We start from the raw sequence: 49,992 nt of genomic DNA, 5'->3' as shown, positions 1-49,992 counted from the left end.
ATTATAGATACCAATGGAATTTAAAGAAGATGACTCCTGTTGAATACAGAAATCATCTTCTTGATGTGGCATAACTTTTTTCAAGATGTCCTTTACAAAGGGTACAGATTACAGAGCGAACCTTTTTTATTATTTTACAGAGACGATCTCTACTTGCATTTCTCCACCTGGAGTTTGAATTGCTACTTTTTCACCAATTTGCTTACCTAATAAGCTTTTTGCGATTGGGGAATCGTTAGAAATTCTACCTTCAAATGGATCAGCTTCCGCGCTACCAACGATTGTATATGCTTCTTCGTCTCCATCTGGTAATTCCTTGAATGTTACAGTTTTGCCTAATGTTACAACTGTAGAGTCTTCACCGTTATCTTCAATAATAACTGCATTACGAATCATGTTTTCAAGTTGCGTAATACGACCTTCTACAAATGCTTGCTCATCTTTTGCTGCATCGTACTCAGAGTTCTCAGAAAGATCACCAAAGCTGCGCGCAATTTTAATACGTTCTACAACTTCTTTACGTCTTACTGTTTTTAATTGTTCAAGCTCATGTTCTAATTTTTGTTTTCCCTCAAGTGTCATAGGGTATGTTTTTTCTGTTGCCATGTTTTCCACTCCTTTTATATACCGATCCCCCGAAAAAAGAGGAGTTCCTTATGAAAACTCCCTCGCCTTATGAAATAGCGGAGGTTTCTAGTACACGCGGCACTAGCGGAGTTGTCACATACAACCCCGTATGTTCTTATTTCTTTCTTATATCCAAAAGATATGTATAGAAAGCTAATATAAATATGCCCTCACCTAGGTGTGGGTGAGGTTCGCATGTTCATTAATATTCGATAAAAAGGGAGAAAATCCCTTCCTATCGAACATCTTTTACTATGCTATTACAAATTCACTTTTTCTTCAAGAATTGTTCCAATTTTTGTGACCATAATATCGATTGCAACATGATTTTGTCCACCTTCTGGGATAATAATATCCGCAAATTTCTTAGAAGGCTCAATAAATTGATTGTGCATTGGACGCACAACATTTACATATTGTTCAATAACAGAGTCCATCGTACGACCGCGTTCTTTAATGTCGCGCTGCATACGGCGTAAGATACGAAGGTCAGCATCTGTATCAACAAACACTTTAATATCCATTAAATCGCAAAGACGCGGGTCTTCTAAAATAAGAATCCCCTCTAAAATAATTACATCTTTCGGTGCAACTGGAATAATTTCTTCCGAACGTGTATGCAATGTATAATCATATACTGGCTTCTCAATTGACTTATACTCCAGCAACTGATGTAAGTGCTCAATTAACAAGTCATTATCAAATGCTAATGGGTGATCGTAATTTGTTTTTAAACGCTCTTCCATTGGCAAATGGCTTTGATCTTTGTAATAATAATCTTGCTCCAAAATTAAAATGGAATGACCTTGAAATTGATCAAAAATTGCTTTTGTTACACTTGTTTTACCTGATCCTGAACCACCAGCAATTCCAATTACAACAGGCTTGTTCGTCCCCATTCAACTATCACTCTTTCTTATTGAAGTATGCTTTTTCGCATCATGTTGTTCACATACACTGGTCGATCCACTTTGAATTTCACGATTTGCAGCGGATGTCTCGCTGCATCTAATTCGTTTCCATCCTCATCCCAAATTTTTTCCACCGTTTGTGTAAAGTTTTCAATTTCTGGTCCAAAGAACTCCACTTCCTGACCCGGCTTGAAGTGGTTACGCTGCTCTACTGTCACAATGCCTGTTTCTTCATTATAATCTAACACTAAACCAGCAAAATCATACGTTGTTTTCTTACTATGATTTCCAAACATTTGTTCCAAGTGCCCTGGAACTCCTTCAAAGAATGCAGGAGCCGTATCACGATTTGCGCATTTATCAAGCTCTTCTAACCATTCTTGTTTAAACTCGAAGTTGTCTGGATCCTCGCAATATGCATCAATCACTTTACGGTACACAGTTGCAACAGTTGCAACGTAGTGAATGGATTTCATGCGCCCTTCTACTTTTAGGCTGTCAATCCCAATTTCAATCATTTTCGGGATAGATAAAATAAGATTTAAATCTTTTGGACTCATTGCAAACGGAGCATCTTGTTCCTTAAATAAAGGAAGTTCTTCTGCTTCTTTATGTTGTGATACTGTTTGGATTAAGTCATAATCCCAGCGACAAGACTGACAGCAACCACCGCGGTTAGAGTCACGTGCCGTCATATGATTACTTAACGTACATCTTCCTGAATATGCAATACACATTGCACCGTGGACGAATGCTTCAATTTCAATATCAACGTGCTCTTTAATTTCCTTCATTTCTTCATATCCTACTTCACGAGCCAGTACAAGACGATGTAAGCCTTCTTCTTTCCAATACTGCGCCGCTTTCCAGTTGGATAGTGATTGTTGTGTACTTAAATGTACTTCAACAGAAGGTGCAACGCGTTTGCACGTCTCAATAATAAGTGGATCTGCAACGATAATTCCCGTTACACCAGCCTTTTCAATCCCTTTTAAATATTCTTCTAACCCATCCATATTTTCATTATGAGCAAAGATATTTGTCGTTACATATATTTTCGCACCATATTTTTTCGCAAATTCAACGCCTTCTGCCATTTCTTCTAGCGTAAAGTTGCCTGCATTTGAACGAAGACCAAATTCTTGTCCACCTAAATATACAGCATCTGCACCGTAATGGATAGCTACTTTTAATTTCTCTAAGTTACCAGCGGGTATTAATAACTCAGGTTTCTTCACAATCACACGTTTTCCGTCAATCACACGTGAAATTTCTTTGACTGTCATATGCTGAACCTCCTTTTTAATAAACCGTTTCTTTAAAGAAGAATCCCGTATCTAATAAACGATTTACCGGTTGGATTTCTTCGATTTCTTTATATAAGTCATCTTTTACGTCATAATACGTATCGCGATCTTCTACACATAAATCAATAGCCTTACGATATTTCTTCGTTACTTCCACAATGTAGTCTGAGCTCTTTAATACACCATCAATTTTTAAACTATCGATTTCAGCATCAATTAACTCATCTAATTCGTCGATAAAACAAATATCGTTCGGACTCATAATGTGAGTGCCATTTGCATCTTCATAAATTGGATATTTATTATTACGTTCTTGATCATGTAAAAATATGTTTTCTTCGTATTTCTTCTTTTCAATTTCCATCTCACGGCCTTGATATTCAAAGTAGTTTCCTACTAAAGAACGCTTTGATTGGAACATGCATGTCATTCCGTGGATTTGTACTTCCACTTCGACTTCGGCATTTTCTTTTAATTCTACAATTTCATCTAAACTTAACTCACGGGCAAGAACAGCACGTTTTGCACCTTTACGTCCCCAATAGTTACATGTAAACCAGTTCGTTGCTGTTGTTTCTGTATTCCAGTGCATTTTCATATTTGGTGCAACTTCACGCACTGTCATTAATACAGCTGGATCTCCAAATACAACTGCATCTACGTTTACTTCCTGTAAAAATGCAACGTAATCTTTTAAAGCTTCTACTTTATCGTTGTGAAACATCGCATTCATTGCGACATATACCTTCATATTATTTTCATGTGCAATCGCTACCGCTTCTTTTACATCTTCACGAGAAAATTCGCCGGCTAAACGTAATCCGAACTTTTGTTCCCCAATCATTACTGCATCTGCGCCTGCTTTTGCAAGTGGTTCGATATCCGCCACTGTTCTTGGCGTTACTAACAACTCAGGTTTTTTCATTGCTTGTCACCCTCTCTTTTTACTCACTGCTACTCCGTCACCAATTGGGAAAATGGTTGTATCATATCCTTCATGATTCATGAGCCACTCGTTATACGTTTTAATTCGTCTAATTAAACCGCGTGTACGTCTATTTTCAATGTGTTCCTTTGTCGTCACAAGACCGTGATATAGTACATTATCTGAAATAATGACGCCGCCAGGATTTAATAACGGCTCATATATATCAAAAAAGCGACGATATTGTCCTTTTGCTGCATCAATGAAAATCACATCAAATGTGCCATGTTCTTTTACTTGCTCCCCTGTTTCTAAAGCATCTCCAAAAATAACCGAAATGCGCTCTTTTACTAGGGAACAATTTATATATTCAAGTGCTTTTTCATATCGATCTACGTTTCGCTCTACTGTCACAATACTTGAATTTGGAATAGCTTGCATCATGCGAATACTAGAATATCCAATTGCTGTACCAAGTTCTAATATGCTCTTTGGCCCAATTAAACGCAAAAATTGCAACATAAATTCCATGCCAAGACGATCCATAATTGGTACATGATGCTCACGCGCATACTGTTCCATCTCAAGAATGAGCTCATCTTTTGGATCGATAAAAGACAGCAAATATTCACAAACTACATCTTGTTGCTCCATAGATAGTCCTCCTTATCGCATGGAGAAGTAAAAAAAAGAATATTGTCTCTATGTGGAAAGAAAAATACAAGCCCGCTCTATCCTTAGCTTGTACGTCCCGTTTCTATATTAAAAACGATTCTTCTACCAGTTTTTAACCCGCTATATTTTATCATAAAAAAGAGGGATATGCGAATTTTTCTCGCTTCCCTCAAAAAATTTACGATTACTTTTGTGTAATATGTTTTTGTTTTAGCGCGTTATGTTCTTCTAATGTCTTAGCATAATACACTTGGCCGTCCCGTGCCGCCAAGAAATAATAATAGTCTGTTTGTGCAGGTTCAAGTGCTGCCTGTACTGATTTTACACTAGAATTCGAAATTGGTCCAACTGGTAACCCTTTTATAACGTATGTATTATACGGAGAGTTTACTTTTAAATCCTCATACAATACACGCTCTTTATGCTTACCTAATGCATATAACACCGTTGGATCTGTTTGTAAAGGCATTCCTTTTGCTAAACGATTATAGAACACACTGGAAATTTTTTGACGATCTGTATAACCTGTTGCTTCTTCTTCAATAAGTGAAGATAAAGTTAATAATTGATGAACATCCCACTTCTTCTCTTTCATCTTCTGTTCATTTTCAACAATGAGCTTGTTTGTTTTCTCTAACATTGGAGTAATAATTTCTTCTAACGTTAGCTCCTTTTTATAAAAAGAATATGTTGCTGGATATAAATATCCTTCCAATGGATATTTAATATTTGCATCAAAGATTTTATCTGTTAATAAAACAGGATATTTCTTCTGTAATTTTTGCACAAATGCTTTATCGTTTAGTTGGCGAACAACATCTTCTTTATTCCATTTCAATTCCTTTGCAATTATATCTGCAATTTCAACAACTTGTGCACCTTCTTTAACTGTCACTTTATAAACAACTGGACGATGCACATTACCTGATGACATTTGTCCCATTATTTCCTCTACATTCATCGATGGGTTTAACAAATATGTACCAGCTTGTAAATTTTTAGATTTCATTTTTGCATAAAAACTAAATATAGTCCCGTTTTTCACAATTCCTTTGTCTTCCAAAATCTCTCCAATCTTACTTGTAGGAGAACCTTTTGGAATTTCCACTTCAATTTCCTGTTTACTTGCTGTATTAAGTGGTTTTAAAGCTGATGCAACATACGCATATGCACCGCCGCAAACAACAAGCAATGCGATGAAAATAACCGCAACCACTCGTATTCGTTTTTTTGTTTTCTTTTGATCCACTACCGTACTTCCTCCTTACTCCCAATTATAGACTGTACGGGTCTACCCTATACAATATCTACGGAATATTAAAAAACATGTCTACAGTTAGACATGTTTTTTCTTTTTTCTACAATCTGTACTATTATACTACAAAGAACGGTATGCTTTCGATAAAAAAATCTTTCATTTACCTTACAAAGCAAACAAACTGATTTCAATATGAAATCAGTTTGTTTTCACTTACTATATTACTCTTCTTCGCCTTCTTCTTCAGCAAGAGTGTTAAACATTTCTTGTACCATTTCCCACTCTTCTTCTGATTCGATTGGAAGTAATGTGCCACCAGACTCATCTTCGTTTTGCTCGAAAGCCATTGCATCATAAATTGGATCGCCATCTTCGTCAACTTCACCGATTGGTGAGAATACTACGTAAGATTTTTTCCCAAATTTTTCAGCATCAAAAGTGAAAATAATTTCACATAGATGTTCGTTACCTTTTTCGTCAACAATTGTAATTTGATTTTCTTCCATTATGGTCACCTCTTATTTGCTATCTAAATATCCTTGTAAAATCACGACAGCCGCCATCTTATCAATGACTTGCTTTCGTTTTTTTCGGCTTACATCTGCCGAAATGAGCAAGCGCTCCGCTGCCATTGTTGACAAGCGTTCATCCCACAGTACAACTTCTAATTGCAAAAGCTCATGCAAGTTTTCCGCAAATTGTTGACAAGCTTCGCCGCGCGGACCGATTGTACCATTCATATTCTTTGGCAATCCTACTACTATCTTGTCCACATTGTACTGTTTTACTAATTCAGAAATACGATTAAAACCAAACTCGCCTCTTTCTTCATTAATTTTAATCGTTTCCAAACCTTGCGCTGTCCAGCCCATCTCATCGCTTACTGCAACGCCGACTGTTTTTGTACCAACATCTAAACCTAATATACGCATAAACTACTCCTCACGATGATGTTTCAAGTAGGACTTAACAAGCTCCTCAATCAATTCATCACGTTCTAGCTTACGAATAATATTGCGAGCATCTTTATGACGAGGTATGTATGCCGGATCGCCGCTTAATAAATAACCGACGATTTGATTAATCGGATTATATCCTTTTTCTTGAAGTGCATCATACACAGTTAATAGTACGTCATTGACATGGACATTCTGTTTTTCTTCTTGGAAGTTAAACTTCATCGTTTTATCGAATCCGTCCATTTTAAGCACCTCACTTTACTAGGTATAGGGAGAAAGATATCCCTTCTCCCTACTATTGTACACTACTATCTCATTATTTTGAAACAGATTTAACGTACTCTTCTACAAATGATAGTGCATCATCTACTTGTGCTGGGTTTTTACCACCAGCTTGTGCCATATCAGGACGACCACCGCCACCACCGCCGCAGCGAGATGCTACTTCTTTCACAAGCTTACCAGCATGATATCCTTGTTCAATTAAATCTTTCGTTACACCAGCAAGAATGTTAACTTTGTCATCATTTACAGCTGTAAGCACAATAATTGCAGATTGTAATTTATTCTTTAAATCATCCATCATCGTACGTAAGTTGTTCATATCTGCAACATTTACTTTCGTCGCAAGTACATTTACACCAGCAATTGTACGCACTGCATCTGTTAAGTTACCAGCTTCAATGTTGCTTAGTTTCGCTGCAAGAGATTCATTTTCTTTTTGCAATTGTTTTACTTCAGCAAATAAGCCATCTACTCTTGTTAAAATGTCTTTCGGATTTGTTTTCATTTTATTTGCTGCTTCTTTTAATAAACCTACTTGTTCGTTCATTAGTTCATATGCAGCTTTTCCTGTTACTGCCTCAATACGGCGCGTTCCTGCTCCAATACCAGATTCAGCAACAATTTTGAAAATACCGATTGATGATGTGTTATCTACGTGACAACCGCCGCAAAGCTCTAAGCTATAATCGCCTACTTGTACAACGCGTACTACATCTCCGTATTTTTCACCGAATAGTGCCATTGCCCCCATCGATTTTGCTTCTTCAATTGCTTTTTGAGAAATGTCTACTGTGATACTTTCCCAAATTTTCTCGTTTACAATACGCTCAATTTTTTCAAGTTCATCCGCTTGTACTTGACCGAAATGAGAGAAGTCAAAACGTAAACGCTCTGATGTTACAAGAGAGCCAGCTTGGTTTACGTGTCCGCCTAGTACATCTTTTAATGCTTGATGCAGAAGATGAGTTGCTGTATGGTTCTTTACGATTGCCGCACGGTTTTTCGTGTCGATTAACGTTTTTACCGCTGCGTCTTTCGTTAATGTTCCTTCTTCTACAACTACTTTGTGTAAGTTTTGGCCATTTGGTGCTTTTTGTACATCTTTTACAAGTACTTTTACGCCATCAGCAAGAAGGTAACCACGGTCTGCAATTTGACCACCGCTCTCAGCATAGAATGGTGTTACATCTAACATTAATTGTCCTTCTTCACCAACTTGCAGGCTATCTGTGAACTCACCGTTTTTCACAAGCGCAACAACGTTACTTTCTGTTCCAACGGTATTGTAACCAACAAATTCGCTCGCTACTTTAATTTCACCAAGGACGCCGCCTTGTACTTGCATAGAATCAACGTCTTGACGAGCTGCACGTGCACGCTCACGCTGTTTTTCCATCTCAGCTTCAAAACCTTCGTGATCAACTGTCATGCCAGCTTCTTCTGCATATTCTTCTGTTAACTCAATTGGGAATCCGTATGTGTCATATAGACGGAATGCATCTTCGCCAGAAATAACAGTCGATTTTGCTTCTTTTGCTTTACCGATTACTTCAGCTAAAATTGTTTCGCCGTCATGAAGTGTTTCATGGAAACGCTCCTCTTCATTTTTCACAACGCGTGCAATGAAATCTTTCTTTTCTAGAACTTCTGGGTAGAAGTCTTTCATTACTTCTCCAACTACCGGTACTAATTCATACATAAATGGACGATTAATATTTAATTTCTTCGCATAACGTACAGCGCGGCGTAATAAACGACGTAATACATACCCGCGGCCTTCGTTAGAAGGAAGAGCACCGTCTCCAACTGCAAACGTTACTGTACGAATATGGTCAGCAATTACTTTAAATGCTGTGTCTTGTTCTTGATTACCAGCACGATATTTTTCACCAGAAATCACTTCTGTCGCACCAATAATTGGCATAAATAAGTCTGTGTCAAAGTTCGTTGGCACGTTTTGTACAACAGACGCCATACGCTCAAGACCCATCCCTGTATCAATATTTTTCTTTGGAAGCGGCGTATACGTACCGTCAGGGTTATGGTTAAATTGTGAAAATACAAGGTTCCATACTTCTAAATAACGCTCGTTTTCTCCGCCTGGATATAATTCTGGGTCACTAAAATCATTACCGTAAGCTTCTCCGCGGTCATAGAAAATTTCTGTATTTGGTCCACTTGGGCCTTCACCGATATCCCAGAAGTTTTCTTCTAAACGAATAATGCGTTCTTTTGGTACGCCCATTTTTTCATGCCAAATCGTAAATGCTTCTTCGTCTTCTGGATGAATGGTAACAGATAATAATTCTTTATCGAATCCAATCCATTTGTCGCTCGTTAAAAACTCCCAAGCCCATGTAATTGCTTCTTCTTTGAAGTAATCACCAATTGAGAAGTTTCCTAACATTTCAAAGAATGTATGGTGACGAGCTGTTTTCCCTACATTTTCAATATCGTTTGTACGAATTGATTTTTGCGCATTTGTAATGCGTGGGTTTTGCGGAATTACGCGGCCATCAAAATATTTTTTCAGCGTTGCAACACCACTGTTAATCCATAAAAGAGATGGATCTTCGTGCGGAACTAATGATGCACTTGGTTCTACTGCATGTCCTTTTTCTTGGAAAAAATCTAAAAACATTTGACGAATTTGTGCGCCTGTTAAGTGTTTCATATGTATTTCCTCCTTCATTAAAATCAATTAAAGTGAAACTTTGATCAGTGGGGGCTAACTGCCCGTTAATGCGGAATAAAAAACAAAAAACTCCCGTCCCCTATAACAGGGACGAGAGTTGACTCGCGTTACCACCCTGATTATGAAATAAAAAGCGGAAGTGTCTCACTTTTAGACACGACGGCTAAATTGCATATCGTAATCATATGCATATATTTCATCACCTCAAGTTGCCGTAACGTGGCAAGACGGCAGTGATTAGCTGCTCTCAGGAATAGCGTTCTGTTACCCTTCATCTGAAGCTTCTTACAGCCTAAGGAAGCCTCTCTCTGCAAAATGGACTGTAACATACTCGTTCCGTCATCAATTTATCATATACTATATGCCCAAATTGTAGCGAATCCGTTGCCATTTGTCAATGTTTCCAAAACGGCTTAGCGTGTACAATAATCGTACGAAGAATTGCTAAAAGGGGAACGGATAATAAAAGCCCGACAATGCCACCAACTTCTCCTCCAACAAGCAGCGCAAACATAATAACAACTGGGTGCATCCGTAGCGACCTTCCTACAATATACGGAGATAGTATATTACTCTCAACAAATTGTAAAATCGCAAGCGCAATGCCAGCCTTAATGACTAAATTCGTCGATACTGTTGCAGCAATCATTAATGTTGGAATCGCCCCTAAAATAGGACCGAAGTACGGGATAATATCAGTAACTCCAACGATAATTCCTAAAAGCAGCGGATATTTCATCCCGATAAACCAAAAGGCTAGTGCAGAAACCCCTCCTAAAATTAAACAAACAAATAGTTGGCCGCGAATGTAATTTCCAAGAGACTTATCAATTTCTTTTGCTAACTGCTGCCCATCCTTACGCCACTTAGTCGGTACAAGCTTCCAAAAAATACGATAAAACTCTGCGTAGTCTTTTAATATATAAAATACGATAAATGGAATTAAGAAAATGATAAGAAGGGAATCAAGTATACCTCTTGCTGTACTCATTACTTTATTTAAAAGCGCTTGTATCTTCCCTTCAACCCCTGTAAATATTTGCTTCACTTTCTCATTCACGAACTCAGGAAAATTTTCAGTTTTCGCTGTCACTCCATCCGTCCATGTTTCGTACATATTTACAATTTGCGGAAACTGTTCATTCATTTCTTGGAGCTGTGCGATAACGGCTGGTGTTCCTTTATACACACCGTATCCAATACCACCAAAGAATAGAATATAAATGAGTAAAATGGCAATTGTGCGCGGCATACCTTTTTCATGTAATTTTTCAATAAGTGGATGCAGCAAATAAGCAATAAAGCAAGCGATGAAAAATGGTGTAATAGCAACTTTAAACACAAATAAAATCGGTGCCCAAAGCGGCTTAATTTTCAAAAAGACAAGTAAACATAAAAAAATCAGCAATAATAAACCTAACCGATAAATCCAAATAATTTTAAGATTCTTCAACAGAAAAACCTCCTCTATTTCTTAGTTTGAAAAGAAACAGCGGAGGTTATGTGTAAAAATTATAAAACATTGCCGTGCTGCGATATTTTTGTAGGTATTCTTACTGTTTTGTAGAAGAATACATATACTAAAAACAACAATTACAATTTCATGCGTTATTACGCATGAATAAGCAATAATATCCCAATTCATTCCACAAAGTTAGGGGGAATATAATGGTTTGGTTGATGCTAGGTCTTTCCGCACTTTGTATGCTATTAGAATGGGTATGTATTGGTTTTGGCATTTGGAAGGGATTTTTCATTCCTTCTTCCAAACAAGAACGTGCCAGGCATCTTTGGCACTATGGTATTTTAGGGCTTGGCTGCTACGGACTTTCTCATCTTTTCTCCCAAATCGGACTGTTTTATCTCTATACAAGTACATAATGAAAGCTCCCAAAAATTAGGGAGCTTTTTCGCATGTATAATGTGAAATTATAAATAGGACCGAAGCATTTTACGTGCTTTTTTCATATTTCGTTTTGAAAATACATCTTGCTTACGTGCATATTGATATGCTGCTGCTCCTATACCTAATGCAATTAATGATGAACGCAATTTCAAAGTTAACACTCTCCTTATTAGCCGATTGTTCGTTCATTCTCATCAAACAAATCATCTAAAGAACTTAATGAACCGTCTTCTTCGACTTGATGTGTATGAATTTTCCCCTTTGAAATCGATAATTCAATAAAGCAGTTCCAGCAATAATATTGATTCACACCGATTTTCCCAATATCTTTTCCTTTACAGTTTGGACAACTGAACATATGGCGTTCATCTCCTTACAATCTCCCGTATTCTATTACGCCATTATGTCCAAACTGTATATGTTTATACATGAGAAGAACTGCATTACACTATATAATTTCACCTCGCTACATAAAATCATACGGTGAAATGTTTTCCACATCGAGGCCTTCTTCAGTTATCACTTCAGTCGCTTCTGTCTTTCCTTGCAGACGGTTGCATAACGTAGTTTGACGAAGCGCGTCATCAAGGCGGCTTACGCCAGATTGAAACGCCGATTCTTCACCACAAATAATTAAAAACTTTTTACTACGTGTAATTCCTGTATAAATTAAATTGCGGCGCAGCATACGATAATAACTTTTCACAACAGGCATAATTACAATTGGAAATTCGCTTCCTTGTGATTTATGGATCGAACAACAATATGCATGTGTAATTTGATTTAAGTCTGCTTTTGTATATGTGACTTCAATACCGTCAAAAGAAACAACAACCATATCTTGTTGTTCCACATTTTCTTTCGCATAAAACACTGACACAATCTCACCAATATCACCGTTAAACACTTGACTTTCCGGTTGATTGACAAGTTGAAGCACTTTATCTCCAGTCCTGTACACAGCTTCACCATATGCGATTTCTTTTCTTTTTTCTTTTTTCGGATTAAATACTTCTTGCAGTGCTTCATTTAACGTATTAATACCTGCCGGTCCTTTGTACATCGGAGCTAACACTTGTATGTCACGCGCACTAAACCCTTTTGTTTTTGCGTTTTCACACACTTGCTTCACTACGTCCACAATTTGCGTACCTGTACAAGCAATAAACGAACGATCTTTTTTGTTTTGCGTTACATCAGAAGGTAATACACCTTTTTTAATCGCATGAGCAAGCTGAATCACAGATGAATCTTCTGCTTGTCTATAGATTTCCGTAAGCTTTACCGTCGGAATAACACCCGCTTCTAATAAATCTTTCAACACTTGTCCAGGACCAACGGATGGCAATTGATCTTCATCTCCAACGATGATGACTTGAATACTAGATGGCAATGACTTGAACAATTGATTCGCAAGCCAAATATCAACCATAGAAAATTCATCAATAATGAGTAATTTCCCTTTAACAGGATCGTGCTCATTACGTTGAAACGATCCTTCCGGTGTCCATCCAAGCAGACGATGAATCGTACAAGCAGGCAATCCTGTTGATTCACTCATTCGCTTTGCCGCTCTTCCTGTTGGTGCTGTTAATAAAATCGAGAACGGATTGTCATCACTATAATCTTTCGGGTCTAATGATAAACCGTGGAGAGAAGCATACATTTCAACAATCCCTTTAATAACAGTCGTCTTTCCTGTACCAGGTCCACCTGTTAAAATCATCATTGGCTTATGAAGAGCTGTTTGAATACCTTCTTGCTGAAGCGGTGCGTATTGCACACCGAACTGCTCTTCAATTTTTCCGAGTGTTAACAACAGCTCCGATTCAGGAAAAGAAGGAAGTTCTTCTTGGCCAAGTAAGCGATTGATGGAGGTTACAACACCTTTTTCAGAATAGTACAAGGAGGCTAAATAGACACGCTCATCTTCTATAATAATTTTCCCTTCTCCTTGCATCATTTCCGCACATTGCAAAACATCTTCTTCTGTAACAGACGTTTCTTGGTTATTTAACAACTCCATCGTTTGCTGCACTAACTGCTCTCTTTGCATATACACATGACCTTCTTGCAGCGAAACGTGCTCTAATGTATAGAAGCACCCTGCTCGTACACGATCAGCATGATTACCAGAGATGCCAAGTGCTCGGCCAATATCATCAGCCCGGCCAAACCCAATACCATCTACTTCTTCAATAAGCTGATACGGATTATTGCGAATGACTTCTAGTGTCATTTCTTTATACTGTTGATAAATTTTAATAGAAAGCTTCGTTCCAAACCCATAACCGTTTAGAAAGCTCATTACTTTTTCAAGGCCTTGATGTTCAATAATCGTCTCGTATATTTCCTGTGCTTTTTGTTTGTTTACAATCCCGTCCAAAGCTGCAGGATCGTCCATAATTTTTGAAATCGCATGTTGACCAAGATGATCAACAATCTTTTCAGCTGTTCGTTTCCCGATTCCTTTAAATAAATCGCTTGCTAAATATTGCACCATTCCTGCTTTTGTTTGCGGCAATTCTTTTTTAAACGTTTCAATATGATATTGTTTCCCGTACTTTTGATGATCTTTAAAATGACCTGTTAGTGTAAACACTTCCTCTTCATGCATTCGGGGAAAGTGACCTGTTATCATGACCTTTTTTTCGTCATATGTTTCATTCGTTTCAATAATTTTCATACTGACAACGGAATAGAGGTTTTCTTCGTTGTGGAAAATGGTATGAAGAACTTGCGCTTTTATAAACTTTTGCTCTTCCTCAAACAAATCCATTGCATGTTGATTTCCCATTTCGCCCCTCCTTCCATTTTATGCGTCTTGCTCTAATAAACGAATACCATTACCCGCTAAAAAGTGATCTGGTTGAATCACTACAGCTTTCTTAAACATCGCAAGCGCCTTCTCACGATTTTCTTCAAACGCATACACAACACCTAAATTGTAATATGCATCTGCATGTTCTTCATCAAGCGCTACAACTTGTTCAAAATAAGGTTTTGCTTCTTTTACATGCTCTAGACGCGCAAAGCATAATCCGCATTGAAAAATGGCTTCAACATCATTTCCATCTAACTCAGCTGCACGTTGGAAAAACGGCAGTGCTAAACGGTCGTTTCCAAGCTGCACATATGTAATGCCAAGCATAAACGATACATCTCCTGTCTGTAGCCCCGCTTGCATCGCCTTCTCAAACGCTTCTTTCGCCTCTGCAAAAAGTTCTTGCTGATAATATATATTTCCTAATCCATAGTATGCTGTAGCAGATTTCTCATCTAATTCAATCGCACGTTTATAAAAAGCAACAGCACGCTCACTGTCTCCTAATGCATCTAATAAATTTGCAAAGTTAATATAACCAAGTGCATCTTTTGGATTTTCCTCAATCGCCTCAGTAAAATTCTTTGCGGCTTCTTCCCAGTTTCCTTCTTGCATATATTGAATGCCTGTTTCAAGCTTATTTGACATTTATCCTTCACCTCTACAACAAATTATAACAAAGAATCCAGTTTCCGAGCGAACAAAAATTCGCGTTTATCCCGCTATTCGCGGGCAGTAATACTCCCACCTCAAGATTCGGCGAAAGCATTGTCCAGTTCCAGTGGCTAGAATGTTCGGTGGGAGATAAACTGCTGGCATGCGCCCGATTGGTGAGGGCTGATAATCAGCAGGGGATAAAGCCCCCCACTGATTAAAGTTTCACTTTATCTAAAAAGAAACCTCTGACCAATACAAGGCAGAGGTTCTTCTTTCTTATCCTAAATAATCCAGTTTCTTACCATTACAGTATACGTCATCAATTGTCGCACCGCCCAAGCACTCATCTCCATCATAGAAAACGACTGCTTGTCCTGGCGTAATCGCGCGAATTGGTTCATCACAAAGAATACGAATTGTATTCTCATCAACGATTTGAACCGTTACACTGTTATCTGCTTGACGATAGCGGAATTTCGCTGTGCATGTAAATTCTTTTTCTTTCGGCTTATCGCTTACCCAACTTACATTTGTAGCAAATACTTCATCACCATATAACAGTTCATTATGGAATCCTTGTTCTACATATAAAATGTTTTCTTTCAAGTTCTTCCCAACAGCAAACCATGGATCACCATTGCCGCCAATACCAAGGCCATGACGTTGTCCAATTGTATAATACATTAACCCGTCATGTTTTCCTTTCACTTCACCAGATAATGTTTGCATCTTACCTGGCTGTGCCGGCAAGTAATTGCTTAAAAAGTCTTTAAAGTTACGCTCACCGATAAAGCAAATGCCTGTGCTATCTTTTTTCGCCGCTGTTGCTAAACCAGCTTCTTTCGCCATTTCACGAATTTGCGGCTTCTTTAACTCACCAAGCGGGAACATTGTTTTTGATAATTGGTCTTGACCGAGTTGATTTAAGAAATATGTTTGGTCTTTATTATCATCAACGCCGCGCAGCATTTTATATTCACCATCTATATACGCTACACGTGCATAGTGTCCTGTCGCTACATAATCTGCGCCAAGCGCCATGGCATGTTCTAAAAATGCTTTAAATTTAATTTCTTTATTACACATTACATCTGGGTTCGGTGTACGACCAGCGCGGTACTCATCTAAAAAGTACGTAAATACTTTTTCCCAATATTGCTTTTCAAAGTTGACTGCATAATACGGGATTCCAATTTGGTTACATACTTCAATGACATCGTTATAGTCTTCTGTTGCTGTACATACGCCGTTTGCGTCCGTATCATCCCAGTTTTTCATAAAGATTCCGATTACATCATAGCCTTGTTTCTTTAATAACATTGCTGCTACAGATGAATCGACGCCACCAGACATCCCGATGACAACGCGCGTTTCGTGAGGTAGTTTGTTCATCCCCTCACCTCCTATATCAATTTTGTGTTAATCGCTTCACGATCTTCACTGTTTCGTACGCTGCTTTTTCGACTTGTTCTTTCGTATTTCCAAAACCGAAGCTAAAACGTACGGATGAACGTATTTTATCGGATTCTTTTCCGAACATTGCTACAAGCACATGTGACGGATCAATAGAGCCGGCTGTACAAGCAGATCCGCTTGAAACTGCAACTCCCGCTAAATCTAAATTCATTAAAAATGACTCAATATGCATTCCTGCAAAACTTACATTTAACACATGTGGTAAGCTATGCTCTAAGCTTCCGTTTACCTCGAAAGTAATGTCTTCGTTTTTAAAGACAGATATCATTATATCTTTAAATCCCTTGTACTGGGCAACTTTTTGCTTACGATTTTGTTCTGCTAACAAAATAGCTTGCCAAAGCCCAACAATTCCCGGCACATTTTCTGTACCAGCACGGCGTTTTCGCTCTTGCTCTCCGCCTGTTAACAGCGGTTCAAACTTTACATGCTGCCCTGCATATAAAAAGCCCACACCCTTTGGACCGTTAATTTTATGTCCTGAAATTGACAATAAATCAATGCCAAGCTCTTTCACATCAATTGCTGTTAAACCGTATGCTTGTACTGCGTCTGTATGAAAGTAAGCGCTATGTTCTTTTAATAGAGCACCGATTTCTGCTACTGGCTGCACTGTACCAACTTCATTATTTCCAAACATAATAGAGACAAGAATTGTTTGCTCTGTTAATGCCTCTTGCAGATCTGAAATGCGAATACGCCCTGTTTCATCAACAGGTAAATACGTCACTTTAAACCCTTGTCGTTCTAACACATTACACGTACGCAAAATCGCATGATGCTCAATTGCTGTCGTAATAATATGATTTCCTTTTTTACGATTCGCACGAGCTACGCCAAGAAGAGCTAAATTATCAGCCTCTGTACCGCCGCTTGTAAAAATAATTTCATTTGGATTTGCATGAATGCTGCGCGCGCACGTACGTCTTGCTTCATCCACTGCATGACGGCCTTGGCGCCCAAAGAAATGAATGCTTGATGGGTTACCAAATGCTTCTGTCATATATGGAATCATCTTTTCGACTACTTCTGGGTGAGCCGGAGATGTCGCAGCATGATCTAAGTAAATGCGTTCCATAATATCTCCTTCTTTCCAAATCGTTACACACGGAATTAAATATAAAACATATAACCGCCGTTGTTTTCTTCTTCATAGCGTACTAAATCTTCTAATGTTGTACTATCAAGAACTTCTTGCACCGCATCACGAACACGTATCCAAAGCTGACGCTGTGCCGGTTCTTCTTCATCCAACATTTCTACTACGTTAATCGGACCTTCTAACACGCGGATTACATCACCTGCTGTAATGTTAATCGGTTGATCTGATAATACATAACCACCATATGCACCGCGTGTACTTTTTACAAGACGAGCATTACGAAGCGGCGAAATTAATTGCTCTAAATAATGCTCAGATAAATCATGCGCCTGCGCAATCGATTTTAATGAAATCGGACCTTCTCCAAACTTTTTCGCAAGATCGATCATAATTGTTAAACCGTAACGGCCTTTTGTTGAGATTTTCATATATGTAGCACCTCTTTTCAAGTCTTTCGCTTCTACTTGGTTCGTTATTCTTTTATTTAATAGGAAAAACACTCTCTGAAATCAAAATCCTTTGAAATTATAGCATAATATAGTATGATAAGGAATTTCAACTTTTCTAACAGAAATGATAACATATAAATATACCAAATAACTCGGAATTTATTACATAAACAAGTCACTGAAGGAGAGAGAACATATGAAACAACCACTCGCACATCGAATGCGTCCGACTAATATTACAGAAGTGATCGGACAAGAACATTTAGTGGGCGAAGGCAAAATTTTATGGCGGATGGTACAAGCAAAGCATCTACAATCAATGATTTTATACGGACCTCCCGGAACAGGAAAAACATCAATCGCAAGCGCCATTGCCGGCAGCATCGGTATGCCTTTTCGTCTATTAAATGCCGTTACCCATAATAAAAAAGATATGGAAGTTGTTGTCCAAGAGGCAAAAATGCATCGCCATCTCATCTTAATTTTAGATGAAGTACATCGATTAGATAAAGGCAAACAAGATTTCCTTCTTCCTCACTTAGAAAGCGGACTCATTACATTAATTGGGGCAACGACAAGCAATCCATTTCACGCAATTAATTCCGCCATTCGAAGCCGGTGTCAAATTTTTGAACTACACGCTTTAACAGAAGAAAACCTTTTACAAGGATTAAAACGTGCTTTAACAGATCAGGAAAAAGGACTAGGAGAATACAACGTCACAGTAACAGATGAAGCTCTGCGTCACTTTGCAAACGCATCTGGCGGTGATATGCGCTCCACTTATAATGCACTTGAGCTCGCAGTCTTATCTAGCTTTACAACAAATGAAGAAACAGTAGAAATCTCACTTGAAATCGCTGAAGAATGTTTACAGAAGAAAAGTTTTGTACACGACAAAGGCGGCGACGCTCATTACGATGTATTATCCGCTTTCCAAAAATCAGTGCGCGGAAGCGATGTGAATGCCGCTCTTCATTACTTAGCTCGCCTAATTGAAGCTGGTGACATGCAAAGCATTGGCAGACGATTACTGATTATGGCATACGAAGATGTTGGGCTTGCAAACCCTCAAGCTGGGCCTCGTACGCTAGCTGCCATCGAATCCGCAGAACGCGTCGGTTTTCCAGAAGCTCGTATTCCACTAGCCAATGCGGTCATTGAACTATGCTTATCACCGAAATCAAATTCAGCATATAAAGCACTTGATGCAGCACTTCATGACTTACGAAACGGACAAACGGGTGATGTTCCAGCTCATTTAAAAGATAGTCACTATAAAGGCGCAGAGTCGCTCGGCAGAGGAATCGGCTACCTCTATCCGCATGATTATCCAAATGGATGGGTGCAGCAGCAGTACTTACCAGATAAAATTAAAAACAAGCAATATTATACACCAAAGACGACTGGTAAATTTGAGCAAGCACTTGCTACTGTATATGAACGATTGCAAAACTCACATCAAAGCAAATCGAAATAATCGTGTAAGCAAAAACGACATAATACTGTTACCATTCAAATAAAAGGGAGCTGACCCAAAAGGTTTGGGTTAGCTCCTCCTTTCTTCCATGTCCACCGATATATCGATCGTTCTTTGCAATATATCGACGCAAATCAAAATATATTGACCGTTCTTTAGAATATATCGACTCTTCGACACAGTATATCGACTTTCCAACGATATTCGACATACAAGTAGTCGAGCGCTGAACTGGATCATACCGAAAAGTGAAAGGAACCATTAATAAATGTTTCAAAATCATAACCTTCTGAGGACCAATATTCCTCGATATATTAGACTGTTCAAAAATATCCTTTTAAAAATCCAACTATTTTTTTCTCTCTCTAGATATCAAATATAAAAATAAAACAAACAAAAATAACCCTATGCTTATACAATTTCTCCAAACATCATTTTTAAAAAAATAATTAAATAGAGTAAGTAATAATAAACAAACCGCTCCAATCAAAGGTAATCTATTTCGTATCATTTTCAGCATATATACCCCTCCAAAAAAATGCTTTTCTGCCTTTTTTCATAGACTAACTGAGTAGTTACAGTATTTTTTACTTTTGATTGCAAATTTGCAAAGGTTCCTTCTTCTAACTGTAAGTTATCAAACCATTCCTTTCCACTTCAAATTGCAAAAAAAGAAGTGCCAGAATTTATCATGAAAAACTACAACATTCGTATAAAAACGAATAAAAAGGGTAACATAAGCGAAAACGACATGAAATATGGAGGATTCGCAATGAAAATGCGCCAGGATGCATGGACTGGGGAAGATGATTTACTTCTCGCAGAAACTGTTTTACGTCACATTCGCGAAGGCAGCACGCAATTAAAAGCATTTGATGAAGTTGGCGATCAATTAAATAGAACATCTGCTGCTTGCGGCTTTCGTTGGAATGCAGAAGTTCGGCAAAGCTATGAAGAAGCTGTGCAAATTGCGCGAAAACAGCGAAAAAAATTAAAGAGAGAACAAGCAGTGAAACCTAAAGCGCAAGTATCACGATTGGAACCGAAGAAAAATATCGTAATTGAGGCTGAGTTTTCGGAAGATGTTATCACAAACGAGCCGTCACTTACGATACAAGATGTCATTTCGTTTTTACAAAATATAGAACAAAACAACCCACTTATAGAAAAGTTACAAACTGAAAACGAAACATTACATAATCAGCTCGAAACACTCCAAAAAACAAATCATCAATTAGAGAAAAAGCTTGAAGCACTGCAGAAACAACAGCAATCCGTGCAGGAAGATTATGAAACACTCGTTAGAATTATGGACCGTGCCCGCAAGCTCATTCTACTAGATGAACCGCAAGAACAGATGGCACCGATTTTTAAAATGGATCAGAACGGAAATTTAGATATCGTTTGCACAGCAGAAAATTAAAATTACGAAAAGAGCACATAAAGTGAAACTTTAATCAGTGGGGGTTTTTTCATCCCCCACTGATTATCAGCCCTCACCAATCGGGCTTTTACGGGCAGTTTATCTCCCGCCTAACTTCTTAAGAAAAGCGGAAGCGGCTCATTCAGAATCGCAGGACGCCCACGCCCCTGACAGAGAGGCGCTTTTTGCCTCGTCCGAGGGGGCGAAACGACCGGAGATTCTAGCCGCTAGAGCTGGACAACGCTTTCGCCAAATTTTGAGGTGGGAGTATTACTGCCCGTTAATGCGGGATAAAAAACGCATGGATAAAATTCATGCGTTTCATATTTTCTGTTTACTTGTCATTCTTCCACTATCCCCTTAAACTCTATAGTTTTTCGTATTTATTTCCATCCATATCTTGTATCACGATATTCTTATGTAATTTACTTACCCCAATTAAGATAACAGGATTTTCTTCACTCGATTTTCCCTTTTTTATATTCACAGTTACATATGTTGCATTGCCTTTTTCCTGAAATTTTGTTACTTCAATTTCACTACCTTTATGCTGAGATCCAACCGCTAACGCGATCATTTTTCGTCCTTCTGAAATCGTATATGTAGAATAGCCTACGCGTGAAGGATTCTCCTGTGCGCGTTTCGGAAAATAATCAACCATTTCTGGCGCCTCATTATACCTTGATTTCTCTAACACCCAATAATCTTCATATGAATTACATGCGGAAAGTGAAACGAAACAAAGCAGCATAATAAAGCATAACAGAGATTTATTATTTCTCATTTTCCCCCTCCTTTACATATAAATGTTAACATTTTTCTGAATATTTAACATAAAAAAACACACATGCTTCAATAAAGAAACATGCGTGTCTCGTTTTACTCTTGTCCGACACGTTTTACTTCGATATCCTTCAAACGTTCACGCACAACATAACTTGCCATAATTAAGCCGGCCACAGACGGAACGAAGGCGTTAGAGGACGGTGGTAATTTCGCTTTGCGAATTTTTGCATTTTCATCTGGAACGATTTCTTTACGAACATCTTCACGAATCACAATTGGATTTTCATCAGAGAATACAACTTTTACACCTTTTTTAATACCTTCTTTACGAAGTTTCGTACGAATCACTTTCGCAATTGGATCTGTGTTCGTTTTGGAAATATCGGCAATGCGGAAACGAGTTGGATCCATTTTATTTGCTGCACCCATACTTGAAATGATTTTAATTTTACGGCGCAAACACTGTTTAATTAAATGAATTTTGAACGTAATTGTATCAGATGCATCCACTACGAAATCTAAACCATGTTTAAAGAACTCTTCATATGTTTCATCTGTATAAAACATTTCTAATGCGATAACTTCACAGTCTGGGTTTATATCAGCAATACGTTCTTTCATTAGTTCTACTTTTGAACGACCCACAGTAGAAAGTAATGCATGGATTTGACGGTTCACATTTGTAATATCAACAACGTCTTTATCAACTAATATAAGGCGACCGACACCAGAACGCGCTAACGCTTCTGCTGCAAACGAACCAACGCCGCCAATTCCTAAAATACCAACTGTACTATTTTTTAATATTTCAATACCTTCTTTTCCGAAGGCTAATTCATTACGTGAAAATTGATGTAACATGCGGTCTACACTGCTACTAAAAACATATACAAATGTATACTCTTAGAGTTTTCCTGCTTCTACGAACCCCATTTCGCCACTATCTTGCTACTTTGGTTTATATGGCTCTCCACAGGCGTTAATTCCGATGTAGCCCACCGTACATATATACCCACTAGTTTAAGTTAGTATGGTATATTCTTTTGCTTGTAAAAGGTTGATGGATGCGTTTAAATCTCTATCTATTTCATTTCCACACTCGCATGTATATACTCTGTCAGACAGTTTTAAATCCACTTTCTTATGGCCACAACATGAGCATAACTTAGAAGAAGGATAGAATCTGCCTACTTGGCGTAATTCAATGCCATATTCTTTACACTTTGCTAATAACCATGTTTGAAACGTATAAAAACATTGCTGTGCGACCGCTTTAGATAGATGCTTATTCTTCATCATCCCTTTTATATTCAAGTCCTCTATTGTGATATACGTTGGTTTGGTTTTCACTAACTTATTCACAACAGACTTTACATACTCTATGTCTAATATTTACTAAACGAACATGTAGTTTTTGTACGCTAAGAATATTTTTGTCTATATTTGCTCTTTTGTTAGTAGCAGATTTTTCACCTCTCTTTTTTAGATTTTCATACTTTCGTGATAAAGAGCGCTGCTCACGTTTTAGTTTTCTTTCTAGCTTTCTTACTCTTCCTGTTTTGTTGATGTTTTCGTGAACTTCCCCAGTACTACAAATAGCAAAATCTTTAATCCCTAAATCAATCCCTAATCCTGTTTCTTCTAACTTTGGTTTTACTTGCGTTCCCTCTACTTCACAAAGTATGGATACATAATATCTCCCTGCCTTTTTAGAAACTGTCCCGCTTGTCACAATGGCGTTTTTAGGGATATAACCGTACTCTTTCAACCTTACAAAGCCAAGAGTAGGTATTTTTACTCGATGTCTTTCAACCGTCCAGTCTGTTTTGTTATTTTTAGGAAAGTAACATTTTACATCTTGCTTTTTCTTTTTCTCCATTCATAATAGCTTGCTTGGTGGCTTTAGAAGACACATTTTTTATCCATGCTTTATCCTCATTATTAGGTATATATTCGTTGTTTAACCATTTGGAAAAATCCATACCACTTACAAATCTACCTTCGTTTTCATAAACCTCTTTATTGTGAGAAATGTAGAAGTTGTAGATAAACCTACTCACTCCAATTGTTTGATGTATCTTGGATTTTTGTTCTTGCGTAGGGTTAATTTCTATCTTGTAGGATTTTTTCAACTTCCTCATCCTTTATGATTTTTTTCTTGTACTTTCTTAACCCGTATATATGACAGCTAAAAATGTGTAGGATAGAAACTATGTCTTGGACTAATTCTTCTTGAAGAAAAAGACTTTCGTTGTTGACAACTATAATCTCTACGTTGAATATAGCTAATAACCTCTCAAACCAACCGTATCCAAAGCGAATAAATCTATCTTTATGAGTAATGAGAATTGTGTCTACTTCGTTCACCATACAACTATCAATTCATTTGTTCCATTTTTTACGATTATAGTTTAATCCACTTCCATAGTCCTCAATTATTTCATCAACTATTATTCCTTTTGCATTAGCATATTGTCTAAGAAAGTCAACTTGATTTTTCAAATCATCTTTTTGATTAGAAGTTGAAAATCTTGTGTAGATGATCTTCTATCGTTATGTTTCTTGCGAATCCCTTTATACGAAAGATATTGTTCATAAGTATAATACCTTCTATTTACAAAATGGTCTACCATGTATTCTAGCGCTTTTCTGACTATTTGTATAGAAAAAGTATAATTACTCAGCCATACATTTCATTTTTCAACATATAGATTGCTGCCATGACAATACAAATGGCAATGCGCCTCGCTACCTCTCTTTGTTTTAAAACGTTGCCCGTGGCAGAAATAGGCCCTGACCGCTACCATACATGGCCAGTCCCTCTCGACCATTTAAAAAAGATGCTTTTCTTCTTTTTTTCATAAAGTAACTGGGCCGTTACAAAAAAGTTATATACTCAAATAAAAAATCCTAGATGGAATTAGTATGTCCATCTAGGATTCGTTCTTACTTCTCTTCTTTTACTTTTAATTGTAAGTAAAGCTCTTCAAGCTGCGCGTCTGCAACTAGGCTTGGTGCTTCTGTTAATAAGCAACTTGCGCTTGCTGTTTTCGGGAAGGCAATTGTATCACGAAGGTTCGTACGACCTGCAAGCAACATTACAAGGCGGTCTAAACCTAATGCAATTCCTCCGTGCGGCGGTGTACCGTATTCGAATGCTTCTAATAAGAATCCGAACTGCTCTTGTGCTTCTTCTTGTGAGAAACCAAGTGCTTTGAACATTTTTTCTTGTACATCACGCTCATAAATACGAAGTGATCCACCGCCAAGCTCATAACCGTTTAATACAAGGTCATACGCTTGTGCACGCGCTTTTTCTGGTGCTGTTTCTAGTAGCTCAACATCTTCGCGGAATGGCATTGTGAATGGATGATGCGCTGCGAAATAACGATCAGCATCTTCATCATACTCAAGAAGCGGCCAATCTGTTACCCATAGGAAGTTAAACTTGCTTTCATCAATTAACTCAAGTTCTTTACCTAAACGTAAACGAAGTGCTCCTAAGCTATCCGCAACAACGCTCTTCTTATCAGCAACGAATAAGAATAAGTCCCCAGCAGCCCCATCTAACGTGCTCATAAGCGCATTTGCATCTTCTTCGTTAAAGAATTTCGCGATTGGTCCTTTTAAGCCGTCTTCTTCAACTTTTAACCAAGCTAATCCTTTTGCTCCATATACTTTAACGAATTCTGTTAATGCATCGATATCTTTACGAGAATATTTGCTCGCTGCACCTTTTGCATTGATTGCTTTTACTTGTCCGCCGCCCTCTACAGCACTTGTGAACACTTTAAATCCGCAGCCTGCCGCAAATTCTGATAGGTCAATTAGTTCCATCGCAAAGCGTGTATCTGGCTTATCAGAACCGTAGCGAGACATCGCATCGGCATATATCATGCGCGGGAATGGTGCGTTAATCTCTACACCTTTTGCCTCTTTCATTACTTTTGTCATCATGCGTTCCATCATTTCAAGAATTTCTTCTTGCGTTAAGAATGATGTCTCAATGTCGACTTGTGTGAATTCTGGCTGACGGTCTGCACGTAAATCTTCATCACGGAAACAACGTGCTACTTGATAATAGCGCTCAAATCCGCCGACCATAAGAAGCTGCTTAAATAGCTGCGGAGATTGCGGCAGTGCATAAAACTCGCCTTCATGTACCCGGCTTGGTACTAAGTAATCACGAGCCCCTTCTGGTGTGCTTTTCGTTAAAATTGGTGTTTCTACTTCTAAGAAATCTTCGCTATCTAAGAAATTACGAATTGTTTTCGTTACGTCGTGACGCATTTTAAATGTGTTGTACATTACAGGACGACGTAAATCTAAATAACGGTATTTTAGACGTACATCTTCTGATGCATCCGTATCATCTGTAATCATAATTGGTGTTGTTTTCGCTGCATTTAGTACGTTTACTTTCGCCCCGTGTACTTCAATACGGCCTGTTTCCATATTTTCATTAATTGCACCAGCCGCACGATTGGCAACTGTACCTTCTACGTGCAGTACATATTCACCACGAATTGTTTCTGCTACTTCTAACGCTTCTTTTGAAGTTTCTGGACTAAATACGACTTGTACAATACCTGTACGGTCACGTAAGTCAATGAAAATTAATCCGCCTAAATCACGGCGCTTTTGTACCCAACCTTTTAATTGAACTGTTTGCCCCACAGCTTCTACTGTTACTTTTCCGCATGCATGCGTTCTTTCAGCCATTTCCTTTTCCCCCTATAGTGATTTTTCTGCTACGTAAGAAGCAAATACATCTAACGCAACCTCTTCTTGTTCGCCCGTTGCCATATCTTTTAAGTTGATAATGCCTTTTTCTAATTCATCATCACCTAATACAGCTACATATTTTGCACTTAGACGATCCGCTGATTTAAACTGCGCCTTCATTTTACGATCTAAGTAATCTTTTTCAACCGCTAATCCAGCCTTACGAAGGTCAAAGACAATTTTTGCAGCATGATCTTTCGCTTTTTCACCAAGCGCTACAACATAACAATCAATATGATGAGCAATTGGTAATTCAATATTCTCAGCCTTCAGCGCCATAATTAAACGTTCGATACTCATCGCAAAACCAATACCAGGCATTTCCGGTCCACCGATTTCTTGTACAAGTCCGTTGTAACGACCACCGCCACTTAACGTCGTAATCGCACCAAAGCCTTCTGCTTCGCTCATAATTTCAAATACAGTGTGCTGATAATAATCTAAACCGCGCACAAGATTTGGATCTTTCTCAAATGGAATATCCATCATTGTTAATAGTTCTTGTACTTTTTCATAGTACGCGCTTGATTCTTCGTTTAAGTATTCTGTAATCGATGGTGCTGTGCTCATCAATTCATGATTGCGATCTTTTTTACAATCTAAAATACGAAGTGGGTTTTTCTCTAAACGAGATTGGCAATCTGAACAAAACTCACCGATGCGAGGCTCAAAATGTGCAATTAATGCATCACGATGCGCTTTACGGCTCGCTGCATCACCTAAGCTATTTAACACAACTTTAATATTTTTTAAGCCCATGCCGCGGTAAAATTCAACAGCAAGCGCAATCACTTCTGCATCAATTGCTGGGTCATTACTGCCAATCGCTTCAATACCAAACTGAACAAATTGACGATAGCGTCCTGCTTGTGGTCTTTCATAACGGAACATCTGCCCGATATAATATAATTTTGTCGGCTGCGTAGCATCACCGAACATTTTATTTTCTACATAAGAACGTACAACTGGTGCTGTTCCTTCTGGACGAAGTGTTAAGCTACGTTCCCCGCGATCTTCGAATGTGTACATTTCTTTTTGTACGATATCTGTTGTATCCCCAACACCGCGTAAAAATAATTCTGTATGCTCAAAAATTGGTGTGCGAATTTCTTTATAGTTGTAACGACGACAAATTTCACGTGCTTGTCCTTCAATATACTGCCATAGTTCCACAGTACCAGGAAGGATATCTTGCGTTCCGCGTGGGATTTGAATAGACATATTCAGTTCCTCCTCATTTTCTCAATAATAATAAAAATAAAAAAACTCCCGCCTCTACTGATTGTACAGTAGGGACGAGAGTATAATACCCGTGGTGCCACCCTAATTGAAGCACGTATGCTTCCACTTTTTTAATAACGCTTAAATTGCGTTCGACCTCTACTAAGCACTATGCCGTTCAAGACGAAACCTACAGAGTGTCATTCGATCAGTCATCATGCAGAAATGTTTTCAGCCCCAGACATTTCCTCTCTTTTCATGTGTCTCTCATCTACTCTTCTCTATCATCGGTTTATACCATATGTAACTGTAAAAAAATGAATTTGTTTACTACTATACGGTTATTCACAATTGTTGTCAAGATTCTCAAGAACGTCCGAGGTGCTTCTTTAAAGTTTTCACATCTTTTAAAGAAATCCCAAATTCAGAAGCAAGTTCTAGCGATGTATTTTGCTGTTCTTTTGAAATAAACTCATGAAAATTCACATTAAATAATTGATTTGCTCCATTAGTAGCAGCGTTTCCCTTCTCACTCATACGCATACGTATATCCCTCACATTCAATAGTGGAATTCTAATAACTATTGTTCCATATTGATGTGGAGGTTATACACTATTGCAAAAAGGAATCATCGGCTTTCTATGTGTTGAATATGGTCGAGGAATCTTTATTTTATGTCGAAGCGCCGATATATTGTAAAAGTCGCCGATAAATGATGCATTTGCGCCGATATATCGAAAAAAGCGCCGATATAGTTGTTTCTAAAGTTCGCGTTTTATTTCAAATCAAAAAAGAGAGGAGAACCCCCCCCTCTCTTCCACCATCATTATTTACTCTCTACAATCAACGTCACCGGACCATCATTAATAAGCTGAACGTCCATCATCGCTCCGAATTGCCCTGTTTCTACGTGCAGTCCTTGTTTGCGAAGTTCTTCGTTAAAGAAATCGTATAAGCGTTCTGCGTAGTCAGGTTTTGCTGCATCCATAAAGTTTGGTCTTCTTCCTTTTCGGCAATCTCCGTATAACGTGAACTGTGAAATGGAAAGAACTTGTCCACCAACGTCTAACACAGAATGGTTCATTTTTTCGTTTTCGTCTTCAAAAATGCGTAAGTTAGCAATTTTTTCAGCGATATACGTTGCATCTTTTTCTGTATCTTCATGGGTGATTCCAACTAATAGTGTTAAGCCGAAAGGAATTTGTCCTACAACTTCACCTTTTACTGTTACAGATGCTTCTTTTGATCGTTGTAAGACAACTCTCATTTCTCTTCACTCCTTATTAATGCATCATGCGGCGCACCGCATAAATTTCTGGAACTCGTTTAATACGCTCGACAACCTTTTTCAAATGATGTAAGTTACGAATCGAAATAGACATATGAATCGTCGCCATTTTGTTGCGGTCGCTTCTTCCTGAAACAGCGGAAATGTATGTTTTCGTCTCTGTTACAGCTTGCAGTACTTCATTTAGTAAACCACGGCGGTCATATCCTGAAATTTCAATGTCAACATTGTATTCAATTTCTTTTTCTGGGCTGCCTTCCCACTCTACTTCTAACAACCTAACTTGTGCTTCTTCTGTATGAACATTTACACAGTCAGTACGATGAATGGATACACCGCGGCCCTTCGTAATATAGCCAATAATATCGTCGCCTGGAACTGGATTACAGCACTTCGATAAACGGATAAGTAAATTATCTGCACCGCTTACTTTTACACCAGAATCCCACTTACGAATTTTCATTGGTTTTCGAACTTCTTTTACTTCTGTTAAATCTTCTTCACGTTGCTTACGGAATTTATCTGTTAGACGTGTGACAATTTGCGATGCAGTAATGCCGTTATACCCAACAGCTGCAAACATATCTTCTTCGTTTGCAAAATTAAACTTCTCAGCAACGCGCTTTAAATTATCAGGTGCTAACACTTCTTTCATTTCATACTCAAGGCCTCGCACCTCTTTTTCAACAAGCTCGCGGCCTTTTTCAATATTCTCATCACGGCGCTGCTTTTTGAAAAATTGACGAATTTTATTTTTCGCATGCGATGTTTGCGCTAATTTCACCCAGTCCTGACTCGGACCATATGAATGTTTAGATGTTAAAATTTCAATGATGTCACCTGTTTTTAACTTATAATCTAGAGTGACCATTTTACCGTTTACTTTTGCGCCAATCGTTTTATTCCCGATTTCAGAGTGAACGCGGTAAGCAAAGTCAATCGGTACAGAGCCAAGCGGCAATTCCATGACATCTCCTTTTGGTGTAAAGACAAACACCATATCAGAGAATAAATCAATTTTTAATGATTCCATAAATTCTTCTGCATTCGAGGCTTCATTTTGCCATTCTAAAATCTGACGGAACCATGTTAGTTTTTTCTCAAGCGTACCTGTTGTTTCAGCCGTTTTTCCTTCTTTATATGCCCAGTGGGCCGCAATTCCGAATTCAGCAATTTCATGCATTTCTTTCGTCCGAATTTGCACTTCAAGCGGATCGCCTTTCGGTCCAATTACTGTCGTATGCAGCGACTGATATAAGTTCGCTTTTGGCATTGCGATATAATCTTTAAAACGGCCCGGCATTGGCTTCCAGCACGTATGAATAATACCTAGAACGGCATAGCAATCTTTAATACTATTTACGACAACACGAACAGCTAACAAATCGTAAATTTCATTGAATTGTTTATTTTGCATCGCCATTTTTCGGTAAATGCTATAAATATGCTTTGGACGACCTGAAATCTCTGGTTGAATCGCGACTTCTCTTAATTTTTCACGAATCTCTGTCATAACTTCATCTAAATATTCTTCACGTTCTGCACGCTTACGTTTCATTAAGTTGACAATACGATAATATTGCTGCGGATTTAAATAACGAAGCGCTGTATCTTCTAATTCCCACTTAATTGTATTAATTCCGAGCCTGTGTGCTAATGGTGCAAAAATTTCTAATGTTTCATTTGCAATGCGGCGTTGTTTTTCTTGTGGTAAATGTTTCAATGTTCGCATATTGTGAAGGCGGTCTGCAAGCTTAATTAAAATAACACGAATATCTTGCGCCATTGCGATAAACATTTTTCGATGATTTTCTGCCTGCTGCTGTTCATGAGATTTGTATTTAATTTTCCCGAGCTTCGTTACACCATCTACAAGCATCGCAATCTCTTTTGTAAATTCACGTTCAATATCTTCTAATGTTACATCTGTATCTTCTACTACATCATGTAAAAAACCCGCAGATACAGTAGATGGATCCATGTGTAAGTCCACTAAAATTCCTGCTACTTGAATAGGATGGATAATATATGGTTCGCCTGATTTTCGGTATTGCTCGCTATGCGCTGCACGTGCAAATTCATAAGCGCGCGCAACAAGATCGAGATCATCATCGTGTAAATATTGCCCTGCTTTCTCCAGTACCTGCTCAGCTGTTAGTACTTGTTCATTCGCCATCTAATCACCTTTTATTGAAGATTCATAATCTTTTTCCTTGCCAATTAGAATAATTTTTATCTTACCATTATAACGTAATGATTGTGAATTGTGAAAAGGAAAAGATTTTATAGACATTTCACTTTACTTTTTTCGATACATATATAAAAATACCCGATCCTCTCAAAGAGATTCACGGGTACTCCACATGTCGCCCTGTTTACAATTAATATTGTTCTAATACTAATACGTCATAGCCATCTAGCACTTTACGGCCATCTAAGTAAGTAAGCTCTACTAAAAACGCGATACCTGCCACAACACCGCCAAGTTCTTCTACTAGCTTAATTGTCGCTTCAATTGTTCCGCCTGTAGCTAATAAGTCATCTGTAATTAATACGCGTTGACCTGGTTTGATTGCATCTTTATGAATTGTTAACACATCTTTACCATACTCTTTACCGTAATCTACTTTGATTACTTCGCGCGGTAATTTACCTAATTTACGAACTGGTGCAAAGCCTACTTCTAATGCGTAAGAAACTGGACATCCGATAATAAAACCACGTGCTTCTGGTCCTACTACAAGGTCGATATTTCTTTCTTTTGCATACGCAACGATTTCATCTGTTGCTGCTTTATACGCTTTTCCATCGTTCATTAAAGGTGTGATGTCTTTAAAGACAATACCTTCTTTCGGATAATCTGGTACGATTGCAATATGTTGCTTGAAATCCATATTTATGAATCCTCCTCGAATATAAAAGAGTTGTAAATACAAGCCCTTTATCCTAACTGTTCTACTTCTTTATGATTACGAATCGTTTCAAACCATGCATATAACTGCTGATATGTGCTATAAACCAGTTCCTTTTCTAATTGTAATTGGTTTATTTTCTCACGATACGTGTTTGATTCCGTTAAATCGCGCTTTTTCTTTTCTTCTGCCATCAAAATGACACCGTCTTTTATTGTAACAAATTCTAACTCAAAAAACACCTGTGTCATGAAATTTACTGTATCTTTTGACCATCCTTTATGACGGCAAAGCTGCTCACCGTATTGACGAAGTGAAAATGGTGCTTTTTGGTGCAGGAATGAATAGTACCATTTAAAGTGTTCTCTCGTTGGAACCGTACTAAATAAATGATTGTTTTCTTGATAAAAAACAGTATAAATGCGGGCCGGGAATCCTTTTTCACATATGTGTTTTAAATCCTCTGTCGCATCTGGTAAATCAAGAACAACAACGTAACGATCTTCTAATGTTGTTACATCTTTAGCGTGTACAACATAATCTTTATATGCTTCTAACGAAAACTTTTGCAGTGCTTCTTCCTTAAAATACACGATTGTCAGTTTATCACTTGAAAGATCAGCTAAATTCGTTTCTACATTACGCATACTGCGCCAATCAAATAATTGCCAAGCTTCTACAGCAATGTCTTGAACCATAATTTGCGGTTTACGAAAATTATTCCATTCATTAATAGAAGCTTCCCCGACAATCGATACGTGCGCAACAGGAGAAATTTCTTTTGCAAATGCCCCAAAGCCAAAGCCAATGCTATCTAATGTTGCTTGTCCATCACGAAGTGTCATTTTCAAATGTGAGCCATCGGCACCAATGGCGCGAATACTTTCAAGACTTGCATCTTTTACAGCGATGCGCGGTTTTGGATTCCCAACACCGAACGGCGCAAGCTTTTGCATTTCTTCTATTGCAGCCAGCGTGACATCTTCCACTTTACACACTACATCTACCGAAGTGACCGGGATAAAATCCTCATCTGATAGCAATGCAGCAGCTTGCTCATGTAAACGGCGGCGCAGTTCATCGACATCCTCCATACTAAGAGTCATACCAGCAGCCATTGGATGCCCGCCAAAATGCGGTAAAATATCACGGCAATCTGATAAATTTGCGTACAAATCAAACCCTTCAATACTACGAGCTGATCCTTTTGCCGTTCCTTTTTCAGGATCAATACTTAGCACAATTGTCGGACGGTAAAAGCGATCTACGAGCTTCGAAGCAACAATCCCAATTACGCCAGGATTCCACCCTTCTTTTGCCAAAACTAATACTGTATTCTCTTCTGGTGGATAATGCGCTTCTACTTCTGCAATCGCTTCTTCTGTAATTTGCTTTACAATATCTTTTCGCAACTTGTTTAGTTCATCAATTTCTTGTGCGAGTTCTTTTGCTTCTTCTACGTCTTCTGATAATAATAAATGAACAGCCGGCGCTGCATCTTCTAATCGCCCAACCGCGTTAATGCGTGGTCCAATTGCAAATCCAACACTTTCTTCTGTAATTTCACCTTGCGAAATATTAGCAACTTTAAACAGCGCCTGTAATCCCACTCGCTGCGTTGTTCGCATTTTTTTCAATCCACGCTGCACAAGCAGACGGTTTTCACCATTAAGAGGCACTAAATCGGCTACTGTCCCAATAACAGCAATTTCCAATAAATGCTCCGGTACACTCCCAAGCAATGCATGAGCAACTTTAAACGCAACACCAACACCTGCTAAATAGTGAAATGGATATACGCCATCCTCTAACTTCGGATGAATGATAGCCAAAGCTTCCGGCAATTCTGGCGGCGGCTCATGATGGTCGGTAATAATTAAATCAATGCCGAGCTCCTTCGCAACCTGTGCCTCATGAACAGCTGCAATCCCTGTATCAACCGTAATAATAAGCGAGAAACCAGCGCGGTGCGCCCAACGAAACGCTTCTTCATTCGGTCCATAACCTTCTGTAAATCGGTTCGGAATATAAAACTCTACATCCGCTCCGAGTTCTTGCAATGCTAGAAATAAAACGGTTGTACTACTAACACCGTCCGCATCATAGTCACCGAAAATTAAAATTTGTTCACCGTTTTGAATCGCTTGCTGAATGCGCAGTGCAGTACGATCCATACCTTCAAGTAAAAAAGGATCGTGAAATTCTTGCTGCTCTGTACTTAAAAAATCCACAATCTTTTCTTCTGTATTTAAACCTCTATTTAGTAATAACGAAGTAACAAGAGATGACAATTGAAGTTTATTTGCCAATTGTTCTACAAGCTCCACATTATTATCCGTTTCTTTCCAACGCGTCTTCGGTTGTAACATGAAATCACCCCTTAACCTGTCTATTATACTAGACAGACTAAGGGGTGACAATGAGGTTTGATTAACCAATTAGACTCTTTTAAGTAACCCTCTCCTATATTAATCAGGAGAATATGGATTAATGTGGACAAAGACATTTTGCACATGATCTTGCTGCATGAGCACCTCTTTCACACGTTTGCCAATGCGATGTCCTTCTTCTACCGTAATGTACGGATCAACAGACACTTTAATATCAACGATGACATAATGTCCATGCTCTCTTGCATATAGCGAGCCTATTTTCTTGATTCCTTCCACTTGCATAACCGCTTCTCGCATCGGAATAATATCTTCCTCATGAAGCACATGATCCAGCGTTGTATGAATTGCTTCTTTTCCGATATCCCAAGCCATTTTTATAACGAGTAAAGATACAAATAAACCAGCAACTGGATCGGCATATACAAGCCACTCCATCCCCAATTTATTCCCTATAATTGCTGCCCCAATACCAATTAAAGCGGCAATTGATGAAAACACATCCGAACGATGCTCATACGCGTTTGCAATAATCGCATCACTATTTATCCTTTTTCCTAACTGATATTTATAACGAAACATCCCTTCTTTCACAACAATCGAAAGAAGTACAGCAATCACAGTAATCCAGCGCGGAGGCTCGAGAACTTGTGTAAAGGCTTTAACAGAAGAAATAATAATTTCAATGCCGACAATAAACAGAAGAACGGCTACAATAATTGCAGAAATAGATTCTGCTTTTCCGTGTCCATACGGATGATCCTCATCAGGCGGTTGCTTTGCTGCACGCAGTCCAAAGAAGACTGCTAATGAACCGATAACATCCGAACCAGAATGAACTGCATCCGCCATAAGCGCCTTACTATTTCCAATATATCCAATGACTGCTTTAACAATCGCAAGCACAATATTGCCGATAATTCCAATAATCGCTCCAAATTCCGCTTCTTTAAAACGTTCATCTTTTTCCATAATCGAAACCCTTTCTTTCATCAACGTACACTTTATCCCGCTATTTGTGGACAGTAAGACCCCCACCTCAAAATTCCGCAAAAAAACGAAGAAGATAGGTGGGGGATAACTGTCCGTAAAAGCCCGATTGGTTCAACTAACCATCAGTGGGGGGATGAAGCCCCCCACTGACGGAAGTTTCACTTTATCCCGCACTAACCTTCACTTTATTCTATCCCAGAACAAAAAAAGAAATGCCTACAAAGAGGCATCTCTTTTCGTTCAAATGCAAGTAATTTTTTCTTATACTTGCGGTTCAGATGTATTTACTTCTACTTTCTTCTGACCCTTCCCTTTTTTCAAACGGCGGTTTTCAAGCATCAGCCAAATTTGGGATGCAACGAAAACAGAAGAGTAAGTACCAACAATTAAACCGACAAATAATGCAATTGAGAAGTTACGCAATGACTCACTACCCAAAATTAATAATGTAATAACAGGCAGTAATACTGTCATAACTGTATTAATAGAACGACCGATTGTTTGGCGAATACTCGCATTCACAATCTCTTCTAAATCGCTTAACGTGCGAATTTTTTGTTTCTGTTTGTACAACTCACGATTTCGGTCAAACGTAACAATCGAATCGTTAATAGAATAACCAATAATTGTTAACACCGCTGCGATAAACGTTAGATCGACTTCTAAGTGAAGTAAGCTGAACACAACGATAATGAAGAATGCATCGTGCAGAAGTGCTAATACTGCTGATATTGCATATGTGAAGCGGAAACGAATGCTCACATATAAAACGATAACAGCTGATGCAATCAGTACAGCAATAAACGCATTTCGTGCAATTTCTTTCCCGATTGTCGGGGAAACTGTACTTACATTTGGCTCTGTACCATATTTATCGTGGAAGACTGTTTTTACTTTCGAAATATCATCCTTTGATAGCACACCAATTGTACGAACGGCAAATCCTTTATTATCATTACCTGTTGGTACGATATCTTCTGGCTTCACATCTACTTTCAAATCATGCAATTCTTTTTGTACTTGTGATACTGTTACCGCTTGATTTGTTTTAATATCCATGCGCGTACCACTTGCAAAATCAATACCTAGATTCAATTTGAAAATCGGTAAAATGATTGCCCCTGCAATCATCACAACAACAGAAAACCAGAAAAATTTATGTCCGATACTAACAAAGTTAATACGGTCAAATTTCGTCGGTGCATGTTCTACACCTTTTGTTAATGGAATAACTTCCTTCGGTTTTACACCAAAGTAAGCATATTTTTTATCAAAGTAACGGCTCTTCACAAGTAAACTCAGTAAGAAACGTGTACCATATACATTGGTAATGAAGCCGACTAAAATACTTACAATTAAACTTGTCGCAAATCCTTTAACAGAGCTATTACCATATGCAAATAAGACAGCCGCTGCCGCAAGTGTTGTAACATTCGCATCTAAAATGGTTGATAACGAACGCTGATTCCCTGCACGATATGCTGATAACATCGATTTTCCGATGCGCAATTCTTCTTTCAGCCTTTCATACGTAATAACGTTGGCATCAACCGCAATTCCGACTCCGAGCACGAGCGCTGCTATACCCGGCAATGTAAGAACTGCATGCATCCAGTTAAATACAAGTAACGTTATGTAAATATATAAACCAAGCATAATTACCGCTACAAGACCAGGTAGACGATAGAACGCAAGCATAAATAAGAAAATAAGAGCTATACCGATTGCACTAGCAAAAATTGTTTTTTGCAGCGCTTGCTCACCAAATTTCGCTCCAACAGAAGTAGAGTATATTTCTTTTAAATCAACAGGAAGAGCTCCGGCATTTAACAACTCTGAAAGTTGTTTTGCGCTCTCTACTGTAAAGTTCCCACCAACAATAGATACTTCCGCTTGATTAAATACTTGATTCACAGTAGCTGCTGATAAATATTTCGGTTTTGGCTTTGCTGCTTCTGCCTTATAAGAATCTTTTCCTTCTTCAAAATCAAGCCAAATTACCATTAAATTGTTCGGCTTCATGCTTAATATTTTCTCAGTCACTTGACGGAATTTATCAGCACTCTTTAATTTTAAGCTAACACTTGGTCGGCCTTGCTCATCAAATGTTTGCTTTGCACCATCCGTTGCTAAATCCGCACCGTCCATTAGAATGTTATCATTCACATCACGGAACGTTAATTTCGCTTGAGTTGATAATACATCTCGCGCTTGCTGTTGATCTTTGATGCCAGCAAGCTGCACACGAATGCGATCATTTCCTTCAATTTGGATGTTCGGTTCGCTTACTCCAAGAACGTTTACACGTTTTTCAAGTGCACCAACCGTACTCAAAAGTGTATCCCTGGTAACTTTATCCCCTTTTTTCGCTGGCTTTACTTCATATAAAATTTCAAAGCCACCTCGAAGATCAAGCCCGAGGTTAATTCCTTTTGTAATGTTTTTTGTCGTTGCTCCAATGATTCCTCCAATTAATAACACAACGAGGAAAAAGGCAACGATTCTACTGCTTCGCTTTGCCATATGTTTCTTGTTCCTCCTTTGAACAAACACGCTTGTTCCAAAATTACCTCTTTATCAATACTCATTATTATACTGCAAGAGGAAGAACAAACCAATTACAACCTTATTATTTATTTTCATACTCTTCAAACGACCAAAGCGGTGCTTGATACGCCTTCATCGTTAAATATGTCATGTAATCGTTAGCTGTTAATGTTAACACATCATTTACAAGCTCATGCAATCTGACATTGGCTCCTACTCTTTTCCACTTTCTATCCTTTAAACATTTCCATACATCTTCTAGTGTAACACGATCATAGCCGAGCATTTGAAACTCTTCCACTTTACTGTCCAAAACGATTTGTAATTGTTCACGGTACACTTCTATTAATCCCTCTTTCTCAGCCACTTCTATCTCATCTCCTTCTGATTATACATTCCTCATTTCAAAAGCTTGTCATGCTTATCTTATTCATGCATATAAATTATTGTAAATCATTCCACTGATTTTGAGAAGGTAGGAGAAAACGATGACGAAACAAACCTTTTTACGAGGTGCTTTTATTTTAATGTTTGCTGGCTTTATTACAAAAATATTAGGCTTTATTAACCGCATTGTGATGGCGCGTATTTTAGGCGAAGAAGGTGTTGGGCTATATATGATGGCTGTTCCAACATTTATATTAGCTATTACCATTACACAAATCGGCCTTCCCGTTGCCATTGCAAAACTAATCGCTGAAGCAGAGGCGACACATGATAAACAACAAGTGAAAAAAATATTAACCGTTTCATTGGCCATTACCTCAGTCATTAGTATTCTATTAACAATTGGAATTATGCTTCTTGCTCCTTTATTAGCAGAAACATTACTAACTGATAAACGAACCTACTATCCATTAATCGCTATTTTACCGGTTGTGCCTGTTATTGCCGTTTCCTCTGTGCTGCGCGGTTATTTCCAAGGGAGACAAAACATGAAGCCGAGTGCCTATGCACAAGTGCTAGAACAAGTCGTTCGCATTACGATTATTGCTGTATGCATTCGCTTTTTCTTACCATATGGAGTGGAATACGCAGCAGCAGGTGCCATGCTCTCAGCTGTGCTTGGAGAAATCGCTTCTCTGTTATTTCTATTAACATTGTTTCAAAAAGAAAAACATCTTTCCATTCATTCTCATTTTATAAGTACTGTAAAAGAAAGTAAAAGTACCTTTTATTCTTTAATGGATATTGCGCTTCCTACAACAGGAAGCCGCTTAATCGGATCTATTTCTTACTTTTTCGAACCAATTGTTGTTATGCAAAGTTTAGCAATTGCCGGAGTTGCAGCCTCTATCGCAACGCAGCAATACGGTATTTTAAATGGATATGCCTTTCCGCTTTTGTCTCTGCCAGCCTTTATTACATATGCTCTTTCTACAGCACTTGTTCCTTCTATTAGCGAAGCAAACGCAAAAAAACAGCGTCGTTTAGTAGAGCATAGATTACAGCAAGCGCTGCGCATCTCGCTTATCACAGGCGGTTGGTCTGTCATTATTTTATATGTATTCGCTTCGCCTATTTTAACGCTTATGTACGGTTCCAATAGCGCTACTCTTTTCATTCAAGTGCTCGCACCTTGCTTTTTATTTCATTATTTTCAAGGACCACTCACGTCTGTATTACAAGCTCTAAATTTAGCACGAGCTGCTATGGTGAATACATTTATGGGAGCAATTGTGAAGTTACTTGTTATTTTCGTCCTGGCCTCACAACCACAGTTTCAAATGATGGGCGTCGCTCTTGCAATTGCAGCCAATATCGTTACAGTTACTTTACTTCACTATGCAACTGTCTTAAAAAAAATTACATTTACTATTTATATAAAAGATTATGCGTACGGTTTACTTACTATTATCATCGCTGGGGGAGTAGGTTATTACATACATAAACACATTATCTTCTCTCCTTCACTTGGCATGCAAACATTATGGGAAGTACTATCTACTTCGATACTATATGTATTCTTGTTAATCCTTTTTGGCATTATTCGAAAAGAAGAATTACTAAGGCTCCCTATTCTTCGTAAATTTTCTTTTTTAAAATAAAAACAGCTATCGAATTTATTTCGATGGCTGTTTTTATTTATTACAGTCTCTCATAATAAACAAGCGTTGTATGTTCGTTCAACCTTTTTCTTACCCCCGTCTGTACAAAACCCATTTTTTCATACAGGTAACAGTTCCGTTTTTCCTCTAAAATTGTGGCTAATTCCCAACTCGTTGCTTGTGGGAACATCTCTTCTACTAACAATATTACTTTCTGCGCAATTCCTTTTCCTTGATACTCCGGAAGAATAAACATAGGACTGATCCAAAACTTAGTTGTCCCTTCTTTCCACACTACACATATAGCACCAACAACGCTCTTATTGTACATGATTTTATAAAATCCACCATGCGGATTATTAATTCTTGTAATGATTCTATCAAGCTTCTCATTTGCAGGATTCGTATTATAATCTTGGTACTTTTCCAATAATGGCAGAAAAGCCTCTACTTGCATAACATAAATCAATTCTGCGTCAGAAACTGTTGCTTTTTCTAGTGTGACTCCCATATCCTTCACCCCAAATTGGACTTCTTTGCACTTTTATATTCGCCATAGTTCCATGAAGTCCTGTTTGGAGCTTATCTTTCCTCATCTTTTAAATCAACAAAAAATTGGCCATTTTGAAAGCTACAGTATGAAATGTTTTCAATATCCTTATGCCCTAATTTCTTCAACTTATCCTCCAGCCATATGTCGGTATGTTCCATCATGTATAAATGTTTTTTCTGAATTTCTCCATCAATAATAAGCGGAACTGAAAATAATGGTGTGTCATTTTTACTTTTTTTCTTTTCAAATACTGATAATCTTCCCGATGGCTCTAAAATCGCATACTCTACATCGCGTATATCACCAATACTTTGCTCACGTAATTGCATAAGTAAATCATCCATGTTGTAACGCTGTTTACGCATTTGCTTCTCATCAATCTTTCCCTCACGTATGATAATAGCCGGCTCTCCTTCTAATATATGACGAATGCGCTGGCTTTTTAACGATACAAGGGATAACACAATTTGAATGGCCATAATAAGCACCATCGGAACGAGTTGATGCCAAATTGCTTTATCCATATTTTCAATTGCAATAACCGCCATTTCGCCAAGCATAATGAATACAACTAAGTCTAAAACACTTAATTCACCAATTTCACGTTTTCCCATCAGCCGAAAAATAATTAACATCACACAATATAAAAGAATTGTTCGAAAGACAATTTGAAGTAGTTCCATCTTTCATTTCCTTTCTCATTGCAATTTCTATATATTAGTTTCCCCGTCCAAAAAGAAACTAGTCTAACTTAGCAAAAGAGGAAATATGCTTGTATTAGAAAGGAGAGATGCTCTATGGATGGAACAAAAAAATTATCAATTGCAGTTGGATTCGGCATCGTTACCTTGCTTATCTTTGCTTGCCTAGCAAGTATCATTATTGCTTTATTATTGAAATTTACAAACATAAATGAAGGAACTTTATCCGTCGCACTTCTTGTCCTCGCAATTGTATCGACAGTAATCGCTGGATTTGTTGCTGGAGTAAAAGCACAAGGAAAAGGATGGTTTGTCGGTGGGTCCACTGGAGTCATATTTGCTATTCTCGTATTTCTTGTAAATTATTTAGGCTTTTCATCGGCGTTATCGAATACACAGCTTCTATATCAACTTGTCATTATTGCGGCAAGTACAATTGGGGGCATACTTGGAGTCAATATCGGTAAGCGTACAACATATTAAAAAAAAGCCCTGTATTTTCAGGGCTTTTTCATTAGCTTTTCACAACGTCGCGAATTGCGCTTCGATCAAATGTAAGGTGTGAACCACCAGATTTAATCACAATTGTTGTATCGTTTATAGATTCAATTGTACCGTGCAAGCCGCCAATTGTTACGATTGCATCGCCTTTTGTCAGTTCGTTTTGCATTTGCGCTACAGCCTTTTGACGTTTTTGTTGCGGACGAATTAGTAAGAAGTAGAAAATCGCAAACATCACAACGATCATGATAATATTCATCATACCTGGATTCATCTTTTATTCCTCCTTAATTATTATGTATTAGAAGTTTTTAGCATTCGGTTTATTGAAGCCATATTGTTCAAAGAACTCGTCACGGAAATCTCCAAGACGGTCTTCACGAATGGCTTGTCTCACCTGCTCCATTAAGTTTAACAGAAAATGCAGGTTGTGGTAAGACGTTAAACGAATTCCGAATGTCTCATCGCATTTCATTAAGTGACGAATGTATGCACGTGAATAGTTTTTACATGTATAACAATCACAATTTGGATCAAGCGGACCAAAATCTTTCGCAAATTTTGCATTTTTTACAACTAAACGACCTTCACTTGTCATACACGTACCGTTTCGCGCAATACGAGTTGGAAGTACACAGTCGAACATATCAATACCGCGGATTGCCCCATCAATTAAAGAGTCTGGTGATCCAACACCCATTAAATAACGCGGCTTGTTATCAGGAAGAAGCGGTGTTGTAAATTCAAGCACACGGTTCATAATATCTTTCGGTTCCCCAACGGATAAACCACCAACGGCATAACCCGGGAAATCCATTGAAACAAGGTCGCGTGCACTTTGACGGCGAAGCTCTTCAAACTCTCCACCCTGTACAATACCAAATAAACCTTGATCCTCTGTGCGCTGATGTGCTTTTAAGCAACGTTCTGCCCAACGGCTCGTACGCTCTACTGATTTTTTCATATACTCAAATGTTGCCGGAAACGGCGGACACTCATCAAATGCCATCATAATATCAGAACCAAGTGCATTTTGAATTTCCATTGCCTTTTCTGGTGATAGGAATAGTTTATCCCCATTTAAGTGGTTACGGAAATGAACACCTTCCTCTTCAATACGGCGGAAATCACTTAAACTAAATACTTGGAAGCCACCAGAATCTGTTAAAATTGAACGATCCCAGTTCATAAATTTATGCAAGCCGCCTGCCTCACGTACAATTTCATGACCAGGACGAAGCCATAAATGATACGTATTACTTAAAATAATACCCGCATCCATCGCTTTTAACTCTTCTGGTGACATTGTTTTTACAGTCGCAAGTGTTCCAACTGGCATAAAAATTGGCGTTTCAAATGAACCATGCGGTGTATGAACGCGTCCTAGACGTGCGCCCGTTTGTTTACATGTTTTAATTAATTCATAACGTATTGCTGTCATATCTTTACTCCTTTTTATTTCTTCTCTACTTGAGAGTGAGATGCAACAAACATCGCATCACCGAAGCTAAAGAAACGATACTTTTCGCTTACCGCTTCATTGTAGGCATGAAGAACATTTTCTCTTCCTGCAAATGCACTCACAAGCATAATTAATGTTGACTTTGGCAAATGGAAGTTTGTAATTAAACCATCAATCGCTTTAAATTCGTATCCTGGATACATAAAAATATCAGTCCAGCCAGAAGCTGCGCAAATCTTGCCATTATTATCTGTTGCAATTGTTTCAAGCGTACGCGTTGATGTTGTTCCAACAGTAATAATACGACCACCTTCTTGCTTCACACGATTTAGAAGGTCTGCTGTTTCCGCTGACATATGATAATATTCCGCATGCATATGATGTTCTTCAATTGTATCTGCAGAAACTGGTCTAAATGTACCAAGACCAACATGAAGCGTAATAAATGCTAAATGAACGCCTTTTTTCTTCAGTTCTTCTAACAACTCTTCTGTAAAATGAAGTCCTGCTGTTGGCGCTGCTGCTGAACCAACTTCACGAGCAAATACTGTCTGATAACGGTCACGGTCTTCAAGCGTTTCTTTAATATACGGAGGAAGCGGCATTTCACCAAGCTCATCTAAAATTTCATAGAAAATACCGTCATATGAAAATTCTAAATGACGCCCACCTTGATCGCCAGTTCCGACACATGTTGCTTTTAGTTTTCCCTCACCAAAAGAAATTACCGTTCCTTCTTTCACACGTTTCGCCGGTTTAACAAGTGTCTCCCAAGTATCTCCATCTTCTTGCTTTAATAAAAGCACTTCAATATGTGCACCTGTATCTTCTTTTACACCGTGCAAACGAGCAGGCATTACTTTCGTTTCATTTAAAACTAAGCAATCACCTTCATGTAAATAAGAAAGAATGTCAGTAAAATGCTTATGCTGAATCTCACCAGTTTCACGATCTAGCACCATTAACCTTGATGTTTCACGCTCTTCAAGCGGTATTTGTGCAATGAGTTCTTCTGGTAAATGAAAATCAAACAGATTAATATCCATAACTTATGTTCACCTATTTCTATCTAAATCGATTTATTACGTACATAATAAAAGATAATACAATACTTATCACAATACACGTAATGACGGGAAAATAAAAGGTAACATTCCCCTTTTTCACAAAAATATCGCCTGGAAGCCTACCTATGAACTTCCAAGCTAATCCAACAACAATAAAAAGAATACCTACTGTAATGAACAGCTTTGGCATATCCGTCATGCTTGTGGCATCTCCATTCCGAAATGTTCATATACAAGCGGTGTAACAATACGGCCCCGTGGTGTTCTTTGTAGGAAACCAATTTGTAGTAAATACGGCTCATACACATCTTCAATTGTATGTGATTCTTCTCCAATTGTTGCGGAAACTGTTTCTAATCCAACTGGACCACCGCGGAATTTTTCAATAATACCAAGCAATAATTTATGGTCAATATGATCGAGTCCAAGCTTATCTACTTGTAGTAGTTCAAGTGCCATTTGCGTAATTTCTATCATAATCGTTCCATCGCCTCGAACTTGCGCAAAATCACGTACACGGCGCAATAAACGGTTCGCAATACGAGGCGTACCTCGTGCTCGCCTTGCAATCTCTAATGCTGCTAATGATTCAATTTCTACCTCAAACACTTCCGCAGTACGTTCTACAATGGCTGATAACTGATCAACTGTGTAATATTCTAAACGAGACAATACACCGAAGCGATCTCGAAGCGGTGCAGATAACGCCCCTGCACGCGTTGTTGCTCCAATTAACGTAAATGGAGGTAAATCGAGCCGAACTGAGCGTGCACTTGGGCCTTTTCCAATGACAATATCAAGACAAAAATCTTCCATCGCTGGATACAACACCTCTTCAATTGAACGATGTAAACGGTGAATTTCATCAATGAATAAAACATCACCTGGTTGAAGTGCTGTTAATACTGCTGCTAAATCACCTGGTCGTTCAATTGCTGGTCCTGACGTTGTACGAATATTCACGCCCATTTCATTCGCAATAATGTTTGCTAATGTCGTTTTCCCAAGTCCTGGCGGTCCATATAATAATACATGATCTAATGTTTCCTCACGCATTTTCGCCGCCTCGATAAATACTTCTAAATTATGTTTCGCTTTATCTTGGCCAATATATTGACGGAGCGTTTGTGGTCTTAACGAATATTCTAAGTCCGCATCTTCATATACGGATTCTCCTGAAACGAGACGTTCGTCCATTTTACTCACCTCTTACCATTTAGTAAAAGACTAAGTGCCTTTTTAATATATTGATCCGTCGTAAGTGATTCTTTTAATAATTCTGGCACGACGCGAGACACTTCTCGCTCTGCATATCCAAGAGCTCTAAGTGCTTCCAGCGCTTCATCAAGCTCCGCAGATGTTCCTTTCTTCTCATCGAAACGTCCTGCATCTGAGAATAAGTCGACAAAAGCATCAGGCACAACATCTGCCAATTTCCCTTTTAAATCTAAAATCATTTGACGCGCTGTTTTCTTTCCGACGCCAGGGAACTTCACTAAGAATTTTTCATCCTCATGTTCAATCGCTTGTACAACCTGCCCCGTTTGACCCGAAGCTAAAATCGCAAGCGCTCCCTTCGGCCCAATCCCCGATACACCTAAAAGCTTTGTAAATAATAAGCGCTCTTCACGTGTTTTAAATCCGTAAAGGGCCATTATATCTTCTCTCACATAATGATATGTATATACACGAAGTTCTTGTTTACTTCTTTGGAATACATACGGATTTGGCGTAAAAATTTGATAACCCATTCCGTTATGATCAAGAACAATATATTCCGGTCCTACATATTCCACATAACCTGTAATATATTCAAACAAAACTATATCTCTCCCTCTCAAATCATGTATTCCATTTTAACATAAATAACGATAGAAATGCGAGATTCCCCCAACAAATGTTCTCCATCCCGTTTTTCATTTTCATATTGACAGGATGCTCTCGAAAAATGATTTTAGTAAAACAAAAATAAGAAACAAGCCGCAGCTATCTTACGCTACGGCTGTTTCCATTTATCATAGAATATTGTTCCATATCTTTCATAACTTCCACAAACCGCTCTTTTGACTTCACTCGAATTCCTCGCTTCAGCTGTTCACGCTGATAACTCTTCATCTTCTTCATATCAATTTGAAAGAAGGAATGAATGGCATTGTCATCTTTCGGTACACCGTTAAAAATTTGGAGAATCCCCTCTTTCGAAACACCAAAATACCCACTCGTTTTTAATAACGGCGAAATATCATCAACGCGCTGTTGCAATACAATTTGTACATCATCTCGATCAACAAGTTGCCAATCTTTATATTGCTCTAAAAGCTTTTCTAAATTCACAACTTCTTCTCGAAAAATCTCCTGACTCACTTCCCCGTCTAAATATATACGCTGCAACATGACTGTAATTTGAGGTTCCTGCTGGGCTGCATTACCCGAACTCTCTGCCAATGCTACACTCGATTCATGATACAAACAAAATGCAGCTAATACGATTTGCATGGCAACGATCATGAACTTCATATGCTGTCACCTCTTTTAGGGAAAATAAAAAACTTCTATTTACAGTTTGACCGAAAATAGAAGTTTTATGCCCCTTAGAAGATTCGAAGTTAGGTATCTCGAAAAGCAACATCAACGGACTAAATGAAAACACCCCTGCTTTTTAGGTGGACGAGAGCATCTGACCATGCATAGAAGCGGTCAGGGCCTGTTCCTGAAACAAAGTAAGAAAACGAGTGCAATGTTTTATTCTGCATAGCAGCAATTGGTATGGAGAAACATTAAAATGAATTTGTACAGAATCATTTTTTATCAATAAAGAATTAGGTGCACCAGATTAAGAATACAAAAAAGCGGAATGGGCTCTTCAGCCTACTCCGCTACAATTTTCTATATAAATAAGAAAGACGCCTGTCATGCAGGCGTCTTGATGCGTTTACGGCGAGAGACCAGGCGGCCACATCCGCGTGTTTAGCACTTAAGCATATCTCTCGTCTTACGTAAATTAGCTCATCGCTTTGTTAATATAACATTAATGGTAAGAGAAAGCAAGAAGAAAATAATAATCAAAAACGCTGTCTCTAAAAAGAAGGATCATTTCACAAAATGTCGAATATGGAGAACACTTATAAAGAAAGGATATAGAATGATGACACAAGTGATCTTATTTAGGGGAAAAGCAAGTACCGGTAAAACAACAATATCAAATGCTGTAGGCGCACAACTACATATACCGGTCATTCATAAAGACGATCTATATGACTCTATCGCTGAACACATAACAGATCATTTCATTCGAAACAAAATTTGCTTTGATATTCTATTCCGATTGTTAGAATCCACTCTTACTTGCAATGCAACCGTTATTATCGATTTCGGTTATAACCACTTAGATGATGTACTAAAGTTAAAATCTTGGGTCGAACAACGAAAAGGGATTTTAACGTCTATTTCATGTACTTGCAGTGATGAATCTGTCTGGGCGCATCGACTAAATGAACGAAAAACAAACCCTCAGCCGAATCAACTCATCACGGATTTATATGAATTAAAAAAACATTATAGTACAATTAATGCAGAATTATTAGAAGATGAACTTCAATTAGACTGCATAGAAGATATACATTTACTAACAAAAAAAGCGATACATTATATACATAAAAAGAAGGGGAAATAACTTCTCCCCTTCTTTCCATTATCGCACCACGTTAGTTACATTCGTACGAAGGTCTCGGAACATATTTGTTACATCACGATTTAAATCGTTTGTAACTGTTCCATTTCGTAGCTGTGTACTCATTGTATCAACGCGAGTAAACATATCTGCTTTCGCTGTTACATAGACATTACGATTGTTCACAAGAGGTGCAACAGCTTTGCGAATATCATTTTCTAGCGCTTTTTCGTCTGGATTGTTGCGAGTTTTTACCGCAATGACAACATCGTTGCCACGTACAACAGTAGAAACACGGTCTACATTATCCATACCTTTTACTTTGTTGGTAACTGCTTCAGCTACTTTACCATCATTGTTCATATAGGTGTTATTCATCGTAACATTGCGAGTTGGATATGGATTCGTCATTTGCCCGTGATAATTTACATCGCGGTAATAATTGTATCCAACGTTATCACGACGATTGTGAATGTCTTGATTAATTTTTGTATACTTTACATTCCCATAATCGTCAGTTCTTACATTGTTACGGTATGTGACATAATCTGTGTAACGATCTGTACGTGCTACATTATCTCTATGCGGATAAGCATTCTCATATGATGTGCGCTCATAATTATAAGTAGCATTACGATCCATTGCACTTTTATTTTTAGGCGTACCACATGCAGCTAATGCACTGGTAACTAACAAAGAAGCAGCAATAATTTTAATTTTTTTGTTCAATGCAAAAACCCCCTCTGTTAGAATGAACTTTTCATTCGAAAAGCTCCCTCTTATCATGAGTCACAAAGGAGTTTTTTACACTGTCAGTATTTTACTTAAAATTCCGGAGTTTCTGCTGCTAAATGACGCTCAATAATAAAGTGAAACTTTAATCAGTGGGGGGTTTCTTCATCCCCCACTGATTATCAGCCCTCACCAATCGGGCTTTTACGGGCAGTTTATCTCCCACCTAACTTCTTCAGAAAAGCGGAAGCGGCTCGCTCAGAATCGCAGGACGCCCACGCACAGGGCGGAGAGGCGCTTTTTGCCTCGTCCGAGGGGGCGAAACGACCGGAGATTCTAGCCGCTAGAGCTGGACAACAAAGAAATGTGGAAGTGGCTCGTCCAGAATGTGAGGGGGATGGAGCTTCTGACGTAGAGGTGTTTTTTACCTCGCAGGAAGAAGCGAAGCCACCGAACATTCTAGCCACTGGAACTGGACAATGCTTTCGCTGAATTTTGAGGTGGGAGTATTACTGCCCACGAATAGCGGGATAAAGCCTTTTACATTTGCTCCTTTCACCTTCGTTTGTAGCCGCTCAACAAGTTCTTCAATTTTTTGTTCCATTTCTGCTATTTCCTTTCTTAGCAGGATTCATTTGCACTTATGATACTCTATAATATAATCTTTGCTGGATTTCCAAACAAATTCTCATAAAAAAACCGTTCTTTATGAAAGAACGGCTTCCTGACACTCTTTTTAAACTTCCTCTTCTTCTGGATAAGGTGTTCCAAATACAAAAGGAGAATTTTGTTGATAATACATTGTACCCGGCTGCAGCGCATGCGGAATATATGGATTTTGCTGATGAAATTCACGTGAAAAATAGGGCATACCTGGCTGCGGACTATACAATTGCGGTTCGTCATCACAACCACAATCCTCTTCTACCGGCGCAATTGGCGATGCATTATTATCCATTGTTACAGGTGCGACATCCGGATTTGGCATAGCATTATATTGCATATCATATTGTGGCATTCTTTGTATTGGCGGCATCCCCTGCATTGGCGGCATTCCTTGCATTGATGGCATTCCTTGCATCGGCGGCATTCCTTGCATCGGCGGCATCCCTTGCATCGGCGGCATTCCTTGCATTGGCGGCATTCCTTGCATCGGCGGCATTCCTTGCATCGGCGGCATGCCGTAGTATGGATTTTGTTGATATGGCATCGGTTGCGGATACGGGCTTGGTGCAAAAGGTGGCATTTGATTGTTCTCCATCATCGGCATTATGTTTGGCATTTGGTTGCTTTCCATCATTGGCATTATGTTTGGCATTTGGTTGCTTTCCATCATTGGCATTATGTTTGGCATTTGGTTGCTTTCCATCATTGGC

General features: G+C 38.4%; 48 protein-coding genes, 3 pseudogenes and 1 other annotated feature. Of the genes and pseudogenes, 7 read left to right on the top strand and 44 right to left on the bottom strand.

The genetic code is table 11. The annotated features are described in order from the left end of the window. Positions 1 to 74: IS3 family transposase (locus MR076_RS26880; RefSeq protein WP_375337744.1), on the top strand; the 74-nt coding region annotated here is incomplete at its 5' end. A 55-nt stretch (positions 75 to 129) separates the two neighbouring features. On the opposite strand, the gene greA is transcribed toward MR076_RS26880, so the two are convergent. The 11 genes from greA to MR076_RS22745 all read right to left on the bottom strand — a co-directional run bounded on the left by greA (position 130) and on the right by MR076_RS22745 (position 11,113). After that, entirely contained in the window at positions 130 to 606 is a 477-nt protein-coding gene (greA, locus tag MR076_RS22795) for a transcription elongation factor GreA (protein ID WP_242224433.1), read from the bottom strand. 281 nt (positions 607 to 887) lie between these two features. Then, positions 888 to 1,526, bottom strand: a complete 639-nt coding sequence (gene udk / locus MR076_RS22790) for a uridine kinase (protein ID WP_242224432.1) — start codon at positions 1,524 to 1,526, stop codon at positions 888 to 890. Positions 1,527 to 1,543: 17 nt separating this feature from the next. Next, positions 1,544 to 2,824, bottom strand: coding sequence for a peptidase U32 family protein (locus MR076_RS22785; protein ID WP_242224431.1), 1,281 nt, complete (start codon positions 2,822 to 2,824; stop codon positions 1,544 to 1,546). A gap of 16 nt (positions 2,825 to 2,840) precedes the next feature. After that, complete coding sequence (locus MR076_RS22780; RefSeq protein ID WP_242224430.1) at positions 2,841 to 3,770, bottom strand: peptidase U32 family protein; 930 nt, start codon at positions 3,768 to 3,770, stop codon at positions 2,841 to 2,843. Positions 3,771 to 3,776: 6 nt separating this feature from the next. Then, positions 3,777 to 4,424, bottom strand: coding sequence for an O-methyltransferase (locus MR076_RS22775; RefSeq protein ID WP_242224429.1), 648 nt, complete (start codon positions 4,422 to 4,424; stop codon positions 3,777 to 3,779). 205 nt (positions 4,425 to 4,629) lie between these two features. Next, complete coding sequence (gene mltG / locus MR076_RS22770; protein ID WP_242224428.1) at positions 4,630 to 5,694, bottom strand: endolytic transglycosylase MltG; 1,065 nt, start codon at positions 5,692 to 5,694, stop codon at positions 4,630 to 4,632. A 230-nt stretch (positions 5,695 to 5,924) separates the two neighbouring features. Then, positions 5,925 to 6,209 carry a DUF1292 domain-containing protein gene (locus tag MR076_RS22765; RefSeq protein ID WP_242224426.1) on the bottom strand — a complete coding sequence of 95 codons (285 nt, stop codon included), beginning with the start codon at positions 6,207 to 6,209 and terminating at the stop codon, positions 5,925 to 5,927. A 12-nt stretch (positions 6,210 to 6,221) separates the two neighbouring features. Next, positions 6,222 to 6,635, bottom strand: a complete 414-nt coding sequence (gene ruvX, locus MR076_RS22760) for a Holliday junction resolvase RuvX (protein WP_242224424.1) — start codon at positions 6,633 to 6,635, stop codon at positions 6,222 to 6,224. A 3-nt stretch (positions 6,636 to 6,638) separates the two neighbouring features. Then, positions 6,639 to 6,905: an IreB family regulatory phosphoprotein gene (locus tag MR076_RS22755; RefSeq protein WP_035434175.1), complete on the bottom strand. Its 267-nt coding sequence runs from the start codon at positions 6,903 to 6,905 to the stop codon at positions 6,639 to 6,641. Between the two features lie 73 nt (positions 6,906 to 6,978). Further along, positions 6,979 to 9,621 carry an alanine--tRNA ligase gene (gene alaS, locus MR076_RS22750; protein ID WP_242224422.1) on the bottom strand — a complete coding sequence of 881 codons (2,643 nt, stop codon included), beginning with the start codon at positions 9,619 to 9,621 and terminating at the stop codon, positions 6,979 to 6,981. 415 nt (positions 9,622 to 10,036) lie between these two features. Beyond that, positions 10,037 to 11,113 (bottom strand): AI-2E family transporter, encoded by a 1,077-nt coding sequence (locus tag MR076_RS22745; RefSeq protein ID WP_242224434.1) that lies wholly within the window; start codon positions 11,111 to 11,113, stop codon positions 10,037 to 10,039. Positions 11,114 to 11,310: 197 nt separating this feature from the next. Here MR076_RS22745 and MR076_RS22740 point away from each other — a divergent pair, with 197 nt between their 5' ends. Further along, entirely contained in the window at positions 11,311 to 11,523 is a 213-nt protein-coding gene (locus MR076_RS22740; protein ID WP_242224420.1) for a hypothetical protein, read from the top strand. Positions 11,524 to 11,571: 48 nt separating this feature from the next. Here MR076_RS22740 and MR076_RS22735 read toward each other — a convergent pair whose 3' ends face one another. The 7 genes from MR076_RS22735 to cymR form a co-directional block, all read right to left on the bottom strand. Then, positions 11,572 to 11,700 (bottom strand): YrzQ family protein, encoded by a 129-nt coding sequence (locus MR076_RS22735; RefSeq protein ID WP_242224418.1) that lies wholly within the window; start codon positions 11,698 to 11,700, stop codon positions 11,572 to 11,574. 17 nt (positions 11,701 to 11,717) lie between these two features. Beyond that, on the bottom strand, positions 11,718 to 11,906 hold the full coding sequence (locus MR076_RS22730) for a hypothetical protein (protein ID WP_020060848.1): 189 nt from the start codon (positions 11,904 to 11,906) through the stop codon (positions 11,718 to 11,720). Between the two features lie 108 nt (positions 11,907 to 12,014). Next, positions 12,015 to 14,345, bottom strand: coding sequence for an SF1B family DNA helicase RecD2 (gene recD2, locus MR076_RS22725; RefSeq protein WP_242224416.1), 2,331 nt, complete (start codon positions 14,343 to 14,345; stop codon positions 12,015 to 12,017). Between the two features lie 18 nt (positions 14,346 to 14,363). Further along, entirely contained in the window at positions 14,364 to 15,020 is a 657-nt protein-coding gene (locus MR076_RS22720) for a tetratricopeptide repeat protein (protein WP_242224414.1), read from the bottom strand. Positions 15,021 to 15,305: 285 nt separating this feature from the next. After that, the gene (mnmA, locus tag MR076_RS22715; protein ID WP_242224412.1) at positions 15,306 to 16,421 is read right to left on the bottom strand and encodes a tRNA 2-thiouridine(34) synthase MnmA; all 1,116 of its coding nucleotides are present in this window, start codon (positions 16,419 to 16,421) and stop codon (positions 15,306 to 15,308) included. Between the two features lie 16 nt (positions 16,422 to 16,437). After that, a complete protein-coding gene (locus MR076_RS22710) occupies positions 16,438 to 17,583 on the bottom strand; it encodes a cysteine desulfurase family protein (protein ID WP_242224411.1) in 1,146 nt (381 codons plus the stop codon). A gap of 35 nt (positions 17,584 to 17,618) precedes the next feature. After that, a complete protein-coding gene (gene cymR, locus MR076_RS22705; protein ID WP_090916825.1) occupies positions 17,619 to 18,035 on the bottom strand; it encodes a cysteine metabolism transcriptional regulator CymR in 417 nt (138 codons plus the stop codon). Positions 18,036 to 18,252: 217 nt separating this feature from the next. Between cymR and MR076_RS22700 the strand changes: the two genes are divergently transcribed. Next, the gene (locus tag MR076_RS22700; protein WP_242224405.1) at positions 18,253 to 19,536 is read left to right on the top strand and encodes a replication-associated recombination protein A; all 1,284 of its coding nucleotides are present in this window, start codon (positions 18,253 to 18,255) and stop codon (positions 19,534 to 19,536) included. A 772-nt stretch (positions 19,537 to 20,308) separates the two neighbouring features. Beyond that, on the top strand, positions 20,309 to 20,959 hold the full coding sequence (locus MR076_RS22695; protein WP_242224403.1) for an RsfA family transcriptional regulator: 651 nt from the start codon (positions 20,309 to 20,311) through the stop codon (positions 20,957 to 20,959). Positions 20,960 to 21,326: 367 nt separating this feature from the next. On the opposite strand, the gene MR076_RS22690 is transcribed toward MR076_RS22695, so the two are convergent. The 14 genes and pseudogenes from MR076_RS22690 to MR076_RS22625 all read right to left on the bottom strand — a co-directional run bounded on the left by MR076_RS22690 (position 21,327) and on the right by MR076_RS22625 (position 38,249). Beyond that, positions 21,327 to 21,743, bottom strand: a complete 417-nt coding sequence (locus tag MR076_RS22690; protein WP_242224401.1) for a hypothetical protein — start codon at positions 21,741 to 21,743, stop codon at positions 21,327 to 21,329. Positions 21,744 to 21,838: 95 nt separating this feature from the next. Then, entirely contained in the window at positions 21,839 to 22,606 is a 768-nt protein-coding gene (locus MR076_RS22685) for a tRNA threonylcarbamoyladenosine dehydratase (RefSeq protein WP_242224399.1), read from the bottom strand. A gap of 159 nt (positions 22,607 to 22,765) precedes the next feature. Next, positions 22,766 to 23,877, bottom strand: a pseudogene (locus tag MR076_RS22680) (RNA-guided endonuclease InsQ/TnpB family protein). After that, positions 23,849 to 24,360: pseudogene (locus tag MR076_RS22675) on the bottom strand (IS607 family transposase); the annotation flags it as partial. The pseudogenes MR076_RS22675 and MR076_RS22680, both read right to left, overlap by 29 nt. 331 nt (positions 24,361 to 24,691) lie before the next feature. Next, positions 24,692 to 26,467 (bottom strand): aspartate--tRNA ligase, encoded by a 1,776-nt coding sequence (gene aspS / locus MR076_RS22670; RefSeq protein ID WP_242224397.1) that lies wholly within the window; start codon positions 26,465 to 26,467, stop codon positions 24,692 to 24,694. Between the two features lie 12 nt (positions 26,468 to 26,479). Continuing rightward, positions 26,480 to 27,751, bottom strand: coding sequence for a histidine--tRNA ligase (gene hisS / locus MR076_RS22665; RefSeq protein ID WP_242224394.1), 1,272 nt, complete (start codon positions 27,749 to 27,751; stop codon positions 26,480 to 26,482). 67 nt (positions 27,752 to 27,818) lie between these two features. Further along, positions 27,819 to 28,048, bottom strand: a binding site (T-box leader). Between the two features lie 69 nt (positions 28,049 to 28,117). Beyond that, positions 28,118 to 28,294 (bottom strand): hypothetical protein, encoded by a 177-nt coding sequence (locus tag MR076_RS22660; protein ID WP_242224393.1) that lies wholly within the window; start codon positions 28,292 to 28,294, stop codon positions 28,118 to 28,120. Between the two features lie 284 nt (positions 28,295 to 28,578). Continuing rightward, entirely contained in the window at positions 28,579 to 29,019 is a 441-nt protein-coding gene (gene dtd, locus MR076_RS22655) for a D-aminoacyl-tRNA deacylase (RefSeq protein ID WP_242224391.1), read from the bottom strand. 16 nt (positions 29,020 to 29,035) lie between these two features. After that, positions 29,036 to 31,216 carry a GTP diphosphokinase gene (gene relA / locus MR076_RS22650; protein WP_242224383.1) on the bottom strand — a complete coding sequence of 727 codons (2,181 nt, stop codon included), beginning with the start codon at positions 31,214 to 31,216 and terminating at the stop codon, positions 29,036 to 29,038. Between the two features lie 205 nt (positions 31,217 to 31,421). Further along, positions 31,422 to 31,934, bottom strand: a complete 513-nt coding sequence (locus tag MR076_RS22645; RefSeq protein WP_097897034.1) for an adenine phosphoribosyltransferase — start codon at positions 31,932 to 31,934, stop codon at positions 31,422 to 31,424. Between the two features lie 47 nt (positions 31,935 to 31,981). Continuing rightward, a complete protein-coding gene (gene recJ / locus MR076_RS22640) occupies positions 31,982 to 34,321 on the bottom strand; it encodes a single-stranded-DNA-specific exonuclease RecJ (RefSeq protein WP_242224373.1) in 2,340 nt (779 codons plus the stop codon). 99 nt (positions 34,322 to 34,420) lie between these two features. Further along, positions 34,421 to 35,314, bottom strand: a complete 894-nt coding sequence (locus tag MR076_RS22635; RefSeq protein ID WP_242224371.1) for a cation diffusion facilitator family transporter — start codon at positions 35,312 to 35,314, stop codon at positions 34,421 to 34,423. A 282-nt stretch (positions 35,315 to 35,596) separates the two neighbouring features. Continuing rightward, a complete protein-coding gene (gene secDF / locus MR076_RS22630; protein ID WP_242224370.1) occupies positions 35,597 to 37,858 on the bottom strand; it encodes a protein translocase subunit SecDF in 2,262 nt (753 codons plus the stop codon). Positions 37,859 to 37,964: 106 nt separating this feature from the next. After that, positions 37,965 to 38,249 (bottom strand): post-transcriptional regulator, encoded by a 285-nt coding sequence (locus MR076_RS22625; protein ID WP_242224368.1) that lies wholly within the window; start codon positions 38,247 to 38,249, stop codon positions 37,965 to 37,967. 121 nt (positions 38,250 to 38,370) lie between these two features. Between MR076_RS22625 and spoVB the strand changes: the two genes are divergently transcribed. After that, positions 38,371 to 39,930: a stage V sporulation protein B gene (gene spoVB / locus MR076_RS22620; protein WP_242224359.1), complete on the top strand. Its 1,560-nt coding sequence runs from the start codon at positions 38,371 to 38,373 to the stop codon at positions 39,928 to 39,930. 40 nt (positions 39,931 to 39,970) lie between these two features. Here spoVB and MR076_RS22615 read toward each other — a convergent pair whose 3' ends face one another. Both MR076_RS22615 and MR076_RS22610 read right to left on the bottom strand, forming a co-directional pair. Then, positions 39,971 to 40,441, bottom strand: a complete 471-nt coding sequence (locus MR076_RS22615) for a GNAT family N-acetyltransferase (RefSeq protein WP_242224357.1) — start codon at positions 40,439 to 40,441, stop codon at positions 39,971 to 39,973. 71 nt (positions 40,442 to 40,512) lie between these two features. Further along, positions 40,513 to 41,166: a DUF421 domain-containing protein gene (locus MR076_RS22610; protein WP_242224354.1), complete on the bottom strand. Its 654-nt coding sequence runs from the start codon at positions 41,164 to 41,166 to the stop codon at positions 40,513 to 40,515. A gap of 114 nt (positions 41,167 to 41,280) precedes the next feature. Here MR076_RS22610 and MR076_RS22605 point away from each other — a divergent pair, with 114 nt between their 5' ends. After that, positions 41,281 to 41,667: a TIGR04086 family membrane protein gene (locus MR076_RS22605; RefSeq protein WP_242224352.1), complete on the top strand. Its 387-nt coding sequence runs from the start codon at positions 41,281 to 41,283 to the stop codon at positions 41,665 to 41,667. 31 nt (positions 41,668 to 41,698) lie between these two features. Here the strand turns inward: MR076_RS22605 and yajC are convergent, their stop codons facing one another. The 7 genes from yajC to MR076_RS22570 form a co-directional block, all read right to left on the bottom strand. Beyond that, complete coding sequence (gene yajC, locus MR076_RS22600) at positions 41,699 to 41,959, bottom strand: preprotein translocase subunit YajC (protein ID WP_242224350.1); 261 nt, start codon at positions 41,957 to 41,959, stop codon at positions 41,699 to 41,701. Between the two features lie 27 nt (positions 41,960 to 41,986). Further along, the gene (gene tgt / locus MR076_RS22595; RefSeq protein ID WP_242224348.1) at positions 41,987 to 43,126 is read right to left on the bottom strand and encodes a tRNA guanosine(34) transglycosylase Tgt; all 1,140 of its coding nucleotides are present in this window, start codon (positions 43,124 to 43,126) and stop codon (positions 41,987 to 41,989) included. A gap of 14 nt (positions 43,127 to 43,140) precedes the next feature. Beyond that, positions 43,141 to 44,193, bottom strand: coding sequence for a tRNA preQ1(34) S-adenosylmethionine ribosyltransferase-isomerase QueA (queA, locus tag MR076_RS22590; protein ID WP_242224346.1), 1,053 nt, complete (start codon positions 44,191 to 44,193; stop codon positions 43,141 to 43,143). 19 nt (positions 44,194 to 44,212) lie between these two features. Further along, a complete protein-coding gene (locus MR076_RS22585; RefSeq protein WP_242224344.1) occupies positions 44,213 to 44,413 on the bottom strand; it encodes a DUF2905 domain-containing protein in 201 nt (66 codons plus the stop codon). Further along, a complete protein-coding gene (gene ruvB / locus MR076_RS22580) occupies positions 44,410 to 45,411 on the bottom strand; it encodes a Holliday junction branch migration DNA helicase RuvB (RefSeq protein ID WP_242224342.1) in 1,002 nt (333 codons plus the stop codon). Before ruvB ends, MR076_RS22585 begins: the two co-directional genes overlap by 4 nt. Positions 45,412 to 45,416: 5 nt before the next feature. Continuing rightward, positions 45,417 to 46,034 (bottom strand): Holliday junction DNA helicase RuvA, encoded by a 618-nt coding sequence (gene ruvA, locus MR076_RS22575; RefSeq protein WP_242224339.1) that lies wholly within the window; start codon positions 46,032 to 46,034, stop codon positions 45,417 to 45,419. 166 nt (positions 46,035 to 46,200) lie between these two features. Beyond that, a complete protein-coding gene (locus tag MR076_RS22570; RefSeq protein WP_242224337.1) occupies positions 46,201 to 46,731 on the bottom strand; it encodes a BofC C-terminal domain-containing protein in 531 nt (176 codons plus the stop codon). A gap of 628 nt (positions 46,732 to 47,359) precedes the next feature. Between MR076_RS22570 and MR076_RS22565 the strand changes: the two genes are divergently transcribed. Beyond that, positions 47,360 to 47,887, top strand: a complete 528-nt coding sequence (locus MR076_RS22565) for a P-loop nucleotide/nucleoside kinase family protein (RefSeq protein WP_242224336.1) — start codon at positions 47,360 to 47,362, stop codon at positions 47,885 to 47,887. Positions 47,888 to 47,905: 18 nt separating this feature from the next. Here the strand turns inward: MR076_RS22565 and MR076_RS22560 are convergent, their stop codons facing one another. From MR076_RS22560 to MR076_RS22550, 3 genes and pseudogenes are all read right to left on the bottom strand, one after another. Continuing rightward, positions 47,906 to 48,613: a YhcN/YlaJ family sporulation lipoprotein gene (locus MR076_RS22560; protein ID WP_242224334.1), complete on the bottom strand. Its 708-nt coding sequence runs from the start codon at positions 48,611 to 48,613 to the stop codon at positions 47,906 to 47,908. A 427-nt stretch (positions 48,614 to 49,040) separates the two neighbouring features. Beyond that, positions 49,041 to 49,220, bottom strand: a complete 180-nt coding sequence (locus MR076_RS22555) for a hypothetical protein (RefSeq protein WP_242224333.1) — start codon at positions 49,218 to 49,220, stop codon at positions 49,041 to 49,043. A 132-nt stretch (positions 49,221 to 49,352) separates the two neighbouring features. Further along, positions 49,353 to 49,992 (bottom strand): annotated as a pseudogene (locus MR076_RS22550) (hypothetical protein); the annotation flags it as partial.

This window comes from Bacillus cereus group sp. BfR-BA-01380 (genome assembly GCF_022663535.1).
In the GTDB taxonomy this organism is placed as follows: domain Bacteria; phylum Bacillota; class Bacilli; order Bacillales; family Bacillaceae_G; genus Bacillus_A; species Bacillus_A cereus_BB.
This window is presented reverse-complemented; position numbering and strand designations above follow the sequence as displayed.

Bases quoted from the DNA above. Each gene is read 5' to 3' on its own strand.
- greA (WP_242224433.1), bottom strand. From the start codon at position 606: ATGGCAACAGAAAAAACATACCCTATGACACTTGAGGGAAAACAAAAA.
- udk (WP_242224432.1), bottom strand. From the start codon at position 1,526: ATGGGGACGAACAAGCCTGTTGTAATTGGAATTGCTGGTGGTTCAGGA.
- MR076_RS22785 (WP_242224431.1), bottom strand. From the start codon at position 2,824: ATGACAGTCAAAGAAATTTCACGTGTGATTGACGGAAAACGTGTGATT.
- MR076_RS22780 (WP_242224430.1), bottom strand. From the start codon at position 3,770: ATGAAAAAACCTGAGTTGTTAGTAACGCCAAGAACAGTGGCGGATATC.
- MR076_RS22775 (WP_242224429.1), bottom strand. From the start codon at position 4,424: ATGGAGCAACAAGATGTAGTTTGTGAATATTTGCTGTCTTTTATCGAT.
- MR076_RS22765 (WP_242224426.1), bottom strand. From the start codon at position 6,209: ATGGAAGAAAATCAAATTACAATTGTTGACGAAAAAGGTAACGAACAT.
- ruvX (WP_242224424.1), bottom strand. From the start codon at position 6,635: ATGCGTATATTAGGTTTAGATGTTGGTACAAAAACAGTCGGCGTTGCA.
- MR076_RS22755 (WP_035434175.1), bottom strand. From the start codon at position 6,905: ATGGACGGATTCGATAAAACGATGAAGTTTAACTTCCAAGAAGAAAAA.
- alaS (WP_242224422.1), bottom strand. From the start codon at position 9,621: ATGAAACACTTAACAGGCGCACAAATTCGTCAAATGTTTTTAGATTTT.
- MR076_RS22740 (WP_242224420.1), top strand. From the start codon at position 11,311: ATGGTTTGGTTGATGCTAGGTCTTTCCGCACTTTGTATGCTATTAGAA.
- MR076_RS22730 (WP_020060848.1), bottom strand. From the start codon at position 11,906: ATGTTCAGTTGTCCAAACTGTAAAGGAAAAGATATTGGGAAAATCGGT.
- recD2 (WP_242224416.1), bottom strand. From the start codon at position 14,345: ATGGGAAATCAACATGCAATGGATTTGTTTGAGGAAGAGCAAAAGTTT.
- MR076_RS22720 (WP_242224414.1), bottom strand. From the start codon at position 15,020: ATGTCAAATAAGCTTGAAACAGGCATTCAATATATGCAAGAAGGAAAC.
- mnmA (WP_242224412.1), bottom strand. From the start codon at position 16,421: ATGAACAAACTACCTCACGAAACGCGCGTTGTCATCGGGATGTCTGGT.
- MR076_RS22710 (WP_242224411.1), bottom strand. From the start codon at position 17,583: ATGGAACGCATTTACTTAGATCATGCTGCGACATCTCCGGCTCACCCA.
- cymR (WP_090916825.1), bottom strand. From the start codon at position 18,035: ATGAAAATCTCAACAAAAGGCCGTTACGGTTTAACAATTATGATCGAT.
- MR076_RS22700 (WP_242224405.1), top strand. From the start codon at position 18,253: ATGAAACAACCACTCGCACATCGAATGCGTCCGACTAATATTACAGAA.
- MR076_RS22695 (WP_242224403.1), top strand. From the start codon at position 20,309: ATGAAAATGCGCCAGGATGCATGGACTGGGGAAGATGATTTACTTCTC.
- MR076_RS22690 (WP_242224401.1), bottom strand. From the start codon at position 21,743: ATGAGAAATAATAAATCTCTGTTATGCTTTATTATGCTGCTTTGTTTC.
- MR076_RS22685 (WP_242224399.1), bottom strand. From the start codon at position 22,606: ATGTTACATCAATTTTCACGTAATGAATTAGCCTTCGGAAAAGAAGGT.
- aspS (WP_242224397.1), bottom strand. From the start codon at position 26,467: ATGGCTGAAAGAACGCATGCATGCGGAAAAGTAACAGTAGAAGCTGTG.
- hisS (WP_242224394.1), bottom strand. From the start codon at position 27,751: ATGTCTATTCAAATCCCACGCGGAACGCAAGATATCCTTCCTGGTACT.
- MR076_RS22660 (WP_242224393.1), bottom strand. From the start codon at position 28,294: ATGCGTATGAGTGAGAAGGGAAACGCTGCTACTAATGGAGCAAATCAA.
- dtd (WP_242224391.1), bottom strand. From the start codon at position 29,019: ATGAGAGTTGTCTTACAACGATCAAAAGAAGCATCTGTAACAGTAAAA.
- relA (WP_242224383.1), bottom strand. From the start codon at position 31,216: ATGGCGAATGAACAAGTACTAACAGCTGAGCAGGTACTGGAGAAAGCA.
- MR076_RS22645 (WP_097897034.1), bottom strand. From the start codon at position 31,934: ATGGATTTCAAGCAACATATTGCAATCGTACCAGATTATCCGAAAGAA.
- recJ (WP_242224373.1), bottom strand. From the start codon at position 34,321: ATGTTACAACCGAAGACGCGTTGGAAAGAAACGGATAATAATGTGGAG.
- MR076_RS22635 (WP_242224371.1), bottom strand. From the start codon at position 35,314: ATGGAAAAAGATGAACGTTTTAAAGAAGCGGAATTTGGAGCGATTATT.
- secDF (WP_242224370.1), bottom strand. From the start codon at position 37,858: ATGGCAAAGCGAAGCAGTAGAATCGTTGCCTTTTTCCTCGTTGTGTTA.
- spoVB (WP_242224359.1), top strand. From the start codon at position 38,371: ATGACGAAACAAACCTTTTTACGAGGTGCTTTTATTTTAATGTTTGCT.
- MR076_RS22615 (WP_242224357.1), bottom strand. From the start codon at position 40,441: ATGGGAGTCACACTAGAAAAAGCAACAGTTTCTGACGCAGAATTGATT.
- MR076_RS22610 (WP_242224354.1), bottom strand. From the start codon at position 41,166: ATGGAACTACTTCAAATTGTCTTTCGAACAATTCTTTTATATTGTGTG.
- MR076_RS22605 (WP_242224352.1), top strand. From the start codon at position 41,281: ATGGATGGAACAAAAAAATTATCAATTGCAGTTGGATTCGGCATCGTT.
- yajC (WP_242224350.1), bottom strand. From the start codon at position 41,959: ATGAATCCAGGTATGATGAATATTATCATGATCGTTGTGATGTTTGCG.
- tgt (WP_242224348.1), bottom strand. From the start codon at position 43,126: ATGACAGCAATACGTTATGAATTAATTAAAACATGTAAACAAACGGGC.
- queA (WP_242224346.1), bottom strand. From the start codon at position 44,193: ATGGATATTAATCTGTTTGATTTTCATTTACCAGAAGAACTCATTGCA.
- MR076_RS22585 (WP_242224344.1), bottom strand. From the start codon at position 44,413: ATGACGGATATGCCAAAGCTGTTCATTACAGTAGGTATTCTTTTTATT.
- ruvB (WP_242224342.1), bottom strand. From the start codon at position 45,411: ATGGACGAACGTCTCGTTTCAGGAGAATCCGTATATGAAGATGCGGAC.
- MR076_RS22570 (WP_242224337.1), bottom strand. From the start codon at position 46,731: ATGAAGTTCATGATCGTTGCCATGCAAATCGTATTAGCTGCATTTTGT.
- MR076_RS22565 (WP_242224336.1), top strand. From the start codon at position 47,360: ATGACACAAGTGATCTTATTTAGGGGAAAAGCAAGTACCGGTAAAACA.
- MR076_RS22555 (WP_242224333.1), bottom strand. From the start codon at position 49,220: ATGGAACAAAAAATTGAAGAACTTGTTGAGCGGCTACAAACGAAGGTG.